Genomic DNA, 42,945 nt, shown 5'->3' on the forward strand with positions numbered 1-42,945 from the left:
GCCGGCCCCGCCGTGGACCCGTCGAGCACCGCCTACATTATCTATACCTCCGGCTCCACGGGCCTGCCGAAGGGGATCTGCGTCCAGCATCAAGTGGCGGCGGAGCATATTGAGACCATGCGTGCTCTCTACGGTATCGGCCCCGGCGACCGCATGCTTCACTTCGCTTCCCTGGGTTTCGACACCAGTATCGAACAGGCCTTCGTTGCGCTCGCCACCGGCGCGACCCTGGTCATCGCCGATCCCGCTCATTGTGAGCCCGCCCATTTTTCCCGCCTTCTCCAGTCCGCCCAAATCCAGGCCGCCGATCTGCCGCCGGCATTCTGGCGCCAATGGGTTGAGAGCGGTATCGCGCGTGACACGGGTGACCCTGTCTCCCCGCTGCGCGTACTGCTTGTCGGCGGAGATGTCATGCCGACCGATGTGGTAAGGCTTTGGCAACAACACCCCGCCACCGCGCCCGTGCGGCTCATCAACGCATACGGCCCAACAGAGACCGTGATGACCGCGACGTGCTTCGAGACGCCGCCCGGATTTGGCCATGGCGGCGAGTCCCGCGTGCCCATTGGCCGCCCCCTGCCCGGCACCCAGGCCTACATCGCCGATTCCAGCCAAAACCTCCTGCCCGTCGGTGTGGCCGGCGAATTGCTCCTGGGAGGGACCCGGCTCGCCGAAGGCTACCTCAATCGAGATGCCCTGACGCGGGAGCGCTTCATCCCAAATCCTTATTGCAGCGCGCCGGGTGCGCGGCTCTATCGAAGCGGCGATCGCGCGCGCCTGCTCGAGGATGGGAACATCGAGTTCCTCGGGCGCATCGACGAGCAGATTAAGATCCGCGGATTTCGGATTGAGCCTGGCGAGCTGGAAGCCCGCCTGAGGGAACATCCCGGCGTGTCCGGCGCGGTCGTGCGATGTATTGAAAGGCGGGCCGGCGACCCTGAACTCGTTGCCTATCTCGTGCCGCGTCCCCCGGGAATTGACCGGCTCGAATTGCGCCAGTACTTGCGATCGCGGGTGCCGGAATTCATGTTGCCCGCCGCCATGATGGTGCTGGACGCGCTTCCTATGGCCGTAAACGGGAAAGTGGATTACCAGGCGCTCCCGATTCCCGGCGGGGAGGATTTTGTCTTTGCGGGAGGGGAACGCGCCGAGATCCAGACACCCCTCGAGCACGCCATCGCCAACGCATGGAGCAAGGTGCTGGGGATTGCCGATATCGGCGCGCTTGACAACTTCTTCGACCTCGGTGGAAATTCCCTGACCGCGGCCCAGGTCATCGTCCGCCTGCGAGAGGAATGCGTGGGCGATATACCCCCGGGAGCACTCTTTCTGCAACCGACCATCACAGGTCTGGCCGGCCTCATCGAGCGCGCCGCCCGCCCGAATTCCGAAGCCGACCCGTGTCTCGTTCCCTTGCGGCGCGCCGCCGGCGCTCCGCTTTTCTGCGCGCTTGGGGCCGGTGGCGCCGCCTACAGCTACGGCGCGCTGACAACCCGCCTCGATCCCGCGCAGGCTGTCTACGGTTTGCAGTACTCCCACCTTCCAGACGCCGGCCTGTTCGGCACGGTGGAGGACCTTGCAGCGAGGTACCTGGCTGCCATACGCTCCGTGCAAACCGAAGGGCCCTACTACCTCGCGGGATGGTCATTCGGCGGCATCGTCGCCTATGAAATCGCACGCCAGCTTCTGGAGGCCGGAGAGGCGGTCGCATTGCTCGCGCTCATCGACTGCGAGGCGCACGGCTATACCCCGAGCGCACCGGGGAACCGGGCCGCCGCCCTGCGGCGCGAGGCGGCCCATTTCGCCAGGAGGCTCCGCATGCTCTGGAACACGCGGGACACCGTCGCCGTCTATGCCCGTGACTTCATCCGGATTGCGGCGGACGCCGCGCGCGGAAAGCGCGCGGACCAGCCCACTCTGGCCGAATACCTGGACTTCGCCCGTAGCGACATTGCCCGGGTACACGCCATGAAGCAGGCGGGCCAGGCCCCATCCGATTCCCCTGCCAGCCGGATCGGCGTCGCAAATGATCAGTTCGTGCGCACCGTGGTCGCGGGGCAGCGGGCGAACGAGCGCGCCGCCGCGCGATACACAATGCGGCCCTACCCGGGAACGATCACCTTGTTTCGAACCGCCGAGGGCCCCGGACTGACGCACGAACGCGATCCAACCCTCGGCTACCATCGGCTCGCTCCGTTCGTGGATATCCGCCATATTGAGGGCGAACACCTCATGGTCGTCCGCGATCCCTACGTGGCCGGGCTCGCGCGCCAGTTGCAGGCTTGCATCAATGCGGCCCGAGAAGCCGCGGAATGACCTGTCCCCGAGGTGAATTGATTGCAGCCGCCCGCGACACCCTTGCCGCGGACCGCTTCGCGCCCGAAATGCCCCCGGCCCGTCAGTTGTACATGAAATACGCCGTCGCGCGGCAGGCTTTGTCAATCCGGATCCGCGCCCAGTGCGCCGAGTAACCGTCCGGGAAAACGTGGTGCTGGTAGCCCTCCGCCGGTACCTCGAACGTGTCGTACCACTTCCACGTCCCGTTGCCCAGGAAATCAACTTCGATCCGGAAATCCACCGGTTCCCGGCTGTCGTGGGAAAGGTGCAGGACCTTCTTGTCGAAGCCCGTCATCAGGAAAGGGTCCGAAACCGTGTCCGCGCGGAGCTGCTGCTCCCACCACGGCCCGCCCCAGCCCTTCGGCTTGCCCATTTGCCAGAGATCGTCGATGTTCCCAAACCAGAAGCCCGATTGCGGCTGCCCCACCGCATTGTCCGTCTGGTCGCCCGCCATCACAAATAATCCCCGCCAGTAGCAGAAGTCCGGCACGATCCGCAGGTGTGTGCTGATCGGCCGGATCCCCCAGATCGCCCCCCCATACACCAGCGGGGGAAGCTCGTAGAACATGCCGTGGATGTCCATCAGGTAGCGCTCGGTCTGCGCTTCCCGGATCCGCATCCACTCCGTGTTCCACGTGTGATCGAAGGACTGGCTCGCCTTCGGCAGGAGGTAGCGGCTCCACTGGCCATTGTGCAACACCCGCAGGATCACCGAAGCCCGGTCCCAGCCCGTCGCGAAGAGCGTGTTCCCGTAGCGAGATCCCGGGCCCGGATTCTGCTTTCCAGAAACTTCCACAAACGGGTTGCGTTCCAGCACGCTCCAGTTCGTCCCGTCAAACTGCGCAAGACAGCCCGCCGCCCGCCGCCCGAGGAACTCCGGCTCCTCATACGTGTTGTTCGCCACCACCAGCCGGTCCTGCGCCGTGTGCGCCCCCTTGAAGTGCGGTTGCCCCTGGATCCCCAGCACCTCCACCAGGTTAAACAGCTCCCGCGCCTCCAGCGTCTCCAGGTCCACCTCGAAGAGCAGCCCCTCCATCGTCAGGAAATACGCCATCGTGCGCGGTTCCGAAAGGTGGCGCGCCGTCGCCGTCAACCGGTGCCCCTTCAGCGCCTCAATCGTGCGCACCGTCCCCGCAGGATCAATCACATGCGGCCCGATTATCGCCTGCTCCGTCTCCCAATGCACCATCCGGTTCGCAAAGGTCCCCGTTACCGATTCCGGGTGCTTCCGCATCGACATGTCTTCGCTGATCTCGTAAAGTCCGATACCATCCCCCTTGATATGCGCCACATAGCCCACCGCCCAGAGCTTGTTCGCCCACGGAATCAGCGCGCCGATGCCCGTCTCCGAAGTGCTCCCGACGCCATCCGCCATCACCGTAAGGTGCGGAAAAACTCCACCGATCCCCGCCGGCCCCGACACCGGAGAAGGCGAGTGCGCGCCCCCCTCCTGCGCGGCGCACGGAACAAGTAACGTGACCGCCACCAGCAGGGCGAAAGCGGCGCGTGAAGTACAAAGTTGGCTCGCGGACATGGTGGACTCCTCTCTCAAGACTGCTCTGAAATTTCAAAAGAAGCCATGGGTGCCACGTTCAAGCTCCGCGGCTCCGCCGCGAAGGCTTGAGCGTGCGAGACTCCAGTAGAGCACCTACGGTCAGGGGCCGTATTTCATCCTTAATGGGTGACGCGAAGCGTCATGAAAAGCGGAACCCCGGTTCCCTTGACCATACGGCAACGCGACCAGAGCCTGCAACCACCGCAAAAGTAGGCTGAAAGTCCGCCGCAGGCGGAATAGCCGTCCCGGCTGTCCAGGCGCCGAAGGCGCAACTACCCGACAGCCATCCCTGCTTCACCGCATGGCGCCCCATTCGAATCAGCGCTCCAGGAGTGCATCCCTCCCTCGGCTTGGAGTATCCTTCCAAGCGCGACTCGACCGCCGGCGTTCGGGCGACGCTGCCCAAAATCGACACGCACTGGACCTTCTTCCGGAGACCGGCCCGCCTGATTCTGGACTGTAACTGTTTATGACCCCAAGATTTAAGCTATACACGCTACTCGCCGTGGCGCTCGCCTACGCAATCCTGCGCTATCCCGTCCTGGGAGATACCCCCTGGGCGAACGTACCGCTTTTCGTGCTCAACAAGGCCCTTTCCTGGGCGGGCCTCGTCGTCTTCGGCATGTCGCTCGTCTCGCGCGAGAAAGCCCTGCGCCGCTACTACGGCGTCCGCGCCACCGCGCTACTGGCCGTTCACATCCTGCTGTCACTCCTCGTCCTCAATCCCGCCTACTTCCCCAGATTCTACGCCGAAACCGGTCGATTAACCGCCACAGCCGAGCTCTCAATGCTTGCGGGCGTCCTGGGAGCCACCCTCCTCGGTGGCCTCTTCTACCTCAACGGGCAGGGTCAGAAGGCCGCCGGGCGTTCGCTCCGCGCCGGATGGGGCCGCGCCATACTCTGGTGCGGCGCCCTGCACGTTGCGGCCATGGGATACGCCGTCTGGTTGGCGCCCGAAACGTGGCCCGGCTACCTGCCGCCCATCTCCCTCCTGTCCCTCGTCGCCGCGGCCTGGTATCTGCACCGCCGAAGCCGCCAGGCCGCCTGACAGCCGTCGAAAGCCGACCCTGTACCGGGGCAATTCCAGCCCGTGCAATTTCGCGTAAAGCATGCTATACTTTAGCGTTGCGTGGGGCGGTGTAGGGAATGCGCCAGTCGTTTGCGCGTGTCGCCAGCGGCCCCGATCTTGCATTTGTCGCGCAAAGTGCGAAAAGTGACGCGGCAGACAACTGATCTTGGCGCCCCGCCTGAAGTTGTGCTAGACTGGCCCCGCATTTGCCCGGGATCGCGTCGGCGATCCGCCGTTGAGCTCGTTGCCCGGAGTACGTCGGACGTGTGGTATGATAAAATCGACATAGGCCGAATTACACGGTGGCAGCCGCTACAAACTGGCCCCTGGTCGCAATGGGTTGAGTGATTTGACCGCCCGCTTGCTCCATAAGGACTTATGAATGTCTTCCTGTCACCGTAATTCGGTTTCGTTCCTGTTTCCGCTTCAGGCAGCGCGACGTCTCGCCTGGGCGTTGGTCTGGGGCGCGCTGGCCTCGCCGGCCCTGGCGTTCTCGCTATCGGCGGGACTGCTCCCCGCGATCGCCCTGGCCTCTGGCGAGGAAAAAGCCACCACCGGCGTGGCGTCGCCCGCGCCCGCCGTCACCTTCGCGGGCATTTCTCCCGCCAATTCCACGCCGCCCGACAGCCACGGCGCCGTCGGCCCCAACCACGTTATGACCCAGATCAATGGGCAGTCCGTGATCCGCGATCGCGCCGGCAACCTGCTGAGCAGCGTGGGCCTCACAAGCTTCTGGTCGAGCCTCGGCGTCAGCGATGTCTTCGATCCCAAGGTGCTCTACGACGTCCACAGCAACCGCTTCATCGCCGTGGCCTGCGCGCAGCGCCGCTCCTCCGCCTCGGGCATGCTCTTCGGCGTATCCGCCACCGGCGACCCCACCGGAGCCTGGCATCTCTGGCTGCTCGACGCCGACCCCGCCAACGTAAACTGGGTTGACTTCCCGAGCATCGGGTTGACCGCCAACCGGATCACGTTCACCGGCAATTTGTTCAGCGTCTCCGGGGACCAGTTCGGCGGCGTCAACATCTGGACCATCGATAAGGCGAGCGCCCTCGACGGCGGCGGCATCACCATGCAGCTGATGAAGGTGACCAACGCGGGCGGCACCCTCGTCCCCGCCTACACGCACGACGCGGCCCAGTCCACGCAATACATCGTTCGCACAGGCACCTCTAACCTCTTCGGCACGGGGCGCCTACAGGTCTACCAGATCACCGGAAGCATTGGCTCGCTCACATTCAGCCAGATCCCATTCGCCTCCATCGGCCCCCCGTGGAGCATTTCGCTGCCCAACGCCAAGCAGCTCGGAACCACCGCGACCATCGAGACCAACGACGACCGCCTGATGAACGCGGTTGTGCGCAATGGACGCCTCTGGACAACGCACACCATCGGCTTCAACACCACCACGCGCGACCACACCGCCGTGCAATGGTGGGAAATCAGCCCGGCCGACGGCAGCGTCATTCAGACCGGCCTTATCGAAGATGTGGACGCCTCCGGCGTTTTCAATCCTTCCACGGGCAGGTTTTACTATTTCCCATCCGTGGCCGTGAACAGCGCCAACGATGTGCTCATCGGCTTCACCGGTTCCGGCGCGCTGGAGTACCCCTCCTGCTACTACGCCTTCCGGCCCAGCACGGCGGCCCCCGGCCTCTTCAACGACCCGTTCAAGTACAAGGCGGGCCTGGGGACCTACAGCGGCCCCCGGTGGGGCGACTACAGCCGGGCCGTCGTCGATCCGGTGGACGACACCTCCTTCTGGACCGTGCAGCAATACACCATCGGCGGAAACCAAACCGCAAACTTCTGGGCAAAAGTCGGCACGGCGGGAAGCGGCGGCGGCGACACCACCCCCCCGTCGGTAAGCGGAGCCACCGCGACATCGAGCACCGCCGTGCGGATTACCTTCAGCGAGGCCATGCAGAACAACGCCGCACTGGTCAATCCGGCGAATTACACGTTTAACGGCGGGCTTACGGCGTCCGCGGTAACGCGCCTGAACACCACCCAGGTGTCCGTCAGCGTCAATGAAATGCGAAACGGACAGAACTACACCGCCACCGTCAGCACCAGCGGGCCGTCGGACAGCGCCGGGAACACGGTCAGCGGCTCCGCAAACACCGCCGCCTTTACCGGTATCGGCGTGGCGCCAACCGCGACCATCACCCTTTCCAATCCTAATCCAACCAACCTCGACACCGTCGCCTTCGGCGTGGCGTTCAGCGAAAGTGTGGGCACAACCTTCACCGCCGCCGACGTTTCGGCCTCCGGCACCCTCGCCTCCGGAGCCGCCATCGCCGTCACCGGCGGCCCCATAAACTTCTCCGTACAAGTCACGCCGAGCAACCCCGCGGCGAACGGCACGCTGGGCATCAACATCGGCACCGGCATCACCGACCTGGCCGGCAATACCTTCGCCGGGGCCTCGTCGCCCGCCAGCTACACCCTGGACAATACGCCGCCCACCATCGGCGTAAACACGCTGGTAACGAGAGATTCCCGACCGCCGCTCACCGGAACGGTAAACGATACGGCGGCGCAGATCCGTATCGACGTCGGCGGCCAGAACAATCTCGTCGCCACCAACAATGGCAACGGCACGTGGACCCTTCCCGACAACGCCATTAACCCCGCACTGGCCGACGGCCTGTACAATGTCGTCGCCCGCGCCACCGACACCGCCGGTAACACCGGAACCGACACCACCACCGGCGAGTTGAGGATCGACACCGTTCCGCCCGCCGTTACGGTCAATACCCTCGTGACGGCCAACAATCGCCCCCAGCTGAGCGGCACGGTAAGCGAGACCGGAGCCGTTGTTACCGTCACCGTCAGCGGCCAGACCAACATGGCCACGAACAACGGCAACGGAACCTGGACCCTCCCCGCTAACGTGTTGACGGCGCTCCCAGATAATGTCTACTCCGTCACCGCCACCGCCACCGACGCCGCCGGAAATACGGGTACGGACCCCACCAGCAACGAACTTACCATCGATACGACCGGCCCCACCGTCACCGTGAACACGCTGGCGACCAGAAACACGCGCCCCGCGCTCTCCGGCACAATCAACGACAACACCGCAACCGTCTCCGTGGCCGTCGGCGGGCAGACCCGCAGCGCCACGAACAATGGCAATGGCACGTGGACCCTCCCCGCGGGCGCCATCAATCCCGGACTCGCCGACGGGACATACAACGTCGTTGTCACCGGAACCGACATTGTCGGCAATACCGGCACGGACAACACATCCGGCGAGCTCAGAATTGACACCACGCTGAACGTTACCGTCAATTCGCTCACCACCAGCGATACCACGCCCCCCCTGTCGGGGACCATCGACGACAACACGGCGACGCTCACCGTCACCGTCAACGGAAATACCTACCCGGGCACAAACAACGGCAACGGCACGTGGACCCTCCCGGACAACACCATCAGCCCGCCCCTCGCCAACGGCACGTACGACGTGGCCGTGTCGGCTATTGACTCCCTCGGAAACACCGCGACGGATGCAACAACCAACGAATTGATCATCGACGCGACCGCGCCCGTTATCACGGTGAACAGCCTTATTACCTCGGACAATCGCCCGCCACTCAGCGGGACGGTCAGCACCCCGGCCGCGGTCATTACCGTCGATGTGGGCGGCCAGACCGGACTTCCCGCAATCAACAACGGGAACGGAACCTGGACCCTCCCGGACAACACCATCAACCCGGGCCTCGCGGACGGCGTATACAACGTCGTCGCGCGCGCCACCGCCGGGGGAACCGGCACCGACAACACCACCAACGAACTGACCATCGATACCATCGCGCCTGTCACGTCGGTCAACAGCCGCGTGACGAACAATCAACGACCCGCCTTGAGTGGCTCCGTAAACGAGCCGGGCGCGGCCATCACCATCAACGTGGGCGGGCAAACCGGCCTCCCCGCGACGAACAGTGGGTCCGGAGCGTGGTCCCTGGCGGCCGGCGTCATCAATCCTCCCCTTGCCCAGGGTACCTACGCCGTCACCGTAAACGCCACGGATCCGGCCGGCAACACCAACAATAACACCGTGGCCGGCGCCCTGGTAATCGACCTCACCGCGCCCGTCATTACCGTCGCGCCGCTCGTTACCCGAGACACCACGCCGCCGCTCACCGGAACCATCAATGACAACGCCGCCACCATCCGGATCGATGTCGCGGGCCAAACCAATCTGGCCGCCATCAATCACGGCAATGGCGCGTGGACCCTTCCGGACAACACCCTGGCCCCCCTGGCCGAGGGGACCTACAGCGTCACGGCGCGCGCCACCGACCAGGCCGGCAATGTGGGTACGGATAGCTCCAGCAACGAGCTGACAATCGACATCACGCCCCCCGCCGTTACGGTGACCCCGCTGGCCACGGCAAACAACCGCCCGGCGCTCGCGGGCACGGTGGACGACCCGGCCGCCTCCATATCGATTTCCGTCGCGGGCCAGACGCACGCCGCGACGAACAACGGCGACGGAACCTGGACCCTCCCGGCCAATATCCTTTCCGCGCTCGCCGACGGCGAGTACAACGTGGTCGCCACCGCCACAGACCTCCTGGGCAACGCCGCGGACGACAATACCACCAACGAACTCCGGATCGATACCACGCCGCCGGCCGTTACCGTTGCGCCGCTTCTGACCTCGCTGGCCTCGCCCGGCCTCGGCGGATCCGTGGACGATATATTCGCCCAGGTGACCGTGACCGTGAACGGACAGACCCGCAATGCCGCGAACCTCGGCAACGGTACCTGGGCGCTCGCATCCGGGCAGCTCGACCCGCTCGCAAGCGGCGTGTATGACGTCGCCGTCACCGCGGCCGATCTTGTCGGCAACACGGCCAGCGATACAACCCAGGACGAATTGACCGTCGATCTCGATCCGCCCGTTATTACAGTGGACCAACTCATTACGAACGATCCAAGCCCGCCCCTGTCCGGTACGATCGACGACCCCGAAGCCACTATCATGATCACCGTCGAGGGGCAGACACTCCCCGCTGCGAACGTGGGCGACGGCACGTGGACCATCGCGGACAATGCCCTCGCGCCGCTACCGGATGGAGCCTACAATGTCCTCGCCGTGGCCACGGACGCCGCCGGTAACGTCGGCGCCGATCCAACCCTCGCGGACGACCTCTTCATCGTAACCGACGCGCCCGAAATCTCCGTGATACCGCTTGTAACAAGCGACACGACCCCACAAATCAACGGCTACGTGAGCCAGGTAAACTCCTCCATCTCCGTAACCATCGCCGGCCAGACCCACAATGCGATCAACAACGGCGACGGCACCTGGACGCTGCCCGACAACACCCTGGCGCCGCTGCCCGAGGGCCTGTACGATGTCGAGGCCCTCGTAACCGACCTCCTCGGCAACTCCCGCGTGGACGCCACCGACGCCGAACTGACCATCGATCTGAACGCCCCCGCGATCACCGTCAACCCGCTCACCTCACGCAGCCGGACCCCCGCCCTGAGCGGAACGGTAAGCGACCCCGCCGCCCCCGTTCGGATTACCGTCGCCGGCCAGACTCACGGCGCCGCCAACAACGGTGACGGCACGTGGGCGCTCCCCGCAAACACCCTCGCGCCGCTTGCCGACGGGGTCTACGACGTAATCGCCGTCGCCGAGGGATCCGTGAGCGCCACGGACGCCACCGTCAACGAACTCGTGATCGACACCGTGGGGCCATCGCTGGTCATTAGCGGGCCGAACGTCCCCGAAACGCAGGTCGGGCCCGTCAGCTTCAACCTGCACTATGGCCCCGACGCGCAGGTCGGCCTGCTGCTGAGCCATGTCAGCACCTTCTCGCTACTCGACCAGAATGTCACCGTCTTCACGCCCGGCGAGGGCAACGTCCAGAAGACCTTCCCCATTTCTACCGCGACCGCAAGCGGCGTCGTCAGCATTTCCGGAACCGGAGACGCCGTACGCACGGTTACGGTCTCCGAACTTACCGGCGACGGCTATCTCGGCGTGGCGGTCATCGGAGGCAGCGCCGTGGATGCCGCCGGCAATCCCGCTCCAAGCGCCATCTCCACGGATTTGGTCCGCGTGGACAACACCGCTCCGCGCGTCCAGAGCGCCAGCGTGGCCAACCTGGGCATCCTGACCATCACCTTTGACGAGCCCATGGGCGAAAGCGCGCTCGACCCGTCAAACTACACCATCTCCGGCTCGGGACAGGGCTCCCTCGCGCCCCAACCCGACCTCGTCGTCCAGATGTCCCCGGTCAGATACCGGTTGGTGTGGAGCATCGGATCGTCCGTAAACGGCGGAGAAATCACCATCACCGTCCTCAATGCAACCGACACGGTGGGCAATCTGATTGGCGCGCAAAACACCGCGACTGTCCTGGTGGAAGGCGTTGGCGTGGCGCCGGAAGTAACCGGCGTCGAAGTGCTCGGGGCGCGATCCGTCGCCGTGCGTTTCAGCGAACCGATCGACGTCGGCGCGCTGCAAGCGGCCAACTACACGTTAAGCGGCTCTGGCCGTGGCACACTGGCCGAAAATCCCACCAGCGTTTCCGCGCTTCCCGTGAGCGACCCGGAAAACCCCGAGGTGACCTTCCCCGAGAATCGAAACGGATATCGCCTCACGTGGAGCGCCGGTGAAATGCGCCAGGGCGGCGATATCACCATAACGGTCGCCAACGTCCTCGACGGAAGCGGCGATGCCGTCGGCGCACAAAACAGCGGAACCGACCCCGGCGCGGGCATCGGCATCGCGCCAACGGTAAGCGCTTTGAGCGTCCCCACCGGCCTGTCCGTCCTCGTGGAATTCAGCGAGCCCATGGGCGGCGGCGCGCTGGATGCGGCCAACTACGCGATCAGCGGGGAGGGCCGCGGAACGCTCGCACTGAATCCGGACTCCGTGTCTCTCGACGGGCCCGGCCGCTATCTCCTCGCCTGGAACGCGGGCGAAATGGTAAACGGGCGCGATATCACCGTCACCGCCGCAAACGTCCTGGACGAAGCCGGCAACCTGCTCGGCATGCCCGACAGCGCCACCGCCGCGCGCGCCGGGCGCGATGGCCTCATCGCCATTTCCATTCCCGCCCGCCTCGACGCGACGCTGTACGAGGACGGCGCGGGCGCTATCGCCAGCGGCGCGGGCGCTTCCCTGCTGGCTGGCCGAAACGCCGATGGCGAAATTCGCCGCGCCCTGATTCACTTCGATGTCGCCGGCAATATTCCCGCCGGCTCCATCGTGCAGGCGGCGGAACTGACGCTGCACAGCGATGGATCCGCCGGTGACGCGAACAGCCGCACCGTGGATCTGCTGCTTGCGGCGGCATCCTGGTCGGAAGGCGATTCGGATGCCGGCGATGACTTCCTGACCGGCGCCCCCGCCGCCCCCGGAGACGCCACCTGGATTCACCGCGAGTTCGACACTGCGGCCTGGGCAAATCCCGGCGGCGATTTCGCCCCCGGCCCGCGTGCAACCCTCGCCGTGGCCGGCGCGGGCGCGTGGACTTGGGAGTCTCCCGAGATGCTCGCCGATGTACAACAATGGCTGGACGATCCCGACGCCAATTTCGGATGGCTGCTTCGCGGCGATGAGAGCGTTCCCGGAACCGTCAAGCACTTCTTCAGCGATGAACACGGCGAATTGGCCCAGCGCCCCGCGCTCGACATCATCTATTCGCTGAATGGCGGCCCGGGCGGGCCCGTGCTCGGAACCATCGGCGATCAGGACGTTGACGAGGGCGATACGCTCGCGCTCGACCTCACCGCCGTTGACACCGGCGATAACCCGCTCGCGATTACCGCCGTGCTGGCCAGCCTGCCCGCCGGCCACAACGCCACGCTCGAAGACCGGGGGGACGGTACGGCCGCCTTCACCTGGACGCCGGCATTCGTCGATTCGGGAACCTACGTGGTCACCTTCATTGCGACCCAGCAGGGCGTTGCGGATCCCCTGAGCGCCTCCGAGACCATCGTTATAAACGTGCGCGAATTCAACCAGCCCCCCGTCTTCGAAGACCCCGGTGTGCAGTTCGCAACCGAAGGCAGTCTGTTTACCTTCGACCCCGTCCTGAACGATGGGGACGCCGGTGACACGCATTCCTATTCCCTGGTTGTCTCCAAGGGTGACGCCGAAGTCGACCCCGCAACCGGGCGTCTCACCTGGACCCCGGGATTCAGTGACGCCGGCGACCATACCATACGGATCCGCGCCGTGGACAGCGGAATACCGCCTCGCGACGCCCTCCTCGAACTGCAAATTAACGTGGTGGACGCAAACGGGCCGCCGGCCATCGCCCCCATTGGCGATCAGGTCGTCGTCGAACGCGAAACCCTGTCCTTCCTCGTCCAGGCGACCGATCCGGACCTCGCCGACACCCTCGCGTTCGCCCTCGAAGGGGCGCGGGCCGGAAGTAGTATTGACCCCGTGTCCGGGGTGTTCACCTGGACGCCCACGATCATTGATGCCGGCGAATATGACGTCACCTTCGTGGTCACCGACAACGGCGATCCCGCCTTGAGCGCGCGCCAGACCATCCGGATCACCGTCCTCGACGCCAACCAGCAGCCCACGGATATCCGCCTCACGCCATCGAACATTGCCGAGAATCAGCCCGCCGGAACCGTCGTCGGCGTGCTTACGACCGTCGACCCCGATGTCGCCGACCAGCACACCTACACATTTGCCGAAGGGCCGGGCGACAGCGGAAACCAGCATTTCGTAATCCAGGGCAATGAGCTCAGGTCGGCTACATCGTTCAACTTCGAGGCGCAATCCAGCTACAGCATTCGCATACGGACCTTCGATGGCAAAGATGGGGCCTTCACGCGCGCCCTTACCGTGAGCATCACCAATGCCAACGACCCCCCGGAGGCCATCTTGCTTTCGAACACGACCGTCGATGAAAACGTCCCGCCCGGGACCGTGGTCGGCGCCCTCCGCACCATCGACGAAGACCGGTCCAATGTGCATCTCTACAGTCTCGTGGCAGGCGAAGGCGACACCGACAACTCGCTCTTCGCCATCAGCGGCGACAACCTCGTCACCGCCGGGCCCATCGATTTCGAGACAAAGAGCAGCCTCAGCGTTCGAATTCGCAGCACCGACCCGGCCGGAGCCTTTGTCGAAGCCGTCTTCACCATCGCCGTGAACGATCTCAACGATACGCCGGAAAGTATCAGCCTGAGCAACGCGACCGTCCTGGAGAATCAGCCCGCCGGCACACTGGTCGGCGAGTTCATGGCGGGCGATGCCGACGGCGATTCCCACACCTACACGCTGGTTTCCGGAGAGGGCGCCGCCGACAACGACCGCTTCCAGATCGAGGGCAACGAGCTCTTGACCGCCGTCCCGCTGGACTTCGAGCGGGCCCGCTTCCGGAGCATCCGGGTTCGCGCCAGCGACGGCCGGAACGTGAGCTTCGAGATGGTCTTCGAGATCGAGGTCCTGGATGCGAACGATCCCCCCACCGACATCGTACTCAGCGCCTCCGCGATCCTGGGCAACGTGCCCGCCGGCACAAAGATCGCCGATATCCGGACCATCGACCAGGACCTGGATGACGCCCATGTCTACAGCCTTGTCGCCGGAGAAGGCGGGCAGAACAACAGCCGTTTCCAGATTGATGGAAGTGCGCTCGTCGCGCGCCAACGCGTAAACTTCGATTCAAATGCCCAGTTCAACATCCGGATCCGCACCACGGATCGCGGCGGAGCCACATTCGAGAAGCCCTTCATACTCACAAACGATGACGTCGACGGCGACGGCCTTTCCGATGCCTGGGAACTGGCCAACTTCGGCAATCTGGCGGCCGGCCCCGAGGAAGACGCCGATGGCGACGGCCTGACCAACGCGCAAGAGTTCGAATTCGGCACGGATCCGCTCAATCCCGATACCGACGGCGACGGATTCTCGGACGCCGAGGAAATAGCGCTCGGAACCGACCCCCTGGATCCAAACGATGCGCCCGCATCGCTGCGCGTAACCCCGCAATCGGCCTCGGCGCCGCGCTCCGGCGGCACGGTAACCCTGCGCGTCGAAAACCGGGGCAAGGCCGGAATGAACTGGCGGGCGGTCCCCGTCGCGGGGGACTTCATCGAGATTCTTTCCGGGTCCAGTGGCGTCGATCGCGGCGAAATTCGCGTCTCGGTCGCCCCCAACGCCGCGCCAACCGCGCGCGCCGCGGCGGTTCGTGTCTCCGCGCCCGGTACCGCGGGCAGCCCGCTGGAGGTCGAGATCGTTCAGGATCCCTGCGTGGCGCCTCCCGCGCCTACCGGCGTCCGCGCAACCAACGGAACCGTTCCCGGCCTCGTGCGAATCACGTGGAGCCCCGTACCCGACGCCGAGCGCTACATGATCTATCGCGGCCTCGAAAACGATCCGGCTCGCGCCGTTCTCCTCGCCACGGTGACCGGCTCCGCCTATACCGACCGGAACGCCCCGGCCCTCCGGGACAAACAGGCCGGAGGAGACGCCGGTTGCGCCCTGCTGCCCGAGCCCGAGCCCGCCGCCAGCGCATACCTCTACTGGGTGCGCGCATCCAGCGCCTGCGGGACCAGCGCCTTCAGCGTCCCCGATGACGGCTTCCCCGGCCCGGGCGCTCCACCGGCGCGCGAAATCTTCGAGCCCGTGCTTCCAACCTTCGAAACCGAAGATCGGACCCTCACCGCGCGCGAAGACTCCGTGCTGGCAATCCGGTTGCGCCGGGACACCGCGATCGATCCCGCCTCCATCCAGGGGCTCGTCGAGTTTGCCGGCGGTTCCAGCGACAGCGTCGCCTGGCAGGCGATCGATGCCGCCGGACTCCGGGATGGCTGGGCCGTGTACCGCCCGGAACCCGGCCAGTTCACGCCGGGAGACAGCGTGACATTCACCGTCGTCGCGTCCACCGTCGCCGGCGAGGCGATCGGGCCCCTCAGCTACAGCTTCGATATCGAGACCGAAGCCGAGTTCCTGGGCAGGATCGCGGCCAGCGCGGAACCGCTCTACCAGCCCGGCTACACCGAGTTCGATGCGAGCGCGCTCGATCTCGCGCGCGAAGACAACAGCCAGGTCAACGTCTATACCGCCGCGCCGGATGGCCTCCCAAGCGCCCCCCCCGGCGCGATCGGCCCCGTATACGCCATCGTGCCCGATGAGCTCTACCAGAGGCCCCAGCGCGTGTGGATTCCGCTCGAAGGCGATCTGCAAGCCACCGACGTCTCCGTACAGTACTACTTCGCGGACAAGTCCGGCGAGGCGAGCGGTTGGCAACCCGCGGGCGCCATCCGCGGATGGACCGTCCCGGACACCTTTGTAGCGCTGGAACTGGACGGCGTCCGCTATGTCGGCTTCGTCGTGCGGCACGGCGGCCTGATCCAGATCAGCACCGCCGCCCTCCGCTCCATGAAGCCCGCCCAGGCCGCCATGCTTCCGCTCGAGGATTTGGTGCGGTCGCACGGAGGAAACGGAATCGTTATCCTCGGATTGCTCGGAGCCCTCTGCCTGCACGCCATGCGCCGGCGGCGATACATCGCCCCCTGACGGGTTGCGGACGGAATTCGGATCGCCGCGCCGGTACCCGCCGGCGCGGCGGAGGCTTGCCCAGATGATAGAGTTCAAGTGCCCCCACTGCGGGAAAGCACTGCACCTGCGCGACGAGTACGCCGGGCGGGATGGCTGGTGCCGCGTCTGCCGGAAGATGGTCATCGTGCCCGGCTCCGGCGAAGTCGCCCGCGTGGAGGACCTCCCGCCCGAAATCGGCTACCCCCGCCTCCAGCGCCTCCTGCAATACGCCGCGGGCAAGGCCGAGGACGCGCGCGCCCTTCGCCTCGACTGGGATCGAGAAAAGCGCCGCCTCGAAGATATCGAAGCCGAAATGAAACATGCGCGCGACGCCCTGGCGGCGGAAGTCCGGCGAGCCGAGACGATGCGCGCCCAACTGGACGCCCTCCAGCGCGATCGAGACGCCCTGCAGCACGATTACGACGCCCTGCAGCGCGATCGCGATGACGCCGTCGCGCGCGCCAAAGATCTCGAATCGGCGCTGCGCGAGCGCTCGGAAAACGTCGCCAGCGGCGATCCGGGCGCCGAAACGCTCCAGCGCGAACTGGACCGCGAGCGGCAGGCCCGGGAGGAGGCGGAAGCGCGCCTGGACGAGAGGGACCGGCGGATCGGCGATCAGGATGCCGCGATCCAGCGGCTCGAATCATTCGAAAACGAGGCCCGCCTCAAACGCGTCGAACTGGAATCCGCGCTGGACGCGTCGCGCGCCGCCCTCGAACTTGCGGACGCGGATCGCGCGCGCCTCCTCCGCGAAATTGCCGATCTCGAAGCCGCCGCCGGCGAGCAGGCGGATCAGCTGCGCCAGGAAGTGGCCGCCTTGGAAGTCGCCCTCGCCGCAGCCCGCGCCGCCCTCTCCGAGGACGAACAAGCCCAGCGGAAGCGCGTCGCCGACCGCGACGCAACCATCGCCATGCTGCGCGCGGAGCTCGGGGAGACCCGCGCCGCGGCCGCCGCCGATCGCGAAACCCGCTCCGGTTATGCGGCCGATCTTGAAGCCGAAATCATGAACCTGAATGAAATCCTCGCCGGCCGCGGGACCGATGATCGCGAGGCCGAAGCCCTCCGAAAACGGATCGCCGATCAGAACGCGGAATTGGACCAGCTCCGCGCCAGGGTGAGCGAATTGGAACTACAGGCCACGGATTGGGCCGACGCCCTTGAACCCGGCGGCGCGGAAGTGGATGTCATCCTGCTGGATCCCGATTCCCCGCCCGCCTTTCAAAGCGCCCCGGAAGACCCCGCTCCCGGCGCCCCCACGGCAGCCGACCCGCGCCGCGCGCGCGAACAAAAGGACATGATGGAGGCCCTTTCGGATTTCCTGAACAAGTAGGTTACAATAGGAAGTGCGCGCCTTGAGCTCGCGCCCGGACACTCGTCCGAGCCCGCAGCCCGCGGCGACCAACATGGGGCCTTAAATGCGCAAACTCTTCATAACCTGCGACTGCGGCCAGCAGATGCAAGTGCCGCGCTCCGCCATCGGAAAGATGGGGCAGTGCCCCTCCTGCGGCCAGCGGATCCCCATCAATCGCGATACCACCTCCCGCGCACCCCAGGCCCGACCCTCCATCGAAGGCATGACGCGAAACCGATGGGGTGGGGGAGCCCGCCCCTCTCTCGACGCAAAACAGCGCTTCGGCCGCGCCGTCGATCTCTACTGCGCCGGACATTTCGGCGAAGCCCTGGCCATCTTCGACGCCCTCAAAGCCGAATTCCCCGATAGCGCCGAGATCGATCGCGCCCGCAGGCAATGCATCGAAGCCCGAAACCGCGACCCCATCCAGTTGCCCGGCCCCGCGGGCGGACCCATCGCGGGCGATGAGTTCGACGGCGAGACCATACGCGCCCTCCGGCGCATCGCCGTGGAAAAAATGCTACACGGCTCCACCGACGCCGTCCAGATACAGGCCGCCGAACTGGTCGCGCGCCTCGCCGGCGTCTACAATGGCCCCGAGCAGCAAGACTCGGATTCCGCAACCGGAGCCGCCGCGCAGCGGGATGCCGGTTCCAACGGCCACGCGCGCGATCGGATCCACGGCGGCGGCGCGGATGCGCCCGCGGATCAGCCCGACTCGCGGCAGGCCGCGGACGAGGCCCCGGAGTCCTGATTTCCCGCATCCGCCAGCCCCGCGCCGGCGCGGGCCAACCGGAGTGTACAACCCGTGCGTAATTTCCTGGCCACCCTCATTTCCGCGCTGTTCCTCGCGCAGACGCCCCTCGTACACGCCGCGCCCGATCAGGCGCTCCCCGAGCATGCCGGCGCCCATCCCGTTTCTTCCCCGGAGTACAGCGGTATAGACCAGATCCTCGTCCTCTCCAGCTCCTGGGTGATTGTCGTCACCTCCACCATGCCGGAACTCATGGACGAAATCGACCGCCTCGCCCACGGCCAGTTCTACCGCTCGCTCGACGTCTGGAAAAAAAGCCAGCAGGAAGGCCGCCTCGACTGGAATACCCGCAAGGCCATTTCCGCCCTGCGCGACGACTACATCACCCAGGCCCGGGAAAACGTCGGCGAACGCGCCCTCAAATCCCCCGAGACCTACACCATTCAAAGCCCCGGCGATCCCGCCTACGCGGATCCCGTCGCCCCGGCGGAAGTGGGGTACACGCTCGTCGGACTCGGCGCGGGCCGCCACACCGGCGGCCACGAAATCGACTACGCCCACTATGCCTACCTGCGCCTCCCTTCGCCCATGAAGCCCGGGCAGCGCTACACCTTCACCGCCATGGGCGACAAGCAAGCCACATTGCACTACGACGAGAGCCATACCGTCTCTCGCGCCATCAAGGTCAACCAGATCGGCTACCTCAGCACCGCCCCGCGAAAATTCGCCTACCTCGGCGCGCACATCTACGGCGTGGGCCCGCTCGACTGCGCCCCCTATACCCGCTTCGAGGTCGTCAACGCGGACACCGGCGACGTCGCCCTGCGCGGGGAGGTCCAATTGCGCGACCGGAGCGCCCGTATCGCCTCCGAAGGCGCGAAGTCCGGCGACGAACCCCCGCCCCTCATCAATGGCGAAGACGTTTACGAGCTCGACCTGACCGGACTCCGCGAAACCTGCGACTTCTTCATCCGGGTGCCCGGCATGGGCCGCTCCTGGCCCTTCCGCCACGCGCCCGATGTCTACGCGCCGGTTTTCAAGACCGCCGCCCGCGCCCTCTACCACCAGCGCTGCGGCGTCGCCTGCGAAGCCCCCTACACCGGCTGGACGCGCCCCCAATGCCACACCGCCCCCGTCTACGAATCGGATCTCATCGCCTTCGGCCTCGGCGAGTTCAACCCGCCCGAAAACTACAACGTCTTCGATATCGTCGGTGGCTCCATCGACAAGTCCCGAATGACCGAAAACGTCCGCGGCGGCTGGCACGACGCCGCCGACTGGGATCGCCGAAACCAGCACTACACCGTCGTCTTCGATCTCCTCTACGCCTACGAGCTCGCGCCCGAAAACTTTACCGACGGCCAGCTCACTATCCCCGAGTCCGGCAATGGCGTCCCCGACATCCTCGACGAAGCCGCGTTCGGCCTCGAAGTCTGGGCCCGCAGCATGACCCCGGAGGGCGGCGTCTCCGGCTACGTCGAAACCCACACCCATCCGCGCCTCAACGACGATGTCGACTACGCATTCTCCCGCCGCACCCGATGGGATTCCCTGCTCTTCGCCGCCGCCGCCGCCCAGCTCGCCCAGCATCTCAAAAACTTCGACGGCAGCGAAAGCGAACGCTGGGAAGCCCTCGCAAAACGCGCCTGGGCCTTCGGCAGCGACCCCGCAAACAGCCTCGGGCAGGTCGAGATTGCCGCGCGGCGCAATCGGGGATCCGGCGAACCCTATACCCTCACCTGGGAAGAAAAAGAAAACTACGTCACGCCCTACCGCCTCCACGCGCGTATTCGCATGCACCGCCTCACCGGCGACAAGAGCTACCTGGAAGGCCTCTCCGATGACATGCGCGGCTTCCCCCGGCCCTACCAGTGGCCGCGTACGCTTAAAGACTACTGGCCCTGGTTCAGCTACGCCCTGGCCGGCGCCGATTCCGTACTCCCCGATTTCCAGCGAAAGCGCATCCTCCGCGAGCACCTCATCGCGCCCGCCGAGGACCTGCTCGCCCACCTCGACAAGATCCCCTACCGCCGCACCTGGCCCCGAAACCAGGCCGGCTTTATGGGCTGGGGAAACACCGACATGACCAACGCAGGGCGCGCCCTCCTTATCGCCCACGACCTCACCGGAGACGCCCGATTCCGGGACGCCGCCATCCTCAATTTCGATTTCATGCTCGGGGCCAACCCCATGGGCATGTCCTGGACCACCGGCCTCGGCTACGTTTACCCCACCGACATCCAGCACGAGATCAGCCAGAAAGACGGCATCCCCGATCCCGTCCCCGGCATCACCATCTACGGCGTCACCGGCGGAATGTTTCGCGACCTGCGGGAAACCGTCTGGAAGTCGCCCGGCGGCGCCGCGTCCCCGAATCCCGTCGTGTTCGATTCGCCCGAAGTTCCCCTCTGGCGCCGCTGGTCCTGCCACCCGCACCTGAACGTGGGCCAATGCGAATTCACCATCCAGGAAACCATCAGCTCCACCATCTTCTGCGCCGCCATGCTCATCGATCCCGAGGTCCCCGCAACCGCCGAGGCAACCCCGCGCGCGCCCCGCCCCGCCGAGGCCCTCTATGGCCGCTGGTATCTCCCATAACCCGCCGCAAGGCGCAAATGTAGGATAGCCGTCCCGGCTGTCCACCGCGCCGCAAGGCGCAAAGGATCGCGGACATTCCTGTCCGCGACAAAGCGAGCCCACCTCCAAAAGCTCCCCTGACCCCACCAAAACCACCTCGAAAAGAAAGTGGCACAGCCGTCCCCGCCTCACCCAACGCGCGCGCAGAACACAGTACGCGCAATGCCAACCCCATCACCCAAAGCTACAACAGAAGCGTGGACCAATGGGAGCGCGGGCGGCCCGCCCGCAACGCGCCGGAAGGCGCAAAGGATCGCGGGCATTCCTGCCGGCGGCAAAGCCCCCTTCGACTTCCGACGGGCACGCAACGCTGGAATCGGGCCAAGTCCGCAAAAAGCAGGCTGAAAGTCCGCCGCAGGCGGAATAACCGTCCCGGCTGTCCGGCTGTCCGGCTGTCTAACGCAACCCCAAATTGCGCGCCGGATCGCCGTGTGATAGACTCTCAACTAATCAGTTGACGAAAAAATAGTTTTTACACCCCGCCCCCGGACCCATAGCCCCAATGCCCAACGTCCCCAACAACATACAAGGCAAGCCCAGGCGATTCACCATCGACGGCTCCGAAGATCTCGAAAAACGGATCGCCCGGGACATGGATCGCGTCCGCGATGCCGCGCTGAAGGCCGTCGGCCCGGAAAACCTCACCGCGCTCGTCCTCGGCGGGGGCTACGGGCGTGGGGAGGGGGGCGTGCACCTGGTCGACGGCGAGGAGCGCGTCTACAACGACTACGACTTCTTCGTCGTTGTCCCCTTTCGCGCCCGTAACCAGCGACAAGCGGTCGCCGCCCGACTCGACGCGCTCAAGGCCGAACTCGATCCCGCCTGCGGCGTGCACGTCGATTTCGGGCCCCCCATTCCTGCCGAAAATCTGCCCCTGCTCCCCTATGAACTCATGTATATGGAAGCAAAAGAAGGTCACGTCGTAATCCACGGCCCGAACGATGTGTTCGACGCCATGCCGAACTACGATCCCGCGCGACCGCCCCTCGAAGAATGCGCCCGCCTCTTCATGAACCGTGGCGTCGGCCTCGTGCTGGCCGGAAGAACGCTCCGCGAGCCGGGGCGTCTTGATCGCGAGTCCTTCGAATTCGTCGTCCGCAACATCCAGAAGGCCTATATGGCGATGGGGGATAGCGTCCTCTTTCGGGTAGGCCGCTACCGAACGCGCTATTCGGAACGCCTTGCCGTCCTCGAAAACCTCAACCTCGACAGCATCCCCGACGCCCTCGGCCTCATCGACGCCTACCGCGCCGCGATCGAATTCAAGCTGCGCCCCCGGCACGACGTCCCCGAAGGATTGACGCTCGCCGCCTGGCATGCCCGCGCCGCGGAGCGCTTCCTCGACATGTTCCTCTGGTTCGAGCGCGCACGCCTCGGTTATCCCGGGATGTCCTGGGACGAGTACGCCGCGCTGCCCGCAAGGCTGCCCCGCCCGCGCGGCGGCGCGATGGCCCGGTGCCTCGCCCAGAACATCCGCCACGGCCGCGCCCTCGGCCTGGGGCCCGACTGCTTCCTGCAGCCCCGCGACCGCATTCTCAAGCGGCTCCCCGCACTGCTGGCCCCCCGCGCAAGCGGGGACGCCGCCCCCCTGATCAAACTCTGGTCTCATATTGGCTGAAGCGCGCCGCGAAAGGAGCGAGTTCCGCGTGAATAGCACATCAGAAACCACCGCAAACGAAGCCGCGCCCTCCGCCGGATCCCGGCCGCGCGTGGCGATCGTGATGCGCTCAAAAAACGAGCAGCCCTACGCCGCAAGAACCCTCGCCGCCCTCCAGACACAGACCTACCGCGAATTCACCCTCTACAACGTCGATTCCGGCTCCACCGATGGCACCCTCGAGGCCGTACGCCAATTCAACCCCGACCCCGCCAACATCGTGGAAATCGCGCCACAAGACTATATCCCCGGCCGCGTCCTGAACAACATGATCGCGCGCACCACCGAGCCCATCATCGTATTGCTCAACGCCGATTGCGTCCCCCGGGACGACGCCTGGCTCGAAACCCTGCTCGAACCCCTGCTGCGCGGCGAGTGCGACGCCGTCTCTGGACGCCAGATCGCCCGCCCCGACGCCTACCTCGTCGTCAAGTACGATCTGAACCGCGCCTACGGCAACCGCAATTTCAAAAAGAAGCGCTACAGCTTTTTCTCCGCCGCCGCCTGCGCCTTCCGGCGCAACCTGTGGGAGCGCGAAAAGTTCCCCGAGGAAGGCTGGGGCGAAGATTTCGTCTGGGCGCTCAACTGCAAGGAGCACGGCGCGCGCTTCGACATCGCTGTCGATGCCGTCGTCGAGCACTCTCACAACTACACGCTGAAAACCCTCTACCGCCGGGAGCGCGGCCACGGCATCGTCCACTACCAGATGCTCAAAGACAAGCCCTCCCTCGCGGGCCAGGGATTCGCCTGCGCGAAACACATCGTGCGCGACGCCCTCTACGCCGCCCGCAAGGGCAAGTTCCACACCATCCCATACAACGTCGCGTACCGCTGTACCTTCCACTGGGCCCACTACCAGGGGCGGAAAGCGGGCCTGCAAAACGCCGGATTTCCGGCCGAATTCTTCCGGGGATAACCAGAATCGTGCGTACTATTCAACTGGCCCGGCGCTACGTCCGGGACGACTGGGGCGGGACCGAAACCGTCGTGCAGGAGGTCAGCCGCCGCCTCATCGCGCTCGGCCACGACGCCGAGGTCTACTGCACGCTCGCCACCGCCAACACTCCGGCGGACAACATCGATGGCGTGCGCGTCACCCGCTTTCCCTACTTCTACCCCGCCATCGGCCTCAGCCCCGAAAACCGCGACATCCTCGACCGCAAAGGTGGGAGCCCCTTCTCCTTCGCCCTCATGCGCGCCCTCATGCGCTATCCCGATCTCGACCTCATCCACCTCCACACCGGCAACCGCATCGGGGGAATCGGCCGCCACGTCGCGCGCAAGCGACGCATCCCCTATGTCGTCTCGCTCCACGGCGGAGCCTTCGACATCCCCGCCGAGGAGGCCGCGTCCCTCGCCGCCCCCATGAAGGGCTCTTTCGACTGGGGCAAGATACTCGGCATGTGGGTCGGTTCGCGCCGCGTCATGCAGGACGCCGGCGCCATACTCTGCGTCGGCTATCCCGAAAGCCAGAAGGCCCAGGCCCATTTCCCCGAGAAAAACGTCCAGTACGTCCCCAACGGAGCCGACACCCGCCGCTTCGCCCGGGGCGACGGCCAGGCCTTCCGCGAAGCACGGGGCATCCCCCGGGACGCCAAAGTCCTGCTCACCGTCGCGCGGATCGATACCCAGAAGAATCAGATGCTGCCCGCGCGCCTGTTGCCGGAACTGTGCCGCATCGAGCCCAACACCCATGTGCTCCTCATCGGCAACATCACGAACAAAGCCTACCACCAGAAAATCGAACAGCAGGTCGCCGCGTCGGGACTCAGCGATCACATCACCATCATTCCCGGCATCGACGCCAGCAGCCAGGACATTGTAGACGCCTACCATGCCGCGGACTTTTTCCTGTTACCCTCTATCCACGAGCCCTTCGGAATTGTTATCCTCGAAGCCTGGTCCGCCGGCCTGCCCGTGCTCGCCAGCCGCGTCGGCGGCATACCGCACTTCGTGGAGGACGGTAAGGACGGGCTCCTTTTCGATCCCGCGGACGATACCGAGTTTCTGAAGGCCTTCGAGGCCCTCGCCGGCGCGCCCGATCGCGCCGCCGCAATCGCCGCGGCCGGGGGGGAGAAAGCCCGCGAACAGTACGACTGGGATGCCGTCGCACGGCGCATCCTCAGCATCTACGAGGACGTAATTCGTGAGAATCCTCTTCGCAAATAACCTCTGCGGCCACTACGGTGGCGTCGAACAGACCATCGCCCACACCGCGCGGGCCCTCGCCGCAAAAGGCCACGAATGCCACCTGGCCTACGCCAGCGCTGGCCGCAATCCCGAGGAATTCGCACGCCTCTTCGCCAGCGTCACGCGATGCCGCGAATTCGGCGGGCCGCCCCAGCAGGCCGGCGGGCAGCTCTTTGCCGATATCATCGCGCGCTGCAAACCCGATGTCCTCTTTGTCCACAAAATCTCCCAGCTGCCCGAGGGCGTCGAACACGCCAGAAACTACCGCAAAATCGTCCTCGTGCACGACAACGACATGTGGTGCCCCACCGGGCTCGGCTACGACCGCCGCACCCGCAAACTATGCACCCATTCCGCCGGCTGGCAGTGCTATCTTTCCTTCGCCTTCCTCGAAAAACGCGAGTCGAAGCTCATGCCCTTCCGCATCGTCAGCGTCCGCGAGAAGATTTGCGAAATGCAGCGCTACCACCAGTTTGACAGCATCCTGGCCAACAGCAACTTCATCCGGGAAAAGCTCCTCGCCAACGGGTTCCCCTTCGATCGCACCCGCGTCTGCCATCCGGCCTTGAACCAGCCGGAGCCGGCCCCGTCTCCCGTCCCCGACGAAAGCGTCATTCTCTACGTCGGCTCGCTCATCCGCGGAAAAGGCGTGGATCTGCTCCTCGAGGCGCTACCCCATCTCCGCTGCCCGTACCAGCTCTACATCGTGGGCGTCGGCAAGTCACAGGACGCCCTGAAACGCAAGGCCCGCGACCTCGGAATCGCCGGAGCCGTCCACTTCGAAGGCTGGATACCCAACGAGAAAATCGCCGGCTACTATCAGCGCGCCCGCGTCGTCGCCGTGCCCTCCGCCTGGCCCGAACCCTTCGGCCTCGTCGGCCTGGAGGCCATGCGACACGGTCGCCCCGTCGTCGCCTTCCGAACCGGCGGTATTCCGGACTGGCTCGTCAACGAGGAAAACGGCCTGCTCGCGCCGTCGCTCGACGTCGCGGCCTACGCCGCCGCGCTGGAGCGGGCCCTCGCCGAACCCGGACTCGCGAAAAGGCTCGGCGAAAACGGCGCGCGCCGCGCACGCGAGAAGTTCTCCTTTGAAAAATACTTGAACCGTCTGGAGCAATTCCTGGCGGGTGCGGGAGTTGCCGATGAGCCAGCCTGAAAAATTGACCCTTTGCGTTTTCATTGATGCTCTCGGCTGGGAAGTCGCGAAGCGGTACCCCATGCTGGAGGACATTCTCGTCGAGCGCCGCCCCCTGAACACGATCTTCGGCTACAGCTCCACCTGTGACCCCACCATCCTCACCGGCGCGCTGCCGCGCGACCACGGGCACTTCGCCTTCTTCGCCTATGCCCCGGATCGCTCCCCATTCAAGCACTACAAGTACTTCCGGCTCCTGCCAACGTCGATTATGCAGCGCGGGCGCGTACGCGGAAAGCTCAGCCAGATTATGAAGCGCGTCCACGGCTTCACCGGCTACTTCCAGCTCTACAACATGCCCTTCAAGTGGCTACACCTCTTCACCTACACCGAGCAGAACAATATCTTCGAACCCGGCGGCATCAACGGCGGACAGCCCACCATATTTGACTACCTGCGCGACAACAACATCCCCTATTGCCGCCCGGAAGGCTACAACGAGCCCGAAAGCGTCGCGGAAGTGGAAGCCGCCATCGACGAAGGCGCCGTGTCATTCGTCTACCTCTTTCTCGGCCGCCTGGACGCCATCCTGCACCAGTATGGCGCCGCCGGCGATCCCGTGAAACAACACATCGCCTGGTACGAGGGCGAAATCAGACGCATCTACGAAAAGGCCGCCGCGCAATATAGCGAGGTGCATCTATACATCTTCTCGGACCACGGAATGACGGATATCCGTCAGACCTGCGACGTCATGGCGCGCATTGAGTCCCTCGGCCTCGCCTTCGGGGAGGACTACGCCGCCGCCTACGACTCCACCATGGCCCGCTTCTGGTTCCTCAAGCCCGGCGCGCGCGAAAAGATTGAAGCCGCCCTCGCCGAAGAGCCGCTCGGGCACACCATGTCCGCCGAAGAGCTCGCGTCCTACGGCTGCGACTTCCCCGGAAACACCTACGGCGATCTCTTCTTCCTGATGAATCCCGGCGTGCTCATTTGTCCCAGCCACATGGGCGTCAAACCACTCGCCGGCATGCACGGCTTCGCCCCCGGAGACCCCGACTCCGTCGCCGCGCTCCTGGCCAACGTCCCCGTCGCCCCCGAGATCACCGGCCTCGAACACCTCTACGCCCTCATGCGCCGCGAAGTCGAAAACCAACCTGCACGGTAACACTTTAGCGATCTGAAGTTGAATAGCAGTTTAACCACGAATAGACACGAATAAGAAACCGTGATACAGTTCATGAAGCCGGCCTTTACCCAGGCCCTCAGCCGGGCATCCAAGCAACGAGAAACCTGATTGGCCGCGGAGAACATAGATCAACCCCTTCGCCGCAACAAAGGAGTCTTCCCAAACTTTCGCGCAGATCCGCACAGATAAATCAGAAATACTCCATCTCCTTAAACCGGGAGATCTCCTATTTCGATTTATCCGTCACCTGTGTGCCGGTGCCGGCTTCTGGTTTCTACCTCTTATCTGTGGCGTTCTGTACTACTATCCGTCATTTTCTTGTTTTTCTGCAAGATCTTGCGCGCAAAATCTCCATAACAATCTGTTGTAAAAGCATTTACGAATCGGAAACTCCAAGGAGAGTTTCCGGGCCGTTCGGTGAAATTCTTGGTCGGTATTCAATTCTTGACCACGGATTACACCGATGACACGGATTGCCGCGACGCTCGAACAAGATGAGACCGAACAGCCCGCCGCCCGTTCCACCCCGCTACCATTCCGATACGGAACAATCCGATCTGGCCAACTTGGAAACAGCACACAGCCGCCCGCACGACTCAACGGTCGGAACCAATTGCTATCCGTGCCATCCGTGTAATCCGTGGTCACAATTCTTGATCACCGCCCGCGGCTGCTCCCAATGCATTCGTGTGCATTGGAGTTCATTCGTGGTTAAAAATGCGCTCTCGATCATCCACCCAATCCATCCGCGTTCCAGAGATCACCCTATGCGCTCTCTGCGTTCTCTGCGGTTAAGGCTCTTCCCTGTTTTTCTTCGTACCCTTCGTGCCCTTCGTGCCCTTCGTGGTGATCCCTCCTTTGGTCCCGGCCAAGGGCTGCGCTGTGTAAATCTGTGGGAGAATTCTCCGCTTCAAAGGCTAAAAGGCGGACCTGTTATCGTTTCATTTGAGTCTTCGAACCGGGTCAATAGCCTCTCTTGTTCGTGTGAATTCGTGTTCATTCGTGGTTGAAAATCTTCTTTGCTTCAGAAGGCTAAACTATTACCAAATCCTAAACAGGAATGTAGAACAGGCGCTGCTCCTGTCCCCGGCGAAGCGCCGGAGATGTGGTCCGTCAAGAGGCGAATCCGGCCCGGGAACTCACTCCGCGCCCTCCGCCACATTCCCCACGGCATGGATCATCGCCTCCGGATCCCGGTTCTCATTCAGGTATTCCGCGTAGCGCGCTTCATCCTTCAGGTGCTTCCCGAAAAACGCCGTGGTGTAACCGTTGGTCAGCCGGTGAACCCGCTCCATACCCAGATACGTAATCGGCTCCCCGTTCGTAATGCGCTCCCCCTCGCCCACGCCATCGCCCCACGCCGGGTTAATCTGGTACATGTCCGAAAAGCTGTAATGTCCCGCGTCCGGCATTTCCACCAGATACTTCGGCGCTTCGGTCTGCTCGAAGTAATACCGCGCGGCGGCATTCCCCTGCGCGTTGATCGTCGCGTCCTCCGTCGCGATAAACATCAACAGCGGCACGCTGCTCGCTTGCGTGTATTCCGGAACGACTGCCGCCTTCGGCACTATGGCCTTAATCCGCGCGTCGTGGTGCTGCGCACCCATCGCGGTGAAGCCGCCAAACGAATGGCCGCCCACGCCGATCTTCTCGAGGTCCACGCGGCCGTGAAACCGGGACTCGGCATCGCCGTTCATTTCCGCCATCGCATCGATCAGAAAGCTCACGTCCTTCGGGCGGTCGATCGCGGCCTGGCCGCGGCCCTGCCGATCAAACGGAATGACTCCCGTCCCGTAGGGCGTCGCGCACGCGTTCCGCGTGTGGTCCACCGCCGCCACAATATACCCGTGGCTCGCCAGGTGGTCGCACCAGAACGTGCTCTGCGCCCGCATTCCGCCATTGCCGTGGGAGAAGATAATCAGTGGAAACGTCCCTTCCGCGATCTCCGCGTCCCGAACCGCAATCGTCTTAAAGCGCTCGTCCATCGTGGCAATGTCGAACTTGAACGCCATCGAGAGGATCAGGTTCATCTGCTCGTTCTCACCGTTCATGTAGAAATCGGTAAACTTCGTCGGCTCGGCGCCGCGCGCGGAATCCGCCGCGGGATACCAGATCTCCGCCATCAGCGGGCGCGGCGCGTTCAGGGCGGAATCCATACGGGATTCATCGGCCAGGGGGATCGACGTTACGCCCACAGGATAGGGCCCCGGCTTCTCCGGGTCGGGCGCGTCCGCCCGCGCCAGCGTGGGGGAGAGGAGGGCCAGGAATGCCGCCAGAATGAGTTGTAACTGTCGCATCGGTGTTGTACTCCTTCAAACGTTGCGCCGGGCGTCCCGACAATTCGCTTACGGTGTTTGCGCCGCCGCCTCGTACTCCCGGATCGCGACCATCCGCGCGATGCCGTCGTTCGACTCCCGCCACGCCCGCCGCGCACGCGCCGGCAGCGACGCGTTTTCCAGCGCTGCCCGGCTCCGCTCAAGAAACGCGCGCGTGTAGATTGGCGGGTGAAGCGTCCCGAACCAGATGCCGATCCGGTGCTGCTCCTCCTCCCAGTCGCGCCCCAGCACATACTGGAACCACGCGTCCTCGAATGCCTCGGCAAGCTCCGGGTGGAGGCTGTTGTAAAACGTCCCGGCGCCCGCGCGTTGCAGCGAGAGCGACAGCGCCGGATCGGTCAGCCGTTCCCATTGCGCGCGCTTGGCCGCGAGCGTCGGAATCGCGCCGCGCGCCGCGAAAGCCTGCCGTTGGCCCTGGTCCCCGGGATCCCGTTCAAGCTCCGCCGCAATAAGCGCTTCCGCATCCTTCTCCCCGAGCGCGGCGAGGCTTTTCACCACGCTCCAGCGCCGAGGCTGGTCCACCCCACGGGAGGCCTGCAGCAATGATCGCAGCCGATCGGTGTCCTCCCATCGCGATGCCGTGGCGACGAAGGCGTCCAGCCAGTGCAGGCGCGCGTCGGAATCAGGCGCCGCGTTTTCGTAGCCCGCCCAGAGCATCCCGGAAAGCCGCGGCGCATACGCGAGGCGCGCGTCGAGCGGCAGATAGGCCCGGAACACGTCGCGCGTCGGGTGGTTCCCCAGGAGATACGCGCGCAGATCCGGGTGTCCTTCCTGCGGGATAAATTGGAGCAGCAAATCCATCAGTTCCGACGCGCCCAGGCGCTGGTGCTGCACCATGTGCGAGAGCGTTCCCCACACCATGCGGCGCACAAACGGATCGTCAATGGCCTGGAGGTGTTCGCGCGCGGTGTCGAGCGAATTCGCGTCGAGAAAAAACAGGCCGTAGTCCATGTCGCCGTAGTTTGGAAAGACAAAGTCCGGGCAGCGCTGTCCCCCAAGTTCCGGTACAGGCGTGCGCGCGCCATCGTAGGAGACCGGCGCGGTGTGATAGGGCTTCAGCGCGCCCCCATCGTCAAAAGAGAAAAGCGCAACTTGCGTACGGTGCGGCGACGGCTGCGGTGCGTTATACGGCGTCTGGTGTATCTCGAAGGAATCGATCGCGCCGTCTTCACAGCCATAGGTAACTGAAATGTTGCTCAGGCCCTCGGTCCGGATCCAGCGCTCCGTCCATGTATCGAGGGACGTTTCCGCGGCCTCCGCCACCGAGGCGATGAACTGCGCGCGCGTCGCGTTCTTCCACGCGTAGCGGCGGAAATACGCCGACACACCCTCGCGGTACGCGTCCGCGCCGGCCGTGAACCACAATTGCTTCAGCGCCGCCGCGCCCTTGGCGTACGTAATCCCATCGAAATTCGCGATGGCTTCCTGCGCCCACGGCACATCGACCTCCACCGGGTGGGTCGTGCTCAATTGATCCTGGTAGTACGCCCAGCCTTTCGACTGGTGGAAGCGCGCCCAGATATCGCCGTACGCGCCAATCGCCTCTTGCGCCTGGTACGCCGAGAAGGTTGCGAAACTCTCGTTCAGCCAGAGATCGTTCCACCACGCCATCGTCACCAGGTTGCCAAACCACATGTGCGCCATCTCGTGCAGCAGGATGTTGTTCCGGCTCCGGTAATCCTCCTCCGTCGCCGCGCCCCGGTAAATCATGAATTCGTTCATCGTCACCGCCCCGGGATTCTCCATCGCCCCCGGGCCGAGCTCCGGCGCGAATACGTGATCGTACTTCTCAAAGGGATACGGCGTGCCAAAATAGTCGTTGAAATAGTCCAAACCGGCGCGGGTCTCGTCGAAAAGCCGCTCCGCGTCAAAAAAGGGGGCCAGTGACGCGCGCGCGTACATCGCCATCGGAAGCCCGTTGTGCTCCGCCCGCCAGACCCGGTACTCTCCGCCACCGACGAAGAAGAGATAGGTGCTGAGCAGCGGGGTCGCCTTGAAGCGCGTGACGCGCGCGCCATCCGTCTCCGACGCGGATTCCTCGGGCATGTTGCCGATGATCGTCCACGCCGCCGGCGCCTCCGCCGTCATTGTATACGTGGCCTTGATATCCGGCTGGTCGAAACACGGAAATACGTAATGCGCCGCATACGGTTCGAGGTTCGTATAGAAATACTCCCGCCCGTCCAGCGGATCCGTAAAGTGGCACAGCCCATCCCGGCTATTGGAATAGGCCGCCGTATACGCCACCGAAATCGCCATCGGCCCCTCCCGCAGGTGGCGTGACGGGATATCAAAACTCCCGTTCCGCCGTACAATATCCGGGATCCGCGAACCATCCACATACACCGCGTCGAGCGACTCCGCCCGCAGATCGATGCTCAACGGCGCATCCGTCCGGTTCAGTGTTACATGGATCGTCGTGCGTCCGTCGAAGGTCTTCGACTTCTCCCGGAATGTGAAATGGATTTCATACGTGGCCTCGGCAACCTGCGCGCGGCGAAACGCAGCAAAGGCCTGCGAAAGATCATCGCGATCCTCCCGGGCCAGGGCGGCCGCGTTCAGCGCCGTGAGGATCAGCAAGCCGGCAAGCAGTGGCGTGAAACGGAAAGGCCTCACGGCGATTACTCCCGCGCGCGGCGGTGCTGCCCGAGCCAGGCGCACGCCGCATCCGGCAGGCCCTCGTGGCCGCCCTGAAAAATCGTAACCCGCGCCAAGCCCGCCTCCGCACGAAACAGTACGTCGCGGCGGTAATCGGGATCCGCCACCCGATCCGCCGGCGCCGCCCAGCCCTGCGAAAGCATGTTGATGCGCGACTGCGAGACTTCCGGCGCGCCGAGCGCCCGAGCAACCGCGTTGAACGCGTCGATCGTGTGCCGCACCGGCACCGAACCCGTGTGCCCATCGAGAATCCCCGTCGCCAGGTCCAGCGGTACCGTGACCGCGTTGCCGAGGTGGGGGAGGGGCGACCGCGCCCGAAGTTCCGCGTCCACCTCGGGGCTGCCCCCCGGCGCGCCGCCCACGCAGGCTTCCACATCCTGCCAGTAATGGTGGCCCGCCGCCTTCGTTTCCGCGTGCCACGCCGCAAGATCGCTGATGCCCGCCCACGCCGACACCGCGCTGAACGCCTCCGGGTGGTACGCCGCCATGACCATGCTCATGTGCCCCCCGCCCGACAGCCCCGCAAGGTAGATTCGCTCGTCGTCCACCTCGGCCCGGGCCTGAATCGCGGACGTCGCGTCCAGGACGTCCTGCCGCGCCGCGGGTGACGCGCACGCCTCGGGCGATTTGTTGGGCCCGCGGAAATGCGGCGCCGCGACATGCCAGCCATGCGCCCGCGCGGCCACCACCCACTCATCCGGATTGTAGGTGTCCATCCCCGCGCTCCACCAATGCAGCACCACCAGAAGCGGCTGCGGCCCGGCTTCCGGCGACGCGTAAAAGCGCGTCGATTGCACCGTCTGGTCGTGGGTGCTCGTGAAGTCCACCTGTTCAAATGCAATCTCGCCCGCGCCCTGGGTAGCCAGCAGCAGTGGCAGCAAATGCAGAATCATGAAAGCCGTCCCATCATCGTTGTCCGCAATGAAAGCGCCATGGTAGACATTCTCTCCCCGCGGGATCCAGTGTGTTTCCGAAGAATCGGAAGCCGACATTTCCGCCACGGCGCACTTTCGGCCTGTCTGCAAATCCCTCCCAGATTCCCAACCCCTTCCAAAATCTCCCAACCCCACAACACGAGCGTAGACCAATGGGAGCGCGGGCGGCCCGCCCGCATCGCGCCGAAGGCGCGCGCGAAACGACGCAGGCATTCGTGTCTGCGAAACGCCACCCCGAATACTTCCCCCTTCCAGTATGCTCCAATCCAGCAGCAAAAGCGCGGACCAATGGGAGCGCGGGCGGCCCGCCCGCACTGCGCCGAAGGCGCGCGCGAAACGACGCAGGCATTCGTGTCTGCGAAACGCCACCCCGAATACTTCCCCCTTCCAGTATGCTCCAATCCAGCAGCAAAAGCGCGGACCCATGGGAGCGCGGACGGCCCGCCCGCACCGCGCCGAAGGCGCGCCAAAACATCCGCCGCCCCTTGCAAGCTCCACCGCCGCCGTCGTACACTCGCGGCGTGCCTGTTCACCCGTCGAGGATCCATTCCCATGCGCAGCATCACCATCGTTCTCGCAGCCCTGTTTCTCGCCGCGTCCCACGCGCAGGCCGCCCCCGAAACCCAGAACCTCGAAGTGCTCGACCCCAACTTCGCCGCCGTCGATCCCGGTGCCGACATCCAGTGGTTCGACGCGCTCAAAATCGGGCTCGAAGGCCAGGGCTGGTCCGAAAACGCCCACCCCTACGACCGCCTTCCGTCGAAGGCGGAAGGGGTCGCCCCCGACGCCGTCTGGCGTTTGTCCCACCATTCCGCCGGACTCGCCGTACGTTTCGTCAGCGATTCCCCCGAAATCTCCGCCCGCTGGACCGTGCGATTCGACAATCTGGCAATGCCACACATGCCCGCCACCGGCGTGAGTGGCCTCGATCTCTACGCGAAGGACGGCGATCACTGGCGCTGGGTCGCCCAGGGACGCCCGAGCCAGCCCGCCGGCAACCAGGCGCGCCTCGTGAACGGCGCGCCCGAGGGCCTGCACGAATATATGCTCTACCTTCCGCTCTACAACGGCACGGAATCCCTGGAAATCGGCGTAAAACCGGGCTCGACCCTGGCGCGCGGCCCCCGGCGCAAGCACGAATTCCCGATCGTGTTCTACGGCACTTCCATCACCCACGGCGGCTGCGCTTCCCGCCCGGGCATGGCCTACCCCGCCATCGTCGGCCAGATGCTCGACCGCGAAACCATCAACCTCGGCTTCTCGGGAAATGGCAAGATGGAGCCGGAGATGGGCGAACTCATCGCCGAGTTGGAAGCCAGCGCCTTTGTGCTCGATTGCCTCCCCAACATGACCCCCGAGATGGTGGCCGAGCGCGTCGCTCCCGTCGTGAAAACCCTGCGCGAAGCGCACCCCGGCACGCCAATCATCCTCGTGGAAAACATCATCTACCAGAGTAGCTGGTTCTACGGCAAGGGCGGGCACGAGGAAAAGAATGCCCGCCTCCGGGAAGTCTACGCCCAGCTCCAGCAGGACGGCGTGACGCGCCTCCACTATGTCCCGTGCGACAATCTGCTCGGGGACGATGGCCTCGGCACCGTGGACGGCACCCACCCCACGGACCTCGGCTTCTTGCGCCAGGCCCAGGTCCTGGCGCCCGTTATCCAGGCGGCCCTGCAAGAATAACCCGCGCGAGGAACCCCATGAGCGAACCCATTCTGAAGTCCCTGGCCGATCGCGTTCTCACCCTGCGGTTGAACCGGCCGGAAAAGAAGAACGCCCTGACCGTGGCGATGTACCAGGACCTCGCGGACGCCCTCCGCGACGCCGCGAATGACCATGCGGTGCGCGCCGTCCTTATTCGCGGGACCGACGGCTGCTTCACCGCCGGCAACGATCTATTCGATTTCATGCAGCATCCCCCGACCGGGGAAGACGCCCCCGTGGGCCACTTCCTCGACGCTATCGCGACCTTTCCCAAGCCCCTCGTGGCCATGGTGGACGGCATCGCCATCGGCATCGGCACAACCCTGCTCCTGCATTGCGACCTGGTCTACGCCAGCGATGCCGCGCGCTTCCGTCTGCCCTTCGTCAACCTGGGCCTCTGCCCGGAAGCCGGTTCCAGCCTGCTGATGCCCCGCCTCGCCGGGACCGCCCGCGCCTCCGAGCTGCTCCTGCTCGGACGTGAATTCGGCGCGGAAGAAGCCCGGGAAATCGGCCTCGTGAATGCCGTCCGCCCGGCTGACGCGCTGGAAGATCTCGTTCAAGAGCGCCTCCAGGCGCTTGCGGCCCAGCCCCCCGCCGCCGTCCGCGCAAGCAAGGCCCTGATCCGCGCGCAGGACCGCGACGCCATCGCCCAGGTCATGCGCGCCGAATTCGCCGAGTTTATGGCGCGCCTCATGTCCCCGGAGGCCGCCGAAGCCTTCCAGGCCTTCGCCGAAAAGCGCGCGCCCGATTTCTCGACGTTCGAATGAAACGATGTGCGGACGCTGGAATGATCGTGACCGGGCTTCTGGTGAGAAACCGGGAGCTGGAGGGAAACTCGTGAAAAAGAACGCCTCTCTTGGATTTACACTTATCGAACTGCTCGTGGTGATTGCGATCATCGGCATTCTCGCCGCCATCCTCTTGCCCGCGCTCGCCCGGGCGCGGGAGGCGGCGCGCCGCGCGGCGTGCGCAAACAATCTCAAGCAGATGGGGCTTTCGCTCCACATGTTCGCCTCGGAGAACCGCGGGATGTATCCGCCGCGCCAGATCGTCACGATCACCGGCGCGCTGAGCCCCGAGATGATGTTCAACGGGCCCCTCATGATTCCGGAGTACATCAGCGACTACAACGTCATCTGGTGCCCGTCCTGGGGCGCGAACGATGGCCCGATTTCGCGCTACGACGGCGGCAAGGGGAACGGAGATGGTGTCCTCGAGCCCGAGGAGATTGGCCAGGAACCCTACCACTACACCGGCTGGCTCCTGCTGGAGGATGTAAACATCATCGGGCCGCTGGTCGGCACGCTGGGGACCGGCCCGAACGGACGCCACGAGGAGGACGCCTACCTCGGCACGCCCTGGGGGGAACTGGCCCTGGCGAATGTGGCCACGAACGGAGACGCCAGCCACCGCGATTTCACCGTCTCCTCCACCTACGCCGGGACACAGGCCGGCGGCGGGAATACGATCTACCGGCTTCGGGATGGCATCGAGCGCTTCCTGATCACGGACATCAATAACCCGGGCGCCAGCGCGCGCGCCAGCAGCAGCACGCCGCTGATGTGGGACCACGCGAGCACGAAAACGATCGACTTTTCCCACGTGCCCGGCGGCGGCAACGTGTTATACCTCGACGGGCACGTGGAATTCTTGAAGTACCCGAACACGCGCTTTCCTTTCACCCCCGACAGCGCACGCATTCTCGGGCGGTACGGCAAGCCATTCGACGGGTTCTGATCGCGCGAACGGCTAACGCGCGGCCAGCGATTCGAGATACTGCCGCGCCGCCACCCGCGCCAGGCCGATTTGCCGCGGGCTGACCGATACACACCGCAGGCCCAGATCGATGAGCTTCGGAATGCACGCTGGTTGCCCGCCGATCTCCCCGCACACCGACAGCGGCCTGCCGTGCCGCGCCGCCGCTTCGGCGATCTGGCGCAGGAGTTTCCAGAATACCGGCTTGTCCGGATTGTAATCCCCGGCCACCCGCTCGTTGTTCCGGTCGATCGCGAACAAATACTGGATCAGGTCGTTCGTGCCGATCGACCCGAAATCCGAAATCGCCATCAGCTCGTCCGCCAGCAGGCAGGCCGAGGGCACCTCGAACATCACCCCGTGCAGCAGTTGCGTATCCGGAATGTCCGCAATGAACTGCCGGATGCGCTCCCGGAGCACGAGGAACTGGTCCGCGTCCACGATCATGGGATAAGTCAGGTGGATAGCCCCATGGCGCGACGCCCGGGCAAGCGCGCGAACGTGCGGTTGCAACAAATCGGGCCGGCCCAGCAGCAGCCGCGCGCCCCGAAAGCCGAGACACGGGTTTTCCTCCGGATCCAGGCTGAGGCAGGGCGCCCCCTTGTCTCCGCCAAGATCCAGCAGCCGCATGTACACCGGTTTGCCGGCCTGGGATCGAACCACCGACGCATACCGTTCATACTGCGCGTCCTCGCCCAGCAGGCAGCTCATCGCAAGGAATTCAAACTCGGTACGGTAAAGCCCCACGCCCTCGGCCCCCGATTCCTCGAGCAGCGGTAGCTCCGAGGAGCGCCCGATATTCGCCAGGACCGTGAAGCCCTCCACAGGCGGCACGCGCCGCGCCGCACGCATCGCCTGGCGGCGCGCCGTCGGATACAGCGCAAGCGTATCCGGCCTGGGGTGGATGATCACATCCCCCGCGTCCCCATCGAGCAGCACGTAATCGCCCGTATTGATGCGTTCGTGCACCCGCTCGATCCCGCTGACCGACGGAATCCCCATCGCGCGCGCCAGAATCGCCGCGTGCGACGCCGGCCCGCCATGTTCCGTGATGAAGCCGAGTGTCTTGTCGGTGTTCAGATTCACGGTGTCGCTCGGCGTCAGGTCCGCGGAGACAATGATGTGAAAACCCGGAAAAAGCGCCCGCGTATCTTCCGACCGGCCCGGAACCTCCTTGCCCGCCATGATGTCCAGCAGGCGGCGCCGGATCTCGCCAATATCCGCCGCACGCTCGCTCATATACGAATTGTCCACCGCCTGCAACAGTTTCTCGTATTTGTCCAGGCACTTGGCGATCGCCGCCTCCGCGTTAAGCAGCTCGGACTCAATCACCTGGCGGATCTCCGCGTGAAGCGTCTCGTCCTCCACCATCATCTTCTGCGCCAGGAAGATATTCGCCTGCGCCTTGCCGATACGCGAGGAAACCTCCACCGCCAGGCCGTCTATCTGGCCCGCCGCCTGCCCCATCGCCCAGGCCGCGCGCTCCTGCTCCGCGGGCGCCTGCTCGGGTTCAATACGGTACCACGGTACCGCCTGATGGGAAATCGGGTGCAATACGACCGCCCGGGCGTACACCACCCCCTCGCTCACCGCCAGGCCCGAGAGATGCGTTTCCTTCGCCGAACCCGAATCGACCATGAATTCCCCTCGCAGTAATTTCGTAAAATGGAACGCGCGGCGGAATGATTCAACCCACCATACCGAATAGTAGCAAGGTTTGCCATGGCGGGCCAACCCCCATCGCGCCCGATCTGCCCCCGGATTCGCCCGGGCCTCCCCCTTCCGGGTATACTGGGCGCGAGCAGGCTGGACGGCCGCGGCATCCCCCCGGGGATGCGGAGGAAAGTCCGGGCTCCACAGGGCAAGGTGCTTCGTAACGCGAAGGCGGGGCGACCCGACGGAAAGTGGAACAGAAAACACACCGCCTACGTCTTCTTCGGAAGGCCGGCAAGGTTGAAAAGGTGCGGTAAGAGCGCACCAGCGCCGTGGCGACACGGCGGCTTTTCAAACCCCACCTGGAGCAATTCCAAATAGGGGAGCACTGGCGTGGCCCGCGCTGCTCCCGGGTAGGAAGCTAGAGGCGCATGGCGACATGCGTCCCAGATGAATGGCCGTCTCGGGGACTGCGGTCCCTAGACAGAACCCGGCTTACAGGCCTGCTCACTTTTGTTTTGGCAACATTCTCTTCGGTAGGAAAACCGTTTTCCTACGAACTCTTCCGCCCCGAAGGGGCAACGCAGTTTTCAGCCCTGGGCAACGCCCAGGGTTAGAGGCGTATCTCTCGACTACGCCCTGAAAGGGCAACGCAGTTGGACTTCAACGCTGCACAGGCTCACCACTGCGCTTCCCTTTCAGGGCGAAGAAGGGTGGTGTCCCCGCTTTCCCTGGGCGTTGCCCAGGGCTGGGAGCTGCACTGGCCCTTCGGGCCGGAAGAGTGATCGAGGCAATATCACCAACACAGGTCCGAACAGGCATGCGTTGGCGATTCGAGAATAAATCGGACACGGATGAGGCGTCCATGAGTACTCCCGTACGATCAAACCGGATGAACAGTATCTACCTCGAGACCCCGAGGCTCTTGCAAATCGCCCGAAACTGTCGTAGTATTATGGAAGCCAACGGGTAAGCCGCTGGCCCAAAGCAGATCGCCGCATCATGAATCAATTCTGTCAGTCATAGTCCTTCCCCTCTGGGGGACAACCACCGTTCCGGGCGAACAGGCCCATCCGTCAACGGGTGGAGTGTGCCTACACGAAGACACCCGCCGCCGGCATGGCAATCGTGGTTCCCGCCGACCCCCGACAGCATTCTCGCCATATTGGACTGTGTCTTGACGACCTAAGGAATTGATTCCATGAAATCCACAAACACTACCGCTATGGCTGAGCGCACGTCCCTGATCGCGCGGGCGGAATCCGGCGATCTGGAAGCCCAATATGCGCTGGGACGCCATTACTGGCGCAAGAAGCCCAAAAACAAGCAAAAGGCCGTCCATTGGTTTCGCAAGGCGGCGGAACAGGGCCATGCCCAAGCCCAGTTTTGCCTGGGGGTCCGTTTCTACAAGGGAGAAGGGGTTCGGAAGAGGCTCACGGAATCGGTGCGCTGGTTTCGGAAGGCAGCGGCGCAGGGGCACATGGACGCCCAATACAACCTGGCTTGGGCCCTGGAGAATGGGGAGGGGTGCCGGGTTGATCGGATAGAGGCCGTCGACTGGTACCGGAAGGCCGCCCGGCAGGGTGACGCCGACGCCCAATACAACCTGGCCTACGCTCTGGACTTCGGGGAGGGCTGTGCCGTGGACAAGAAGGCGGCGCGGTACTGGTACCGGAAATCGGCGAATCAGGGTAACACCGATGCCATGGTTAATCTGGGCGTGACCTATCGAGACGGGGACGGCACGCCGAAACGACTGAAGGAAGCGGTGCGGTGGTTTCGCCGGGCAGCGGAACTGGGTGATGTCGATGGACAGTGCTGTCTCGCCCACGCGCTGTACCGCGGTGAGGGCTGTGCGGTCGATGAGAAGGCGGCGGCGGACTGGTACCGCAAGGCGGCGCGACAGGGTGACGCCGACGCCCAGTTTGGGCTGGCGTGTTGCTACGACGAGGGGCGAGGTGTCCGCAAGGATTATCGTTGGGCCGCATATTGGTACCGCAAGGCGGCCGAACAGGGCGATGCCGACTCCCAGTTCAATCTTGCGGTGTCCCTGAAGCGGGGCGAGGGATGCAAAGCCGATTCAAAGGCGGCCGCCGACTGGTTCCGGCGGGCCGCACGACAAGGCGATCCGTTTCATCAATATTACCTCGGGCTATGGTATCGCGTGGGTAGGAGTGGTCGAAGGAACTATCGCCTCGCAGTAACCTGGTGGCGCAAGGCGGCAGCGCAGGGTTACGCGGATGCGCAGGCCTTGCTGGGCGACGCCCTCGCCGGGGGTAAAGGCTGCAAGGCGGACTGGAAGGAGGCCACCTACTGGTTTCGTTGCGCTTCTGCACAGGGCGATGCGTACGCCCAATACAGCCTGGGCTTCTCGTTGTACCATGGCAAGGCGGGCCGTCGAAACCGACGTGAGGCGATTCGGTGGTGGCGCAAGGCCGCTGAGGGCGGGCATGCGTCGGCGCAGTTTGCCATGGGTGTAGAGCTGCAACATGGCGACGTTTGCGAGATCGACCTCAAGGGGGCGTTCCGGTGGTATCGCAAGGCGGCCGAGCAGGGGCATGATACTGCTCAGAGTAACCTGGGTCTAATGTACCTGGATGGGGAAGGCACGCCACGGCGATTGAAAGAAGCGCTCCGCTGGTTTCATGCCTCCGCCGAGCAAGGTAACGCCGATGCCCAATGCAGTATGGGGTATATGTATTCGGAGGGCCTGGGTGTGAAGAAGGACATGGCGCAGGCGATACGGTGGTACCGGAAGTCTGCCGCACAAGGATGCCCACCCGCGCTCTATTCCCTGGGCGAGTTCTATCGGGACGGAGACGGGGTCCGGCAGAGTACACGTTGGGCGCGGTATTGGTTTCGTCTGGCAGCGGACGCGGGCTATGAGAAGGCGGCGGCGGAATTGGCGGTGCTGGATGGACGGAAAGGCGAACAATCATGAAGAAACGGGAACGGCTGGAGAAGGCGGTCCGGGAGAAAGACCCCGCTTCGCAATATGAGCTGGGTTTGCATTATTGGGATGAAGAACCGGTATTCTTCCACCAAACCCGTGTTGTGCCCCGTTCCCGTGGCGCCCTGGGCCCCTTATTGGGCCTCTCTCAGGTCTGCTGTCTCTGCCTGTCGGCCCCTCAGCCCCCGCTAAAGCGCCCACAAAAGGCCCCATATAACCCCTCCAGTTCCTCCGGCTCCGCCGCGCCCAGCACCAGGATCGCCAGGCCCTCCGGACGCAACGCCGCGCACAGTTCCAGCACCTCGCCCGGCGGACAAAACACCAGCAGCGACCGCCCCTTCGCCTGAATTTTCTTGAACATGTCCACCCACGCCAGGGCCGAGGGCGTGCCTTCCCCCGGCGTAAACTGAATCGCCTGAATCGACGGAACCTCCAGCAGCGCGTCGATATGCTTCGCCGCCCCCGGCCCGTCCAGGTGAAACACGGCCCGCCCCACCGTCGCTGCCTGCCGCGCAATATCCGGCAGACACAGCCGCTCGAAATCCGCCTGTCCAATCAGAAAGTTGAAGTCGCACGCGGGGACCACATACGGCGCGTCCGACCAGATCCCGAGCCAGTGCGTCAGCCCCGCGCCATGCGCCGTGGCCGCCCCATACAGCATCGAGAACGCCTCATGCCAGGCCGGATAGATCCCATCCAGCGCCTCCGGAATCCGCTCCGGTTGCGTCAGCACGTCCAGGCAAAGCGCCTGCGCCCCCCGCAGATTCAACAACACATCGGCCGATCCGCCCAGATCCGGCGTGCACAGCAAATACCGCCCCGCAGCATCCCGCGCCGCCTGCTCCGCGCGCTCCCGCAACAGCCGCCACCAGGGGTTGTCCTCCCGAAGCGTCCAGTCCGGCGCATTCGACCAATCGTCCCCGATAAAGGCATGGGTCCACCCCGTATCCGAACCAAACTCAAGCCGTCCGCCCAGCATCCCGCCCAGCAACACCGGCCCGAAATCCGCCCGCACATGCGGCAGCGCGTCCCCCAGCAACCGCGTCTGCGCCACATCCAGCCGCTTCGCCGCCAGCCACGCGTGCCCGTCCTCAAGCAACTCCAGCCGCCGCGTAATCGGACGCTCCGGGCGCGTGTTGTAACTCGCCTGAAACACAGGCCGGTCGACCAATGCCTGATGCCACCACGCCTCGTAACGCGCGGCGATCGCCGGAAAATCCGGGCAGAATTCCAGGGAAGAGGCCGCAACCTGGCGCAAATTGCGCGACCAGTTCTCCCATTCCGGGAGGGGTTTAACGGGCAGGTGTGAAACAGGCAGGGACATCGCATTTCCAGTCGACCATTGAAAATAAACACGGTTCAGTAAAGCATCCCGCATCGAACACCAACCATCCTCCAACGGATCCGTTGGTGTCAAGAACTTTCTGTAATTTGTCTTGGTGTCTTGGTTGAAGCCTGGGTTTAGGTTTTGACCTCTGGTTGTTTTTCAGTTTCCCCCTCCCCCCGGGGGGAGGGGGAAACTGTACTAGTATTGGTTA

At 64.6% G+C, this 42,945-nt stretch carries 21 protein-coding genes and 1 other RNA gene (1 of these 22 cut by a window edge); 16 read left to right on the plus strand and 6 right to left on the minus strand.

The annotated features are described in order from the left end of the window. Positions 1-2,316: the 3' portion of an amino acid adenylation domain-containing protein gene (locus KF886_06650; GenBank protein MBX3177018.1), read on the plus strand. The gene continues 1,797 nt to the left of window position 1, outside the view; the window shows 2,316 of its 4,113 coding nt (coding positions 1,798-4,113); its start codon lies beyond the left edge, outside the window; it ends in the stop codon at positions 2,314-2,316. An 82-nt stretch (positions 2,317-2,398) separates the two neighbouring features. On the opposite strand, the gene KF886_06655 is transcribed toward KF886_06650, so the two are convergent. Then, on the minus strand, positions 2,399-3,712 hold the full coding sequence (locus tag KF886_06655) for a hypothetical protein (protein MBX3177019.1): 1,314 nt from the start codon (positions 3,710-3,712) through the stop codon (positions 2,399-2,401). Between the two features lie 649 nt (positions 3,713-4,361). Here KF886_06655 and KF886_06660 point away from each other — a divergent pair. The 10 genes from KF886_06660 to KF886_06705 all read left to right on the plus strand — a co-directional run bounded on the left by KF886_06660 (position 4,362) and on the right by KF886_06705 (position 27,395). After that, the gene (locus KF886_06660; protein ID MBX3177020.1) at positions 4,362-4,940 is read left to right on the plus strand and encodes a hypothetical protein; all 579 of its coding nucleotides are present in this window, start codon (positions 4,362-4,364) and stop codon (positions 4,938-4,940) included. A 403-nt stretch (positions 4,941-5,343) separates the two neighbouring features. After that, on the plus strand, positions 5,344-16,482 hold the full coding sequence (locus KF886_06665; GenBank protein ID MBX3177021.1) for a hypothetical protein: 11,139 nt from the start codon (positions 5,344-5,346) through the stop codon (positions 16,480-16,482). Positions 16,483-16,546: 64 nt separating this feature from the next. Further along, the gene (locus KF886_06670; GenBank protein ID MBX3177022.1) at positions 16,547-17,833 is read left to right on the plus strand and encodes a hypothetical protein; all 1,287 of its coding nucleotides are present in this window, start codon (positions 16,547-16,549) and stop codon (positions 17,831-17,833) included. Positions 17,834-17,918: 85 nt separating this feature from the next. Further along, the gene (locus tag KF886_06675; GenBank protein MBX3177023.1) at positions 17,919-18,608 is read left to right on the plus strand and encodes a hypothetical protein; all 690 of its coding nucleotides are present in this window, start codon (positions 17,919-17,921) and stop codon (positions 18,606-18,608) included. A 54-nt stretch (positions 18,609-18,662) separates the two neighbouring features. After that, positions 18,663-21,206 carry a glycoside hydrolase family 9 protein gene (locus KF886_06680; GenBank protein MBX3177024.1) on the plus strand — a complete coding sequence of 848 codons (2,544 nt, stop codon included), beginning with the start codon at positions 18,663-18,665 and terminating at the stop codon, positions 21,204-21,206. A gap of 541 nt (positions 21,207-21,747) precedes the next feature. Continuing rightward, the gene (locus tag KF886_06685) at positions 21,748-22,863 is read left to right on the plus strand and encodes a hypothetical protein (protein ID MBX3177025.1); all 1,116 of its coding nucleotides are present in this window, start codon (positions 21,748-21,750) and stop codon (positions 22,861-22,863) included. A gap of 28 nt (positions 22,864-22,891) precedes the next feature. Further along, positions 22,892-23,818, plus strand: a complete 927-nt coding sequence (locus tag KF886_06690) for a glycosyltransferase family 2 protein (GenBank protein MBX3177026.1) — start codon at positions 22,892-22,894, stop codon at positions 23,816-23,818. Between the two features lie 8 nt (positions 23,819-23,826). After that, entirely contained in the window at positions 23,827-25,071 is a 1,245-nt protein-coding gene (locus KF886_06695; GenBank protein MBX3177027.1) for a glycosyltransferase family 4 protein, read from the plus strand. Next, the gene (locus KF886_06700; GenBank protein MBX3177028.1) at positions 25,049-26,248 is read left to right on the plus strand and encodes a glycosyltransferase family 4 protein; all 1,200 of its coding nucleotides are present in this window, start codon (positions 25,049-25,051) and stop codon (positions 26,246-26,248) included. Before KF886_06695 ends, KF886_06700 begins: the two co-directional genes overlap by 23 nt. Beyond that, a complete protein-coding gene (locus KF886_06705) occupies positions 26,235-27,395 on the plus strand; it encodes an alkaline phosphatase family protein (protein ID MBX3177029.1) in 1,161 nt (386 codons plus the stop codon). Before KF886_06700 ends, KF886_06705 begins: the two co-directional genes overlap by 14 nt. A gap of 1,160 nt (positions 27,396-28,555) precedes the next feature. Here KF886_06705 and KF886_06710 read toward each other — a convergent pair. From KF886_06710 to KF886_06720, 3 genes are read right to left on the minus strand one after another with little or no spacing between them, the layout of a single operon-like run. Continuing rightward, entirely contained in the window at positions 28,556-29,713 is a 1,158-nt protein-coding gene (locus KF886_06710; GenBank protein MBX3177030.1) for a dienelactone hydrolase family protein, read from the minus strand. 48 nt (positions 29,714-29,761) lie between these two features. Further along, entirely contained in the window at positions 29,762-32,368 is a 2,607-nt protein-coding gene (pepN, locus tag KF886_06715) for an aminopeptidase N (protein ID MBX3177031.1), read from the minus strand. 5 nt (positions 32,369-32,373) lie between these two features. Continuing rightward, the gene (locus KF886_06720) at positions 32,374-33,303 is read right to left on the minus strand and encodes a prolyl oligopeptidase family serine peptidase (protein MBX3177032.1); all 930 of its coding nucleotides are present in this window, start codon (positions 33,301-33,303) and stop codon (positions 32,374-32,376) included. 594 nt (positions 33,304-33,897) lie between these two features. Between KF886_06720 and KF886_06725 the strand changes: the two genes are divergently transcribed. From KF886_06725 to KF886_06735, 3 genes are all read left to right on the plus strand, one after another. Then, the gene (locus KF886_06725; protein MBX3177033.1) at positions 33,898-35,028 is read left to right on the plus strand and encodes an SGNH/GDSL hydrolase family protein; all 1,131 of its coding nucleotides are present in this window, start codon (positions 33,898-33,900) and stop codon (positions 35,026-35,028) included. A 17-nt stretch (positions 35,029-35,045) separates the two neighbouring features. Beyond that, a complete protein-coding gene (locus KF886_06730) occupies positions 35,046-35,816 on the plus strand; it encodes an enoyl-CoA hydratase (GenBank protein MBX3177034.1) in 771 nt (256 codons plus the stop codon). A gap of 70 nt (positions 35,817-35,886) precedes the next feature. Beyond that, a complete protein-coding gene (locus KF886_06735) occupies positions 35,887-36,786 on the plus strand; it encodes a DUF1559 domain-containing protein (GenBank protein MBX3177035.1) in 900 nt (299 codons plus the stop codon). A gap of 12 nt (positions 36,787-36,798) precedes the next feature. Here KF886_06735 and ptsP read toward each other — a convergent pair whose 3' ends face one another. Further along, a complete protein-coding gene (ptsP, locus tag KF886_06740; GenBank protein ID MBX3177036.1) occupies positions 36,799-38,442 on the minus strand; it encodes a phosphoenolpyruvate--protein phosphotransferase in 1,644 nt (547 codons plus the stop codon). A gap of 160 nt (positions 38,443-38,602) precedes the next feature. Between ptsP and rnpB the strand changes: the two genes are divergently transcribed. Next, positions 38,603-38,971, plus strand: an RNA gene (gene rnpB / locus KF886_06745) — RNase P RNA component class A. A 687-nt stretch (positions 38,972-39,658) separates the two neighbouring features. Beyond that, positions 39,659-41,398 (plus strand): SEL1-like repeat protein, encoded by a 1,740-nt coding sequence (locus KF886_06750; GenBank protein MBX3177037.1) that lies wholly within the window; start codon positions 39,659-39,661, stop codon positions 41,396-41,398. Between the two features lie 187 nt (positions 41,399-41,585). Here the strand turns inward: KF886_06750 and KF886_06755 are convergent, their stop codons facing one another. Further along, positions 41,586-42,731 (minus strand): hypothetical protein, encoded by a 1,146-nt coding sequence (locus tag KF886_06755; GenBank protein MBX3177038.1) that lies wholly within the window; start codon positions 42,729-42,731, stop codon positions 41,586-41,588. Between the last annotated feature and the right edge of the window lie 214 nt (positions 42,732-42,945).

The organism is Candidatus Hydrogenedentota bacterium (assembly GCA_019637335.1).
In the GTDB taxonomy this organism is placed as follows: domain Bacteria; phylum Hydrogenedentota; class Hydrogenedentia; order Hydrogenedentales; family JAEUWI01; genus JAEUWI01.

Excerpts from the sequence above, each read along its gene's own strand:
- KF886_06655 (MBX3177019.1), bottom strand. The coding sequence starts at position 3,712 with ATGGCGGATGGCGTCGGGAGCACTTCGGAGACGGGCATCGGCGCGCTG.
- KF886_06660 (MBX3177020.1), top strand. The coding sequence starts at position 4,362 with ATGACCCCAAGATTTAAGCTATACACGCTACTCGCCGTGGCGCTCGCC.
- KF886_06665 (MBX3177021.1), top strand. The coding sequence starts at position 5,344 with ATGTCTTCCTGTCACCGTAATTCGGTTTCGTTCCTGTTTCCGCTTCAG.
- KF886_06670 (MBX3177022.1), top strand. The coding sequence starts at position 16,547 with ATGATAGAGTTCAAGTGCCCCCACTGCGGGAAAGCACTGCACCTGCGC.
- KF886_06675 (MBX3177023.1), top strand. The coding sequence starts at position 17,919 with ATGCGCAAACTCTTCATAACCTGCGACTGCGGCCAGCAGATGCAAGTG.
- KF886_06685 (MBX3177025.1), top strand. The coding sequence starts at position 21,748 with ATGCCCAACGTCCCCAACAACATACAAGGCAAGCCCAGGCGATTCACC.
- KF886_06705 (MBX3177029.1), top strand. The coding sequence starts at position 26,235 with ATGAGCCAGCCTGAAAAATTGACCCTTTGCGTTTTCATTGATGCTCTC.
- KF886_06710 (MBX3177030.1), bottom strand. The coding sequence starts at position 29,713 with ATGCGACAGTTACAACTCATTCTGGCGGCATTCCTGGCCCTCCTCTCC.
- KF886_06720 (MBX3177032.1), bottom strand. The coding sequence starts at position 33,303 with ATGATTCTGCATTTGCTGCCACTGCTGCTGGCTACCCAGGGCGCGGGC.
- KF886_06725 (MBX3177033.1), top strand. The coding sequence starts at position 33,898 with ATGCGCAGCATCACCATCGTTCTCGCAGCCCTGTTTCTCGCCGCGTCC.
- KF886_06730 (MBX3177034.1), top strand. The coding sequence starts at position 35,046 with ATGAGCGAACCCATTCTGAAGTCCCTGGCCGATCGCGTTCTCACCCTG.
- ptsP (MBX3177036.1), bottom strand. The coding sequence starts at position 38,442 with ATGGTCGATTCGGGTTCGGCGAAGGAAACGCATCTCTCGGGCCTGGCG.
- KF886_06750 (MBX3177037.1), top strand. The coding sequence starts at position 39,659 with ATGAAATCCACAAACACTACCGCTATGGCTGAGCGCACGTCCCTGATC.
- KF886_06755 (MBX3177038.1), bottom strand. The coding sequence starts at position 42,731 with ATGTCCCTGCCTGTTTCACACCTGCCCGTTAAACCCCTCCCGGAATGG.